The sequence below is a fragment of the Brevibacterium sp. genome, assembly GCF_052105255.1.
Taxonomy (GTDB): Bacteria; Actinomycetota; Actinomycetes; order Actinomycetales; family Brevibacteriaceae; genus Brevibacterium; species Brevibacterium linens_B.
On sequence record NZ_JBQDYQ010000006.1, the window covers coordinates 1 to 57,671 of the forward strand.

Annotated in this window: 47 protein-coding genes and 1 pseudogene; 20 read left to right on the plus strand and 28 right to left on the minus strand. The window is 64.9% G+C overall.

The genetic code is table 11. From position 1 onward, the window contains the following. Positions 1 to 1,049: MFS transporter (locus ACTIIH_RS03370; protein ID WP_441450458.1), on the plus strand; the 1,049-nt coding region annotated here is incomplete at its 5' end. Between the two features lie 39 nt (positions 1,050 to 1,088). On the opposite strand, the gene ACTIIH_RS03375 is transcribed toward ACTIIH_RS03370, so the two are convergent. Then, positions 1,089 to 1,577: an SRPBCC family protein gene (locus ACTIIH_RS03375; protein WP_441450460.1), complete on the minus strand. Its 489-nt coding sequence runs from the start codon at positions 1,575 to 1,577 to the stop codon at positions 1,089 to 1,091. Between the two features lie 9 nt (positions 1,578 to 1,586). Continuing rightward, positions 1,587 to 1,976, minus strand: a complete 390-nt coding sequence (locus ACTIIH_RS03380; protein ID WP_441091341.1) for an ArsR/SmtB family transcription factor — start codon at positions 1,974 to 1,976, stop codon at positions 1,587 to 1,589. 179 nt (positions 1,977 to 2,155) lie between these two features. Here ACTIIH_RS03380 and ACTIIH_RS03385 point away from each other — a divergent pair, with 179 nt between their 5' ends. From ACTIIH_RS03385 to ACTIIH_RS03400, 4 genes are all read left to right on the plus strand, one after another. Then, positions 2,156 to 2,854: a TetR/AcrR family transcriptional regulator gene (locus ACTIIH_RS03385; RefSeq protein ID WP_441091342.1), complete on the plus strand. Its 699-nt coding sequence runs from the start codon at positions 2,156 to 2,158 to the stop codon at positions 2,852 to 2,854. After that, positions 2,851 to 3,792 (plus strand): ATP-binding cassette domain-containing protein, encoded by a 942-nt coding sequence (locus ACTIIH_RS03390; RefSeq protein WP_441450462.1) that lies wholly within the window; start codon positions 2,851 to 2,853, stop codon positions 3,790 to 3,792. The genes ACTIIH_RS03385 and ACTIIH_RS03390 overlap by 4 nt, the downstream gene beginning before the upstream one ends. Beyond that, positions 3,789 to 5,474: an ABC transporter permease gene (locus ACTIIH_RS03395; RefSeq protein ID WP_441450464.1), complete on the plus strand. Its 1,686-nt coding sequence runs from the start codon at positions 3,789 to 3,791 to the stop codon at positions 5,472 to 5,474. Before ACTIIH_RS03390 ends, ACTIIH_RS03395 begins: the two co-directional genes overlap by 4 nt. 134 nt (positions 5,475 to 5,608) lie before the next feature. Next, positions 5,609 to 7,228, plus strand: coding sequence for an FAD/NAD(P)-binding protein (locus tag ACTIIH_RS03400; protein ID WP_441450466.1), 1,620 nt, complete (start codon positions 5,609 to 5,611; stop codon positions 7,226 to 7,228). On the opposite strand, the gene ACTIIH_RS03405 is transcribed toward ACTIIH_RS03400, so the two are convergent. The 14 genes from ACTIIH_RS03405 to ACTIIH_RS03470 form a co-directional block, all read right to left on the minus strand. After that, positions 7,215 to 9,545 carry a response regulator transcription factor gene (locus ACTIIH_RS03405; RefSeq protein ID WP_441450468.1) on the minus strand — a complete coding sequence of 777 codons (2,331 nt, stop codon included), beginning with the start codon at positions 9,543 to 9,545 and terminating at the stop codon, positions 7,215 to 7,217. The two genes, ACTIIH_RS03400 and ACTIIH_RS03405, sit on opposite strands and share 14 nt — an antisense overlap. 143 nt (positions 9,546 to 9,688) lie before the next feature. Next, complete coding sequence (locus ACTIIH_RS03410) at positions 9,689 to 10,711, minus strand: hypothetical protein (protein ID WP_009881806.1); 1,023 nt, start codon at positions 10,709 to 10,711, stop codon at positions 9,689 to 9,691. Next, positions 10,708 to 11,715: a glycosyltransferase family 2 protein gene (locus ACTIIH_RS03415; RefSeq protein WP_441450470.1), complete on the minus strand. Its 1,008-nt coding sequence runs from the start codon at positions 11,713 to 11,715 to the stop codon at positions 10,708 to 10,710. The genes ACTIIH_RS03410 and ACTIIH_RS03415 overlap by 4 nt, the downstream gene beginning before the upstream one ends. Next, positions 11,705 to 13,045 carry a lipopolysaccharide biosynthesis protein gene (locus ACTIIH_RS03420; RefSeq protein ID WP_009881808.1) on the minus strand — a complete coding sequence of 447 codons (1,341 nt, stop codon included), beginning with the start codon at positions 13,043 to 13,045 and terminating at the stop codon, positions 11,705 to 11,707. Before ACTIIH_RS03420 ends, ACTIIH_RS03415 begins: the two co-directional genes overlap by 11 nt. Continuing rightward, positions 13,042 to 13,743: a PIG-L deacetylase family protein gene (locus tag ACTIIH_RS03425; protein WP_009881809.1), complete on the minus strand. Its 702-nt coding sequence runs from the start codon at positions 13,741 to 13,743 to the stop codon at positions 13,042 to 13,044. Before ACTIIH_RS03425 ends, ACTIIH_RS03420 begins: the two co-directional genes overlap by 4 nt. Beyond that, positions 13,740 to 14,864 (minus strand): aminotransferase class I/II-fold pyridoxal phosphate-dependent enzyme, encoded by a 1,125-nt coding sequence (locus ACTIIH_RS03430; protein WP_441450471.1) that lies wholly within the window; start codon positions 14,862 to 14,864, stop codon positions 13,740 to 13,742. The genes ACTIIH_RS03425 and ACTIIH_RS03430 overlap by 4 nt, the downstream gene beginning before the upstream one ends. Beyond that, positions 14,861 to 16,846: a polysaccharide biosynthesis protein gene (locus ACTIIH_RS03435; RefSeq protein WP_009881811.1), complete on the minus strand. Its 1,986-nt coding sequence runs from the start codon at positions 16,844 to 16,846 to the stop codon at positions 14,861 to 14,863. Before ACTIIH_RS03435 ends, ACTIIH_RS03430 begins: the two co-directional genes overlap by 4 nt. Beyond that, complete coding sequence (locus ACTIIH_RS03440) at positions 16,843 to 18,258, minus strand: YveK family protein (RefSeq protein ID WP_441450473.1); 1,416 nt, start codon at positions 18,256 to 18,258, stop codon at positions 16,843 to 16,845. Before ACTIIH_RS03440 ends, ACTIIH_RS03435 begins: the two co-directional genes overlap by 4 nt. Beyond that, positions 18,255 to 19,451, minus strand: coding sequence for a glycosyltransferase (locus tag ACTIIH_RS03445; RefSeq protein WP_009881813.1), 1,197 nt, complete (start codon positions 19,449 to 19,451; stop codon positions 18,255 to 18,257). Before ACTIIH_RS03445 ends, ACTIIH_RS03440 begins: the two co-directional genes overlap by 4 nt. Then, entirely contained in the window at positions 19,448 to 20,614 is a 1,167-nt protein-coding gene (locus ACTIIH_RS03450) for a hypothetical protein (RefSeq protein WP_101583487.1), read from the minus strand. The genes ACTIIH_RS03445 and ACTIIH_RS03450 overlap by 4 nt, the downstream gene beginning before the upstream one ends. After that, positions 20,611 to 21,816 carry a glycosyltransferase family 4 protein gene (locus ACTIIH_RS03455; RefSeq protein ID WP_441450475.1) on the minus strand — a complete coding sequence of 402 codons (1,206 nt, stop codon included), beginning with the start codon at positions 21,814 to 21,816 and terminating at the stop codon, positions 20,611 to 20,613. Before ACTIIH_RS03455 ends, ACTIIH_RS03450 begins: the two co-directional genes overlap by 4 nt. Continuing rightward, on the minus strand, positions 21,813 to 23,204 hold the full coding sequence (locus ACTIIH_RS03460) for a sugar transferase (RefSeq protein ID WP_125188487.1): 1,392 nt from the start codon (positions 23,202 to 23,204) through the stop codon (positions 21,813 to 21,815). The genes ACTIIH_RS03455 and ACTIIH_RS03460 overlap by 4 nt, the downstream gene beginning before the upstream one ends. A gap of 327 nt (positions 23,205 to 23,531) precedes the next feature. Then, positions 23,532 to 26,099 (minus strand): helix-turn-helix transcriptional regulator, encoded by a 2,568-nt coding sequence (locus tag ACTIIH_RS03465; protein ID WP_441450477.1) that lies wholly within the window; start codon positions 26,097 to 26,099, stop codon positions 23,532 to 23,534. Further along, on the minus strand, positions 26,096 to 28,621 hold the full coding sequence (locus ACTIIH_RS03470) for a LuxR C-terminal-related transcriptional regulator (protein WP_441450479.1): 2,526 nt from the start codon (positions 28,619 to 28,621) through the stop codon (positions 26,096 to 26,098). The genes ACTIIH_RS03465 and ACTIIH_RS03470 overlap by 4 nt, the downstream gene beginning before the upstream one ends. A gap of 790 nt (positions 28,622 to 29,411) precedes the next feature. On the opposite strand from ACTIIH_RS03470, the gene ACTIIH_RS03475 reads away from it, so the two are divergent. Further along, positions 29,412 to 30,605 (plus strand): acyl-CoA dehydrogenase family protein, encoded by a 1,194-nt coding sequence (locus ACTIIH_RS03475; protein WP_441450481.1) that lies wholly within the window; start codon positions 29,412 to 29,414, stop codon positions 30,603 to 30,605. Positions 30,606 to 30,643: 38 nt separating this feature from the next. Then, on the plus strand, positions 30,644 to 31,789 hold the full coding sequence (locus ACTIIH_RS03480) for an acyl-CoA dehydrogenase family protein (protein WP_441450482.1): 1,146 nt from the start codon (positions 30,644 to 30,646) through the stop codon (positions 31,787 to 31,789). 213 nt (positions 31,790 to 32,002) lie between these two features. On the opposite strand, the gene ACTIIH_RS03485 is transcribed toward ACTIIH_RS03480, so the two are convergent. The 4 genes from ACTIIH_RS03485 to pyrE form a co-directional block, all read right to left on the minus strand. Beyond that, the gene (locus tag ACTIIH_RS03485) at positions 32,003 to 32,632 is read right to left on the minus strand and encodes a TrmH family RNA methyltransferase (RefSeq protein ID WP_441450484.1); all 630 of its coding nucleotides are present in this window, start codon (positions 32,630 to 32,632) and stop codon (positions 32,003 to 32,005) included. Next, a complete protein-coding gene (locus tag ACTIIH_RS03490; protein ID WP_441450486.1) occupies positions 32,629 to 34,242 on the minus strand; it encodes an ABC transporter permease in 1,614 nt (537 codons plus the stop codon). Before ACTIIH_RS03490 ends, ACTIIH_RS03485 begins: the two co-directional genes overlap by 4 nt. Further along, entirely contained in the window at positions 34,242 to 35,123 is an 882-nt protein-coding gene (locus ACTIIH_RS03495; protein ID WP_441450488.1) for an ABC transporter ATP-binding protein, read from the minus strand. The genes ACTIIH_RS03490 and ACTIIH_RS03495 overlap by 1 nt, the downstream gene beginning before the upstream one ends. Positions 35,124 to 35,305: 182 nt before the next feature. Then, on the minus strand, positions 35,306 to 35,872 hold the full coding sequence (gene pyrE / locus ACTIIH_RS03500; RefSeq protein WP_441450489.1) for an orotate phosphoribosyltransferase: 567 nt from the start codon (positions 35,870 to 35,872) through the stop codon (positions 35,306 to 35,308). A gap of 240 nt (positions 35,873 to 36,112) precedes the next feature. On the opposite strand from pyrE, the gene ACTIIH_RS03505 reads away from it, so the two are divergent. Then, positions 36,113 to 36,385, plus strand: coding sequence for a GlsB/YeaQ/YmgE family stress response membrane protein (locus tag ACTIIH_RS03505; protein WP_101555364.1), 273 nt, complete (start codon positions 36,113 to 36,115; stop codon positions 36,383 to 36,385). A 74-nt stretch (positions 36,386 to 36,459) separates the two neighbouring features. Here the strand turns inward: ACTIIH_RS03505 and ACTIIH_RS03510 are convergent, their stop codons facing one another. After that, complete coding sequence (locus ACTIIH_RS03510; protein ID WP_180959355.1) at positions 36,460 to 36,633, minus strand: hypothetical protein; 174 nt, start codon at positions 36,631 to 36,633, stop codon at positions 36,460 to 36,462. A gap of 105 nt (positions 36,634 to 36,738) precedes the next feature. Between ACTIIH_RS03510 and ACTIIH_RS03515 the strand changes: the two genes are divergently transcribed. Beyond that, on the plus strand, positions 36,739 to 36,951 hold the full coding sequence (locus tag ACTIIH_RS03515) for a hypothetical protein (protein ID WP_101595372.1): 213 nt from the start codon (positions 36,739 to 36,741) through the stop codon (positions 36,949 to 36,951). Positions 36,952 to 37,468: 517 nt separating this feature from the next. Here ACTIIH_RS03515 and ACTIIH_RS03520 read toward each other — a convergent pair. Together ACTIIH_RS03520 and ACTIIH_RS03525 are read right to left on the minus strand one after the other, a co-directional pair. Continuing rightward, positions 37,469 to 38,320 carry an SDR family NAD(P)-dependent oxidoreductase gene (locus tag ACTIIH_RS03520; RefSeq protein ID WP_101555365.1) on the minus strand — a complete coding sequence of 284 codons (852 nt, stop codon included), beginning with the start codon at positions 38,318 to 38,320 and terminating at the stop codon, positions 37,469 to 37,471. Then, positions 38,317 to 39,141: a thioesterase family protein gene (locus tag ACTIIH_RS03525; RefSeq protein WP_101555366.1), complete on the minus strand. Its 825-nt coding sequence runs from the start codon at positions 39,139 to 39,141 to the stop codon at positions 38,317 to 38,319. The genes ACTIIH_RS03520 and ACTIIH_RS03525 overlap by 4 nt, the downstream gene beginning before the upstream one ends. A gap of 176 nt (positions 39,142 to 39,317) precedes the next feature. Here ACTIIH_RS03525 and ACTIIH_RS03530 point away from each other — a divergent pair, with 176 nt between their 5' ends. The 7 genes from ACTIIH_RS03530 (at position 39,318) to ACTIIH_RS03560 (ending at position 46,791) form a co-directional block, all read left to right on the plus strand. Next, positions 39,318 to 40,112: an exodeoxyribonuclease III gene (locus ACTIIH_RS03530; protein ID WP_101554345.1), complete on the plus strand. Its 795-nt coding sequence runs from the start codon at positions 39,318 to 39,320 to the stop codon at positions 40,110 to 40,112. Between the two features lie 110 nt (positions 40,113 to 40,222). Further along, positions 40,223 to 41,137, plus strand: a complete 915-nt coding sequence (locus tag ACTIIH_RS03535; protein ID WP_441450493.1) for a GTP pyrophosphokinase — start codon at positions 40,223 to 40,225, stop codon at positions 41,135 to 41,137. A 124-nt stretch (positions 41,138 to 41,261) separates the two neighbouring features. Then, positions 41,262 to 42,140 carry a DUF5926 family protein gene (locus tag ACTIIH_RS03540; protein WP_441450494.1) on the plus strand — a complete coding sequence of 293 codons (879 nt, stop codon included), beginning with the start codon at positions 41,262 to 41,264 and terminating at the stop codon, positions 42,138 to 42,140. Between the two features lie 81 nt (positions 42,141 to 42,221). After that, positions 42,222 to 42,995, plus strand: coding sequence for a glycosyltransferase family 2 protein (locus ACTIIH_RS03545; protein ID WP_441450495.1), 774 nt, complete (start codon positions 42,222 to 42,224; stop codon positions 42,993 to 42,995). Continuing rightward, a complete protein-coding gene (gene pheA / locus ACTIIH_RS03550) occupies positions 42,992 to 43,930 on the plus strand; it encodes a prephenate dehydratase (RefSeq protein ID WP_441450497.1) in 939 nt (312 codons plus the stop codon). Before ACTIIH_RS03545 ends, pheA begins: the two co-directional genes overlap by 4 nt. A gap of 186 nt (positions 43,931 to 44,116) precedes the next feature. Continuing rightward, positions 44,117 to 45,955: an FAD-binding dehydrogenase gene (locus ACTIIH_RS03555; RefSeq protein WP_441450499.1), complete on the plus strand. Its 1,839-nt coding sequence runs from the start codon at positions 44,117 to 44,119 to the stop codon at positions 45,953 to 45,955. Next, the gene (locus ACTIIH_RS03560; RefSeq protein ID WP_441450501.1) at positions 45,952 to 46,791 is read left to right on the plus strand and encodes an SDR family NAD(P)-dependent oxidoreductase; all 840 of its coding nucleotides are present in this window, start codon (positions 45,952 to 45,954) and stop codon (positions 46,789 to 46,791) included. The genes ACTIIH_RS03555 and ACTIIH_RS03560 overlap by 4 nt, the downstream gene beginning before the upstream one ends. Before the next feature lie 84 nt (positions 46,792 to 46,875). On the opposite strand, the gene ACTIIH_RS03565 is transcribed toward ACTIIH_RS03560, so the two are convergent. After that, positions 46,876 to 47,808, minus strand: a complete 933-nt coding sequence (locus ACTIIH_RS03565; protein WP_441450502.1) for an NAD-dependent epimerase/dehydratase family protein — start codon at positions 47,806 to 47,808, stop codon at positions 46,876 to 46,878. Between the two features lie 33 nt (positions 47,809 to 47,841). Next, complete coding sequence (locus ACTIIH_RS03570) at positions 47,842 to 48,573, minus strand: enoyl-CoA hydratase (protein ID WP_441450504.1); 732 nt, start codon at positions 48,571 to 48,573, stop codon at positions 47,842 to 47,844. 257 nt (positions 48,574 to 48,830) lie between these two features. On the opposite strand from ACTIIH_RS03570, the pseudogene ACTIIH_RS03575 reads away from it, so the two are divergent. From ACTIIH_RS03575 to clpB, 3 genes and pseudogenes are all read left to right on the plus strand, one after another. Then, positions 48,831 to 49,406, plus strand: a pseudogene (locus tag ACTIIH_RS03575) (cation:proton antiporter domain-containing protein); the annotation flags it as partial. Between the two features lie 284 nt (positions 49,407 to 49,690). Then, positions 49,691 to 49,855, plus strand: coding sequence for a hypothetical protein (locus ACTIIH_RS03580; protein WP_441450548.1), 165 nt, complete (start codon positions 49,691 to 49,693; stop codon positions 49,853 to 49,855). A gap of 185 nt (positions 49,856 to 50,040) precedes the next feature. Beyond that, positions 50,041 to 52,647 (plus strand): ATP-dependent chaperone ClpB, encoded by a 2,607-nt coding sequence (clpB, locus tag ACTIIH_RS03585; protein WP_441450506.1) that lies wholly within the window; start codon positions 50,041 to 50,043, stop codon positions 52,645 to 52,647. A gap of 216 nt (positions 52,648 to 52,863) precedes the next feature. On the opposite strand, the gene ACTIIH_RS03590 is transcribed toward clpB, so the two are convergent. The 3 genes from ACTIIH_RS03590 to ACTIIH_RS03600 form a co-directional block, all read right to left on the minus strand. Beyond that, on the minus strand, positions 52,864 to 53,892 hold the full coding sequence (locus ACTIIH_RS03590) for an HTTM domain-containing protein (RefSeq protein ID WP_441450546.1): 1,029 nt from the start codon (positions 53,890 to 53,892) through the stop codon (positions 52,864 to 52,866). Between the two features lie 157 nt (positions 53,893 to 54,049). Next, positions 54,050 to 54,838, minus strand: a complete 789-nt coding sequence (locus ACTIIH_RS03595) for a DUF5819 family protein (RefSeq protein WP_441450508.1) — start codon at positions 54,836 to 54,838, stop codon at positions 54,050 to 54,052. 230 nt (positions 54,839 to 55,068) lie between these two features. Further along, positions 55,069 to 56,238 carry a CaiB/BaiF CoA transferase family protein gene (locus tag ACTIIH_RS03600; RefSeq protein ID WP_441450509.1) on the minus strand — a complete coding sequence of 390 codons (1,170 nt, stop codon included), beginning with the start codon at positions 56,236 to 56,238 and terminating at the stop codon, positions 55,069 to 55,071. A gap of 217 nt (positions 56,239 to 56,455) precedes the next feature. Here ACTIIH_RS03600 and ACTIIH_RS03605 point away from each other — a divergent pair, with 217 nt between their 5' ends. Then, positions 56,456 to 57,490, plus strand: a complete 1,035-nt coding sequence (locus ACTIIH_RS03605) for an agmatine deiminase family protein (RefSeq protein WP_441450511.1) — start codon at positions 56,456 to 56,458, stop codon at positions 57,488 to 57,490. The last annotated feature ends 181 nt before the right edge of the window (positions 57,491 to 57,671 follow it).

The window sequence follows — 57,671 nt, forward strand, 5'->3', positions numbered from 1 at the left end:
CCGGAATCGTCGTGCTCACGATGTTCGGCCTGTTCTTCGTCCGCGACTCCCCCGAGTACCTGTGGCTGGGTCTGCTGCTCCTGGCCGTGGGCAGCGTGTTCTTCGAGTTCGCCGAGGTGTCCTACAACGGCATCATGGTCCGCATCACGAATCCCGACAACGTCGGCAAGGTCTCGGGATTCGGGTGGGGCATGGGCTACGTCGGCGGGCTGGTCCTGCTCGTCATCCTCCTCGTCCTCGTCATCCAGCCCGAGGTCGGCTTCCTCGGAGCCAGCGACGAGGAGGGACTGAGGTTCCGCATCGTCGCTGTGCTCTCGGCGGTGTGGTTTGCGATCTTCGCGATCCCGGTCCTGTTCTCGGCTCCCGGTGCGAAGGCCAAAGGCACCTCGGGCGGACACCCGATCCGCGCCTTCGTCTCCGACTATGCGGGCCTCGTGCGTCGTCTGGTCCGGATGTGGTCGACCGAGCATCAGACGCTGCGGTTCTTCATCGCCTCGGCGGTCTTCCGGGACGGCCTGGCCGCGATCTTCTCCTTCGCAGGGGTCCTCGCCGCCGGCAGCTACGGGTTCTCCGCCTCGGAGATCATCATCCTCGGTGTGGCAGCGAACGTCGCCGCCGGTGCCGGTGCGATGATCGCCGGGTGGTTCGACGATCGGCTCGGGCCGAAACCCGTCATCATCGCCGGTCTCATCGTCATCATCGCAGGTGGGCTGCCGATCCTCTTCAGCGCCGAGGCGGCCGTGTTCTGGGCCTGCGCCCTGATCCTGAGCTTCTGCGTCGGTCCGGTCCAGGCTTCGAGTCGGTCGTTCCTGGCCCGCATCACTCCGCCGGAATCGGCCGGGGAGAACTTCGGCCTCTATGCCACGACCGGACGAGCCGTGAGCTTCCTGGGACCTGCGATGTTCGCGGCCTCCATCATGATCTTCGGGTTCCAGCGCGCGGGCACCCTCGGAATCCTCATCGTCCTGCTCATCGGCCTCATCCTCATCATCCCGGTCAAGCCCGAGGCCCCGCGGCGCTCGATGCAGGCGCAGGTCGAGAACCGGTAGCCTCGGGCAGGCGGTGATCCCGAGGCGAAATCGCGCCGCTCAGCTCTTGGCGAGCAGTTCGTCGATCTGGTTGATCGCTCCCGCGGATCCTTCGACCACACCCATCTCGAGGACGGTCTTGAGACCCTCTGCTGTATCGAATACCGACTCATAGGTGGCCGTGGTGCCGCCTTCACTCGCGGCGAACGTGTAGATGTTCGTGCTGCCGGGCATCGACTCGACGGCTTGGAAGCTCTCGTCGGCGAAGTAGTCGCGGAACTCGAGGCGGTTGGGCCGGTCCGCCGAGACGATCTCCCACAGCCCGCGGAACTTCTGCCCCTCGGGGCTGGTCATGTAGTAGGTGACTCTGCCGCCGGGATCGAGCGTGTGGTCGACGACCGTCGCGGGATAGGTCGGCGGGCCCCAGACCTGCTCGAGCTGGCGCGGATCCGCGTAGATGTCCCACACGCGTTCGGGCGGGGCCGCGAACTCGGCGATGAGCGTCAGGGTCCTTGTGTCTTCGTCATGGAATGTCTCGGTGAGAGGCATTGCTGCTCCTCAATCGTTGTGGGCGGCCACGATGGTGTGATCGTCCCCAGTACCGTCGTTGGTATCGGTGTATCCCTCACGAGCCAGCAGCTCATCGATCCGCTGCACTCTTGACCGCCAGATGCCCTCAAGCTCCTCGAGCATGTCCCGCACAGAGCGGATCGAGCTCACTTGGGCCTGAGCCATCTGACGCCGTCCGACCCGTCGCTTCGATATCAGCCCCGCACGTTCGAGCACAGCGACGTGCTTCTGGACGGCAGCGAAGCTCATATCGTAATCGGCGGCCAGTTCGGACACGGAAAGCCCCTCGACCATGATCCGGCGCACGATGTCACGCCGTGTCCGATCGGCCAATGCGTGAAACATCGCATCGACCTGATCATCGTGAAGAACCTTCATGCACCTATGATACAACCATATGGTTGTACGTCAATGGGCTCTTTACGACATGGAACTTGCTGCAGAACTCGCCGGCGGACTTCTCGGCGGAACCCCTAGCAGACTTCCCGGCGGAACAGCCGAGGGACATTCGGCTCCACTCTTGACGCCGTAGGTTGAACACGTGTTTAATATTAAACATGCGTTCAACAAAGCCGGACTCACAACCCACTCGCTCCCCGAATTCCTCCCCGGAGACCGCGCAGCGGATCCTCAGCGCTGCGGTCAGGGAATTCGCCGAGCACGGGTTCACGAAGACGACCGTGCGCGGCATCGCCGCAGCTGCCGGAGTCTCCCCCGGCCTGGTCATCCACCATTTCGGATCGAAGGAGGCCCTGCGCACCGCCTGCGACGACCACGTGTTCGAAACGATCTCCGAGTCCAAGGCCCAGAACGCCGGTTACGCGGTGATGGCGGTGCAGATGATGTTCGACGACCCGGAGATGAGGACGGCGCTGGACTACCTCGTCAAGTCCCTGCTCGACCCCAGCGAACACGGTCAGCGCTACTTCGACCACTACGTCGACCTCGTCGAGAGCTACCTCGTCGAAGGCTTCGCCGGCTACACCTTCCGCCGGAGCGAGGACAGCCGTGGACAGGCGGCGACGATCGCCGTCATGGCCTTGGCGCCGTCGATCCTCGACCAGCGCCTGAGGTCCAACCTCGGCACCGGCGACGTCACCGCGACGATGACGCGCCTGGCACCTCACCTGCTCGACCTCTATATGAACGGAGTCCTCGAGACCGTCCCCGATCAGTCTGGGGCCACAGCCGAGGCCGACTCCCCCACCCCGCATCCACGATCGACAACAGACCCTGTGGGAGATGACGGACCATGACCGCGCAGACCACGCCGACGGCGCACACAGGTTCCCGGGCGAGCGCCTCCGCGGCGATCTCCATGACCGAGGTGGTCAAGAGCTACGGCCGCGTCCGCGCCCTCGATGGACTCACCCTCGAGGTCGAGGCCGGCGAGGTCCACGGCTTCCTCGGTCCGAACGGGGCGGGAAAGTCCACGACCATCAGGATCCTCCTCGGCATTCTGCGCCATGATTCGGGACGGGCACGACTCTTCGGCGAGGACCCCTGGTCCCAAGCCGTTTCCCTGCACCGACGGCTCGCCTATGTCCCCGGTGACGTGGAGCTGTGGCCCGGACTCTCGGGCGGGGAGGCGATCGACTTGTTCGCGAGGCTGCGGGGCGGAGTCGACACCCGCCGACGCGACGAACTCATCGAACGCTTCGACCTCGACCCGCGCAAGAAGGGGCGCACCTATTCCAAGGGCAACCGGCAGAAGGTCGCCCTCATCTCCGCACTCGCCTCGCACGTCGATCTGCTCCTCCTCGACGAACCCACCGCCGGTCTCGACCCGCTCATGGAGGCCGTGTTCCAGGAGTGCATGAGGGAGGCCACAGCCGAGGGACGCACAGTCCTGCTCTCGAGCCACATCCTCGCCCAAGTCGAGGCGCTGGCCGACCGTGTCTCGATCATCCGGGCCGGTCGGATCGTCGAGTCCGGGGCGCTGTCGGATCTTCGGCACCTGGCGCGGACGACGATCACGGTCCTCATCGAGCGGGACATCCCCGCCCTGACGACGATGCCGGGAATCCACGACCTCGTCCGCGAGGGAGCACAGCTGCACTTCAGTGCCGAGACCGCGCACCTGCCCGAGATCATGCGGGCCCTCGGCGAGCACGACATCGAATCGCTGACGGCCACTCCCCCGACCCTCGAACAGCTCCTGCTGCGCCATTACGGAAAGGGCGAGGAGTCATGAATCTGCTGTCGGCAACACCGGGCAGGCACCGTGGGGCACATGAGCGCGAACCGAGCGGCCGCCTCGGCGCCGGAGATCTCACGGGGCTGGGACGACTGCTGGCCTTCATGCTCCGCCGGGATCGGCTGTGGATGCCCCTCTGGGTGCTCGGCCTCGCCGCACTCACGGCGTACTTCGCCAATGCGATCGCCGTGGTCATGGATGCCGATTCGCTGCAGGACATGACGGTGTTCGCGAAGAATCCGGTCATGGCGCTCATCACCGGGCCGGGATACGGGCTCGATGACGTGAGCGTTCCACGCTTCATCGTCGGCATGTACGGGGTCTTCCTCATGATCGGCACCGCGCTGATGTCGATCATGACGGTCTCCCGGCACACCAGGGCCGAGGAGCAGACTGGTCGGGCCGAACTGGTCCGCGCAAATGTCATCGGTCGCCACACCCAGCTCATCGCCGCCCTCGTCCTCACGGTGATCATGAACGCCGTTGTCGCCGCGCTCATGGCCGTTGCCTTCCAGTTCTCGGACGCCGAACCGGACTCCTTGGCCTCAACCCTGCTGTTCACCATCGGCATCGGCGTCGTCGGATGCGTGTTCGCAGGCATCGCCGCGGTCACGGTCCAGCTGAGTGCGTTCGCCCGGGCCGCCTCGGGCATGGCCGGAGCCGTGTTGGCCACCAGCTTCGTCATCCGCGGGATCGGCGATATGTCTGCCGTAGGTCAAGGAGACCTTGACTGGCTGTCCTGGCTCTCTCCCCTCGGCTGGGCGCAGCAGACCGCACCGTTCACCCTCGACCGGTGGTGGCCGTTGTGGTTCGCGGCAGGTCTGTTCCTTCTCCTCGTCATCACAGCACTCGTCCTGCAGTCCCGTCGAGATTTGGGAGCCGGCATCGTCGCCGAGCGCCTCGGCCGTGCTCATGCCGGGCGGGGACTGTCGACCACCTTCGGCCTCGCCTTCCGTCTGCAGCGCTCCGGGCTCCTCTGGTGGTCAGTGGGGTTGCTCGTCATGGGTTCGATCTTCGGCTCCTTCACGGGTGCCATGGACGAGAGTGCCGATGGAATGCCCGAGGAGATCCTGGCGATCATGGGCGGACGTTCGGGCATCGTCGACGGCTACCTCGGCTATATGGCCCTGTACTTCGCGATGATCGTCTCCGTCTACGCGATCATCGCCGCCGGCGGACTCCGGGGTGAGGAGCAGGGCTTCCATACGGAGCCGGTGCTGGCGACTGCGGTCTCGCGCACCGGCTGGATGCTCTCGTGGGCAGGGGTGACGCTGCTGGGGTCGGCCTGGCTGATGCTGCTCGCCGGCCTCGGCGAGGGGATCGGTGCGGCCACCTCGATGGGTGACTGGGGCCTGCTCGGACCCACGGTGCTCGGGCACCTCGCGCAGACCGCCTCGGTGTGGGCTCTCCTCGGACTGTCCTATCTGCTCTACGGTTTCGCGCCCCGCCTGATGGGGCTGAGCTGGATCGTCTTCGCCGCCTCGGCCGTCCTGGCCCTGTTCGGTTCGATGCTCCAACTCGACGAGGCGGTCCTCGATGCCTCGATCTTCACCCACATCGGCCAGTACCCGTCAGAGAATCTGTCCGCCGAGGCGGTGCTCGGCTTCCTTGTGACCGCCGCGGTTCTCGTGGGGTTGGGTGGGCTGGGGTTCAGGCGGCGGGACCTCGTGGCGGCGTGAGTGCGGGCCGTTCACGGCGTGAGCGCGGGCCCGTCACTGCCTCGAGCAGGTGCCGGTGACGCCTGGAGCAGGTGCCGGTGAACGAGTTAGTTGAGCACATTGCAGCTTCGGCGGGGCAGGACTAACGTATATCCGTGATCACTACAGATATAGCAATCATCGGTTCCGGAGCATCAGGCACCCATTGCCTGCTGCAGATCCTCGACCACCTGGAGTCCAGCTCCGATCCGATCCGCATCACCGTGATCGATCGCGACAGCCAATTCCATTCCGGCATCCCCTATGGTCACAGGTCCGGCCCGTCATCACTGCTGATCACGAAGCTCTCGGATTTCCTCTCGCACTCCGAGCTCATCAGCTTCAAGGACTGGCTCGACGAACACCGTGACGCAATCCTCGCGACGTCGAAACTCGACCGCGACTGGCTGGATCGCCACGGTGATGACATCCGGCACGGTCGGTGGGAAGATCTCTACCTCCCACGCAGACTGTACGGACGCTATCTGCGGAGTCAGGCGGAATCGGCGATCCGGCGAGCAGCCGAGAGGCATGCAGCCTCCGTCGACTACCTCACCGCTGAAATCTCGGACGTCATTCCTCAAGAGGATGGCAGCGCCGTGCTGCGCGGAGATGTTCTCAGCTCAGACGGAGTCTCGACTATCGAAGTCTGCGCGCTGAGAACTGTTCTGTCCGTCGGCTCGCCACCGGTCAGGGCACTGTCCATCAGTGCTGAGACGTGCGAATCGAGTTCGGCACAGCCTGCGCACCAACAGGTGTGCGGCTACGTCGACGACATCCACGCGCCGACGATCGAAGACGTGATCGCCGGCATCGGCGAACATCTTGAGTCGGTTCCGAGTCAGCAGCGTCGCATTCTCGTCGTCGGAGGCAATGCCGACGCCCTGGAATTCGTCCTCGCTTCCTCGACTCTGAGACAATCGACCGGAGCCTCGCTGTCCGCCCTCTCGCCCCGCGGTCGCCCCTATTACTGGCGACACGAACGTCCCGACGAAAGACCGGAGCTCGGTGCCGTGCAGGCCCTTCTCGATGGAATAGACGAGGGGGTCAAGCCCACTGCACGCGAGTTCTCTCTGGCCGTCGAAGCCGATATCACCGACTCAATCGCGCACAGAACCGACAAGGCGACGGTATCGGCGATCATGGACTCCGTCGGCCAGGTCATCGGCCACATGGACGAGACAGAGCTCGCTGAGATGGCGGGAACCTATGGACTGCGCATCTCGAATCTGCTCCGCCAAGCAGGTGGGGACGCCATCGATCTCCTCGACGCGGCTTCCGGTGAGTCCACGGTGACCTTCGAATCAGGCCGTTTCGTCTCTGCGATCCAACGCGATGGCCTCTTCACTGTCTCCGTGCGGAACCAGGACGCCGAGCGCACAGGCTCGGATCCTCTGCCGCAGGAATACGCCGTCATCGTCAATGCCACCGGCTTCGAAGCCGTGTCCGAGTCGAGGTCCCCGCTCCTGCAGAATCTTCTGCGCTCCGGTGTCGCCACGACGTCGTGCTCCGGCGCGGGCCTGGCCACGGACTGCAGTTTCCGCACCGCACCCGGCATCTATGTCCTCGGCCCGCTGCTGTCCGGTTTCAACCACGACGGCACTGTCGTCTGGCACGCAGAGAGCGTCAATCGGATCATCCATCTGGCAGCACGACTCGCGCCATTGCTGGTGGAGGACACAGTGCAGCGACGGTCGGTCGGATCCACGCCTGCCCACGCCATCACGCGGGCATGATGAATCCCATCGAGCGAGCCCGCGAGATGACCTCGGCCTTGTTCGATACGCCGAACTTCCGGTAGAGCGCCGAGAGCCGGTTCTTCACAGTCCCCGTGACCTGGTGCAGCTCCCTCGAAATCTGTGCGATCGAGAGTCCCTCAGCCAGGCAGTCCAGCAGCTGGGTCTCCGCCGCGCTCAGCTGCGGCAGCGAGGCGTGATGAACCGAGATCGCGCCCACCGAACGCAGACGGTCCATGAATTCCTCACGGCTGCGGAAGAATCCGGCGAAGGCCAGATTGATCTCATCCCACACCGCAGAGGAGGTCGTCAGGTCGATGAGATCAATCCTGTCCTGCTGCGGCAGGAACGCCAGCGGCAGCAGTGATCCCACCCAGGAACAGAGGCCGACGGCCGTGCCGAATTCGGCGACGGCGTCGCTCACCCTGCCCACCCGCAGCAGGGCAGCCGCCTTGATCGCCGCCAGTTCCGCTCTCCTCAGCGGCGTGAGCACCTCATTGTAGAACCAGGTGTCGGCCAGCGAGATCGCGCTCTCATAGCGGCCGGCGACAAGCTCGATGCGTACCGAGAGCACAATGCGCTCGTCGGAGAGCGAGGACATCCGGGCGAGTTCGAGTTCGGCCAATTTGAGTCGGCCGAGGCCGATGAAGACCATGCCGCGGCTGGCGCTGAGCAGGTCAGCACCCGTCGCGGACGTCTCGGGGCCGCCGCGGTGCTTCTCGACATCGTCATTGGCGAAGAGCAGTCCGGACTCTGTCGCCGCAGAGAGCACCGCGATCATGCGACCGATCACCGGCAGGAACACCCACAACGACCTGTTCTCCGGGTAATCGGCCAGTGCGCGGAATTCCTCCCGCGCCAGATCGAGGTCGAGTCGATCCAGTGCTCTCTTGGCCGCGGCGATGTGTTGGGCCGGATGGACCAGTTCGTCGAGGATGAGCGGGAACCACGGGCCGTCTGTCAGCTGCGTGAGGTAGTCGTCGGCGGTGTCGTGATCACCGCAGTGGACCGCCACCAGAGCCGACCACGCCATGATCGCCGGCAGCAGGAAGTCGCCGTCGATGTGATTGTCACGTGCGGGAGTTTCGATCTCGTGGAGGATCGACAGCGCCCTGCGCGGATCGGATGCGTGGAACAGTGACACGGCGGTGATGAATCTGATGACGAGGTGGGCCCGCCTGCCCGCCGGTCTGGCCGACCAGTCGAGTCCGAGCGCGGCCGCCTCGGGGTGTCTGCCCTCGCCTGAGAGGTCGACGATCCGACGCAGCACCGCAAAGTAGCCGGCTCGTTCGCCCTGCACCGGGGGCGGGCCGTCGAGCTCCGATTCGACCTTCGCCGAGGCGGGTCCTGGGAAATGCTTCCACAGCTGTCCGGGGTGGGTGGCAGCGACAAGAGCATCTCGCACTCGCTTCTCGTCGATGCCGTCTTCCAACCGATCTCTGAGCCCTTCGGCGATCATCGCGAAGAAATTGAGAGTGGGTTCGGCATCGAGTGCTTCAGCAGGCAGAGAGCCGAATGCCGTGCAGCTCGCCTGCGGGACGAGCAGAAATGTCGACAGCCCGAAGGCCTCCTGGGCCCTCACCAAAGTCGACCACAGCCGAGCCTGTCGAGCCAGAATCAGGGCGTCTGCGAGCAGCGCCGGATCGGTCGACTGCGAGTTCTCGAGCTGGTCGAGCAGTGCGGCGGAGAGTTGTTCGATCGCCTCTCCATGACCATCGGCATCCTCGAAATCGTGACGCAGCTTCGCCGCCAGAAGCCCAGGGATCTGCAGATGCTGGCGGTCGTCGATCTCACCGGCACTCACGACGACCCCCGACATCCGCAGTCTCATGAGAATGTTCTCGGCGTCTTTCGAACCGCCTCCGTCGGCCGTCACCGATGGCACCGAGGCGATTGCGAACAGCGCAGTCTGTTTGGTGAAGGCGCTCAGGTGCGACAACATCGTCGCAAAACGAATGTCGCCCTCTGCCAGACCGAGGTTCGGAGTCGGCGTCAACGTGGCGATGTAGTCGGCGAAGCTTCTCAGCGACATTTCCGTGGGCAGCGGAGCATCCCTGAGCACCTCGACGACGGTGCGTGCCAGGCTCAATCGTCCGGCGCTGGCTTCGAACAGCTGTGCGATCTGCTCCTTCGACACCCTCGCCGATTCCCTCAGGCCCAGCCGGCTGACGAACTCGCGCAGGTCCCGGATCACCTCGTCCCGACCGTCGCTGTCTCGATCAGCTGCATCCTTGCTGCTGCCCCGGCCGGTCTCGGCACCGGGGACCCCACCGGCTGTGGATGCACCGCCGGGGTTGGTCCAGCTGTCGGAAAACACGTCACTCCTCGTCAGATCTTCATCATCGTCTCTACGGTCGGAATGCAGATTCATCACGACCGACCTTTCACAGTCGCCGCCCATTGGGGCAGTTCCCTCTGATAGCGTCCCCAGCGACGCTCTTCGCACGGCGGTGACATCGCTCATCCGTTCGGGTAGTGATCGGCGATGGCGGCGGCGACCTTCGGGACTGAGGACTTCGGGCTGCCGTCGATTTCATAGAGTCCGAAGCCGTCATCGTTGTGTGCTCCGTCGTTGCGCAGCCTGTAGACGAAGACCGGATCGGCTCGTGTGCGTGAGAAGGCATCGATCGACTTGGTCAGCGATTCGACCTGCTGGTCTTCCGTATAGAGCTCCGGGCCGGTCTGAAGCCCGAATTCCCCCACCGACACGGGCAGACCGGCAGAGTCTTCCAACCGTCTCAGTCGCTCCGGCAGGGATGAGATCGCCTCGTCGGAGACCACCGGATAGAGATTGATCGTGCTCATATCGAGATTCTTCCGGACCCCGGAGAAGAATCTCAGCCAGTCCGCCTCCCTCTCATCGTTGACCGGATAGCCGCTTGCGCTTGTTGTGATCTTCACATCCCGCGAATGCCGATGGATCGACTCTCTGGCCACGCCGAGGGCCTCGTCGAGGTCAGACAGATACTCATCGAAGTCGCCGGTGATCGCGGCAGCACTCCTGAAGTCGGTGTCGCTGACCTCGTTGTAGACCTGCCACACCGAAGTCCTTGAACCGAAGCGCTGGCTGAGAGTACTCCAGTACTGATCCATGGTCTCGAAGTACTCGTCGGTGTTGCCTGCGGCAGGGGCGCCGTCGACGGTGAGCAGACAGACGCCCAGGCCGAGAGAGTCCACGAGGTCGAAGGCCTCGTCGTAGGCCGACAGCCGGTCGGGGTCGAAGACCACCTTCCCCTGGTCCGACCAGGATCTCAGCACCTGGTGACCGACAACACCGAACCGCACCCACCCGGCACCGAGCTTTCTGACCCGTCGGACGTCACGTTCGAAGTCCTGCAGGCCGGGCTGTGGAGCACTGAGGGTGAAACCGATCCTCCCGACCGGGCTCGACCCGGTCCCGCATGAGGCCACGAAGGGCGCCAGCGTGAGAATTCCCGCTCCGAGCAGAGCGCGTCGGCGGGTGAGTGCGGGACGAGCTCTCATTCCGCACGCTCTTTGAGTCTGCTGCGCATTCGATATGCCATGCTGTGGACCCCAGGACTCGTCCTGGCAAGTGCCAAGGAGAGTCCCCGACCGGTATGCCGGGTCCTCAGTGCATCGACGACGTGGGAGAACCGGATCTCCTTCCTGCACCAGTCATAGACGTCCGAGCGCAGCTGCGGGGACTCGGTGTCCCCGGCAGCCTTGCTGATCATGTAGTTCAGCTGCATCCAGCGCATACGGTGCATCGTCTCCACGGCAGCCCGTCCCGAGTAGACGGAATTGAGAGCATCCTCGATGTCGCCCAGCACGGTGGCGAGGTCCCAGATCGTCGGACGCAGCTCAGCGGTGACCGACCCTGCGTGCAGGAAGTAGTTGTACATCGGGCGGGGTTCGAAGCTGACCGTCGTTACGGTGCTCAGCAGATTGAATGTGAAGCTGAGGTCGCTGTAGGTGTTGTCCTTAGACCGCACATGATTCGGTCGGAACAGCAGATGCTGGTTGAACAGGAGTCGACCGTCGATGAACAGGCGCAGCGCCTCGTTCGCGGGCAACGGCGATTCGACGTCGACGAACGGTCCGATGCTTGTCGCGCCGGAGGGCTCGATCGCCTTGAGCGGCAGGACCACCACATCGGAGTTCTCCTTCTCTCCCCGTTCGACGAGGATGTCGAGGCATTCGGGCTCGATCGTGTCATCGGAATCGACGAAGATCACCCACCTGCTGGCGACCATATCGAGAGCATGGTTGGTCACCGCAGCGTATCCCTGATTGTGCGGGAGGCGGTACCCCAGGAAACGCGAATCCTCGGGCAGGAGGGGAAGGATCTCCTCCTCCGAACCGTCGTCGACGACAAGGACGCTGAAGTTCGCATTCGTCTGCGCGAGCAGCGAGTCCAGGGTGTGCGGAAGAGTCTTGGCGCTGTTGTAGGCGGGCACGATGACAGTCACCGCCCGATTACGTGTGGCGTCGGTGATCTGCTGCGGCGTCATGGACTCAAGCGTCATGATCGACAGGCTCCTTCTCAGTGTCGTTGTTTCTGGGGTTCGTGGGCTGGGCGTCAGCCAGCTCGGGATTGTCTGCAATCTCGGGGGTGTCAGTCCCCGGCTTGCGTCCCCGCCATCGCAGAACGAAGAGGACTGCGGTGATGAAGAGCTCACCGAGGACCAGCGCCCATGCCGCGCCGATGGCTCCGAAGGCCATGGCCATCGGCACCAGGATGATGATGTGGACGATGGCCCCGCACATCATCGCCGCAGCGGTCTGCGAATAACGTCGCTGCGAGTTGAGGTCGAGCATCAGTACGGCGATCCCGCCGCTGGCGACGAGAGCCAAGCCGATGATCTGAGTCGTCGGCACGACATCGTCGTATCCCGGGCCCAGGTACCAGGGCACGAACCATGGTGCTGCGATGAGGAGGACGATCCCTCCGGCCGCGAAGAGAGTGAAGATCGCTGACATGATGACTGCGGGTGAGCTCGCGCCACGGGAATTCCTATTGCGAGCGTCGACCATCCGTGGCATCAGCGCATCGGTGACGGTGAAGAGGACGCCGCGTCCAGCATTGCCGAAGCGTTCCGCTGCACCGTAGTGCGCGGCATGGACGGGGGTCGAAATGAGACCGAGCACGACGACGGGTGCCGACCCCATCAGACTCTGGGCGAGGGAGGACAGGAAGAGATGCCTGCCATCCGTGAGTGCGTAGCGTGCCGCCTTCAGGCTGGGCGCCGCCCATTTCACAGCCCGAGGCGCGAGGATCGGCCACACGATGAGGGTCGCGATCGTCGGCGGAGCGAACTGCCAGGCGATCGCCCACTCGATGTCGTCTGGGCTGCGCACCGTCAGGACAAGACCGACTAGGGCCAGCCCGCGCGAGACCGCGGTGATCACCGCGAACAGCCGGAGCCGACGCAGTCCCTGCAGCAGCCACGAGGGGAATCCGATTCCGCCGAGGATGACCACCGCTCCGACGAGGTAGAGCACGAAGTCATCGCGCATTGAGGGAATGATCGAGACTGCAAGCAGAAGTACACAGGCCCCGGTGCTCCAGAGCAGAACAACGGCGAGCAGGGTGGAGAAGATGACCTCCGAGCGTTCGCGCTCGCTCTTGGCCATCGCCATCCTGCGCACCGCGCTGACAGAGAATCCGTAGTCGCAGAGACGGACGAGCAGCTGCAGCACGGCAACCGTGATGACCACACGACCAAAGGCGTTGACCCCCAGCAGTCTGGTCAGCATCGGCAGGCTGATGATCGGGTAGATGAAGGCAGCCAGTTGGCCGAGTCCGACGGCCAAAGCATCGCCGCCGATCCCACGCAATCCGGCTTTGAGCCTCATGCGTTCCGCCAGCTTTCGGCGCGGGTGATGCGTCGTACAGTATGGAAGGATTCCGCGAATTCGAGGCTGACCTGGCTGCCGCGGAAGGTCGCCAAGGCTTCGAGCGCGCGCAGGGACCGCGGTCCGGGATAGTCCTGGACCTGGGAGGCGTAAGCGGAGAAGGCCGAGAGTTTGGCATCGATGTGATCCGAGATGTCGATGAACCAGTCCGGGGTGAAGTCCGCCTCGATGTGCGGAGCATTCCAGTGGGTCTCCGAAATCGTCTCGTAGAGTGCCACCGTTGCGATTCCGAGACCCGAGCCCACAGGCCGCGTCGCCACCATTGCGGCTTCGAATACAGCCTTGTGGTCGAGATGGCGGTCGGGGAATGGGGCGAGCACGAGATCCGGTTGGAGACGGTCGACTGCCTCCTGGATTCCCGAGTTGAGTTCGGCAACGCCCATCCGCGCGAGCTCGACCGAAGGGTGCGGCAGGAACTCGGTGGTCTTGACCTCGAGTGCGGCATGCGCCCTCTGCGCTTCGGCACGGATCTTCTCTGCCGTGTCAGCAAGGTACAGCGGAGGCATGTCCTGCGAGGCCACGAGGACGTGGACCTCGCAGCCGTGGGCGGCCAGTGCCGCCATCGTGCCTCCGGCACCGAGGACTTCGTCATCGGGGTGAGGGGCGATGACTAAGGCACGTGAGTATTCTGTCTTCACACTCGGCTCCTTGAGGTGCAGGCGGCGGTGACGGCATCGGTGACACGGTGGATCTGCTCAGCGCTCAGGTCGGTGCTCGAAGGCAGCACGATTCCGCGACGGAACAGGCCTTCGGCCCGCCCCGTGATATAGGACGGGTCGCTGCCCGAGTGCACGGGCTGCAGATGCATCGGCTTGAACACCGGGCGGGTTTCGATCCCCACTTCGGCAAGATTTCGAGCCATCTCTGCAGCATCCTGTTCGGAGTCGAGGATGAGCGCGTTCATCCAGCAGTTGCCCTCGGCGGCATCGAGGACGCTTACGCCGTCGAGTCTCTCCGCCATGCTCCGATAGGCCTCATAGATGGACCGCTTGGCCCGAAGGATCTCAGGCAGCCTGGCCAGCTGTGCAGAGCCCAGAGCGGCCAGGATGTTCGACAGTCGGTAGTTGTACCCGATCTCCGTGTGTTCGTAATGAGGCACAGGCTGGCGCGCCTGTGTAGCCAGATAGCGCACGTACTCGGCGGCGTCTGTGTCCGGACACAGGACCGCTCCGCCCGAGGATGTGGTGATGATCTTATTGCCGTTGAAGGACAGCGCGGCGAAATCCCCGAAGGATCCCGCGGGGCGCCCTCCGAGCCGAGCCCCCATGGACTCGGCCGCATCCGCGACGACGATGGCACCGAAGTCCCTGGCCGCCTCGGCGATGGCAGGATGATCGACGGGTCGACCGTAGACATCGACGGGCACGACCGCGCGGATCGGACGGCCTGCGGCCGCCCTCTCGCTCAGAGCCAGGCGCAGCAGTTCGGGCGACATCAGTCCCGATTCATCACAGTCGATGAATACAGGAGTCGCTCCGATGTAGGCCACCGCGTTCGCCGTGGCAGCGAAGGTCAGTGTTGCCACCGCCACCTCGTCGCCGGCGCTGATTCCAGCGGCCAGCAGGGAGAGGTGGAGGGCGGCCGTTCCCGAGCTCACGCTCACCACCGCCGGCCGTTCGGTCAGTTCGGCCAGTTCGGCCTCGAAGGCGTCGACCTGGGGTCCGGCCGGGGCGACCCACCCCGAACGCAGTGCCATCGACACCGCGGCCTCTTCGGCGATCCCCACGGAGGGGACGCACAGGGGAATGGTTTCGTTCATCGGATCTTCTCCTTGAGCATCGGGATGCCATCGCCGAGGCGGGCGGCAGCATTGACGGACACGACGGGTTGCGCGGGCGCGGTGGGCTTGTGGGCGATATCCGCTGAAGGTGCCGGAAGCGCGGGAGCCTCCGCAGCCGCCGACGATTGCTCCTCGGCAACCGCGGCCTCGACAACAGAGGGTGCGTCGACGACATAGCTCTCATAGGCCTCGCGGATGTCGGTCCGTTCCGCCTGCGGCCCGTCGAGGAACGCGGGCTCGAGTGCCGCGATCGCCACGTGCCAGGCCCGGCCGTTCTCCGTCCGCTGTGCTCCTTCGGAAGGGGTGAAGAGATCTTCGTGGAGCTTCTCCCCTTCACGCAGACCGGTGTAGGAGATCGGGCACGAGCGTCCGGCGATCGTCATCATCCGCTGTGCGATGTCGACGATCTTGACGGGCTGTCCCATGTCGAGGACCATGGTCTCTCCCGGTCGACCCTCCGAGGCTGCGCTGAGGACGAGCACGCAGGCCTCGGGAATGGTCATGAAGAATCTGGTCACCTCCGGATGGGTCACCGTCAGCGGAGCTCCGCGGCGGATCTGGTCGGCGAAGGAGATGAGCACCGAACCCCTCGAGCCCAGCACATTGCCGAATCGCACACTGACATAGGGGCGTCCGGTCTCCTCGGCGAAGTGCGAGGTGAGACGTTCGGCGAGGAACTTCGAGCGTCCCAGTTCGCTGCTCGGGCTGGCTGCTTTGTCGGTGGAGATGTTGACGAAGCGTTCGACGCCGACTGCTTCGGCACAGCGGAGCACGTTGAGCGTGCCGTGGACGTTCGTCTTCCACCCTTCCGCCGGGTAGCGCTCGAGCATCGGCAGGTGCTTGAGCGCTGCGGCATGGAACACGATCTGCGGTCGAGTGCTCTCGAAGACATCGGTCAGCGCATCGACATCGCGGATATCGGCAAGCACGAGGTCCTCCGAATCCATGAGCGCCCGGCCGTCCATGCTCAGGCACAGGGAGTGCAGAGCAGATTCGTCGCGGTCGAGCATGATCAGCCGACCGGGCGAATGCTTGGAGATGAGGCGGACGAGCTCAGAGCCGATCGATCCTCCGGCACCGGTCACCATCACGGTCTTTCCGCTGATCAGCGATTCGATCTGCTCTGGCTCTGAGCTGATCGCCTGACGACCGATGAGATCGGCCACGTCGAGATCCCGCACTCCTGCGAGTTCGACGTCTCCGGACAGCAGGTCGGCCAGCGACGGGATCGTCCGTACCCAGGTCCGGCTCAGATCGAGGTGGGCGACGAGACCGGCGAACACCTCGGCGGGGGCCTGGGCGATCGCGACGATGACGCCGTCGGCCCCGTGGTCGTCGACGACGGACTGAATGTCAGCGATGTTGCCGCTGACCTTGACACCATGGACGACCGACTTCGACTTTGCCCGATCATCATCGACCAGCGCCACGGGAATGTAGCCGCTGTTCGGGTCGCCGAGCATCTGTGAGATCAGGGCGCTGCCGGCCTCGCCGGCGCCGACAACGACCACATGCTGGCCGCTCTGCGGTCGGAACCGGCTGTCAAGCCACATCCGCAGTGCCTGCCTGCCTGCGATCATGAGCACCTGAGCGGTGAGCATCGCGAGCAGGAACCATGGCAGTTCGTAATTGAGTTCGGACACGGCTGCGATGACGGTGCCGAGGACCGTGACGATGAGCGCACCGATTCCTTGCCGGCGCAGTTCGAGTGCCGACCCGATCGGATACCGGTTGCGGTAGAGCGAGAGCGCAGACCCGATGACGAGCTGGCACAGGATGATCGAGCCGAGCACCGCCAGAGCAGTCGGCCCTTCGGCATGAGCCGTCCACTTGACGATCATCACCCAGGCGATGATGAGCGAGAAGATGTCGATGAGCCCGAGCACGAAGAAGCGCGTGACGGACGAGTTCCTCTGCACGCCGAGGCGAGAGAGTCGTCGGGGCCAATAGGTGCGTGTCATGGCAGTTCTCCTTCTGTGCTGCGCGACCGGCGGAGTCGCAGTGAAGCCGTGTCCTGGCCAGAATCGGCCGACGGCGCCGTGATCATGTCGAATTCCTCGGTGACGGGGCCCTCGCCTGCACGTCCCTCCGTGACCATGTCGTCTGCGGCAGACGCGCTGTCCCGGTCTCCCAGGTCCTCGCCGAGGTCGTTCCTCGGCTCCTGGGCGCGGTTGCCTCGTGCGGGCGGGTCGACGAGGACGAATCCGGCCGCACGAAGATCACTGGCACGCAGCAGTTCCTGTGTGGCCCGCAGATCGGCCCGCTCGGGCGATTCGGTGGTGACGACGACCGCAAGGTCTGAGAGCTCGAGGAAGCCACAGGTCTCGGGATGAGCTGCGAGATCCGTGCTCAGAAAGACGACGAGGTCGAAATGCTCGAGCGGAGATGACAGAGCTGCACGCAGACCACGCACTGTCAGCGTTCCGCCACCGGAGTTCACGTCGACGACGCTGATCCCGGTGACCTGAGACAATTCCCGGTAGTGCGCGGTGTTCAGGGCCTTCGGATCGGCCGAGACGAGAGCACATTTCATGCCGCTCGCAGCCGCGGTCTCGACGATGTCAGCGGCAAGCTCGTTGCCGACTCCCCCGACCCCGCACAGGGTCAGATTCGCGGTTCCCCGGGAGCGGCCGATCAACCCGAGGCGCGCGAGCAGCCCGGAGATCGAGGTCGCCGCCCCTCCGCAGGAGATCCGTCGGCGGATCGAGCGTCCTGGTTTGGCCATCCGAACCGCCAACAGTTCGGCGCCGAGGATCGCGGGGATGTCTGAGTTATCGCGCACTCGGGGGTCGAATCCGTGCCTGATCGGCGCGACGATCAGCCCGAGGACGAGGCCGGCCAATGCCCCGAAGACAAGGAATCGCTGAGCGTCAGGGAAGACAGCGGCACCGTCGGACTCGGCCTTCTGCAGGATTGAGACGTCCATGCCGTTGTCGGCACCGAGCTGGTCGGCGACGAAGGATCTGGACATGATCTCAGCGGCCTGGTCGGCCAGGATTCGCGCTTGAGCGGCATCGCGATCACTCGCGTGGATCTCGATCACCGTGGTTTCCGGGACGACCGTGGCATCGAGTCCGTCACGGATCTCTGCGGCGCTGCGATCGATACCCTTCGCATCGGCCACTTCGGTTGCGAAGTCGACGGATCGACTGATCTCGAGAAGGGTGGGCATCCGGTCATCGATGTACGTCGCTGATTCCGCAGCGCTGACTCCTGAATCTTCGGACACCGAGACGATGACCTGGGACCGGGCGTCATAGATTCTGGGCAATGTGAATGCCAGCGCGGTTCCGACGATCGCTCCGATGATCACGCAGGCGACGATCCACCACCGCCTGATGACGAAGATCCTGAGAATCTGTTGGCCGTTCATACTGACCTTCTTCCTGTGTCGGTGACGGCGAGGGTTTCCGTCGGGTTCTCCCCGTTGAGATGGGGACTGTCGGCGGCCGACGTCTGTCGGACCGCTGGTTCGGGGGCGATGAAGTCGCAGTAGATCCGCAGCGAGCGATCAGCCAGGTCTGCCTGGGAATGATCCCGTTCGACCCGTGCCCTAGCGGCAGCGGCAAGGCGGCCGCGTCGTTCATCGTCGGTGAGTTCACTCAGGGCCGCGACCCCCTCATCGACGGTGTCGAAGAGCATTCCGTCAACGCCGTGATCGATGAGATCGCGCACGCCGATGACATCGGCTCCGACAGTGGGGACACCCATGCTCGCCGCTTCGAGGAGGGAGATCGGCATCCCCTCCGCCGCCGAGGTGAAGAGCAGGATCGAAGCTCGCGACAGGTGGCGTCGTATGCCGTCCGAGGTCAGCCAGCCAGTGATCGTAATGTCCTGGCAGTCGGCGAGCAGACTGCGATCGCCGTCACCGATCCAGGTGAAGGAGAACCGTCCGGGGTGTTCCTGCGCAGCCTTCGCCGCAATGCGGGCGAAGTGCTCAGGGCGCTTCTGCGTCAGGATCCGCCCCACATGGACGACTTCGAGCGGACCGTCGTGCGAGGACGGCTGCCGGTCGGCGGGCGCGAAGGCCACATCGTCGACTGCGTTCGGCAGCACCGCCGTGCGTGAGCCGGGCAGCTTCTGCTTCGCAACTGCGGCCTCCGAGCCCGAGACGAGCACGAGGTCACGACCGCCGCGCAGAGCCAGCCGCTCCATCGTGAGGAACATCCGAGCTGCTCGTGGAGAGAACTCGATCTGGTTGAACGCGAAACCGTGGGGGCTGTAGACGAGCAGCGCACGCGTCGGCAGCACTGTCGCGAAGACACGTGCGAGGAACCCTGCCCTCGACGAATGCAGGTGGATGACATCCCAGTCCCGACGAAGCTCAGCCAGGAGTCCGCGAGCGAGACCGGCAACGGCGAACCGTGGCGTGGCCGACCACCGTTCGAGTTCCACGCCCGGCCCCATGATCTCGGCGATGGCCTCGTGTCCCGGGGAGTCCGAGCGCGGTGTGTATCGCAGTGCCACCTTCTCGTAGCGAGGATCGGCGGCCTGTGAGCGTGCGAGTGCTGAGATCGAGGAGAGGACCCCACCGGCAGCCGCATCGGTGATGTGGAGTATCTTCATCGGTTTGGTCCCTTCACGAGTTCATGTGAACGGCCGAAGGCTCGACCGCTCCGCACGGGGCTCTCTGTTTCGCTGCGGCCGGTAGCCGCCGTGGAGCGTGTGGACACTTCCCGCTGCTCCCCCTCAGGAGGCGTCTTCCGAAGCGGGATGAGAGCGAGGAACAACGGCAGGAATGGGGTCAGGTGTTTGAGGTATGAGCCGTAGTCCGGTTCGAAGATGACCAAGATCAGGAACAGCGACACCAGCGCCGAGGCGATCCACGCCGTCTTCGAATCACGCATGGCGCGACCGGACACGATAGCGATCACGACGACCGTCCACAGCAGGCAGATGGCAACCGCGGCCACGAGGTAGTAAGCCGACCCCATGGCGAGCAGCGGGACCGGGACGAGAAGGAAGAAGGCGACCACCAGGATCGAAACCACTCCGGCCACGGCGGAGGATCCGAAGTCGGGATTCGTGATCATGCTTGCGACAGGGCTCTCGGTACGTCCCGAATTCACCCATGAGCGTGTGGCTCCCAAGGGCTCAGAACGGAAGATCTGGAAGGCGATGGCCAGCCCGATGTAGGCAAGGACGACAGCGAGGATGAGCATCAGCGGGTGTCTGATCCGCCGCAGGACGAAATAGACAACCGGAATCAGAGCGGCCACCAAGGTCCAGTACGGCCGCACGAGTGCTCCATAGGTCAGGCAGGCACCGACGATGAGAACCGCACGGACGATGCCATTGGGTACCCGAAGCGCGAGCAGCACGACAAGCGCCACCAGCAGGGACACGAACTCCTTTGTGAACTGGGCGAGGTAGGCCAACCCGAGGAGCACAGTGAGGACGAGGAGACCAGCACCGATGAGTCCGGCTCGGTCCCACTGGCCGAAGTCCACGGCCAGAAGCAGGCAGATGACGAGGACGAGCATAGATACCGTGCTCGCCAACGCCGGCGAAGATTCGAGCCCGATGGCACGGTAGAACTGTGCCAGCACATGGAAAGAGCCGTCCTCCGGTGCGAAGCCGGGATCATCGATGGCATTCTGCAGGTGCAGATCGTCAAGCAGGAACCGCTCGGGCAGAATGCTGCGCACGAGAGGCGCGAGTACGACGGCGAACCCGCAGAGACCGATGAGCAGGAACTGAACCGGGCTGGGGAACGTGCGATGGTTCATCTCGTCTCCTGCCCTGACTTGGTCCCGGCTGTGTCCGTCGAGCCTGCCTGCGCCCAGGCTGCGCCCACTGCAGAGAGCAACGCGGTCTCGAACTTTTCGGTGAAGTCACCGCTGGGCACCTCGCGGGCCGCCTGGGACATAGCGGCCAAGCGATCCGGATCTGTGCTGAGATCGAGGATCCGGCGGGCCACCTCGGCGAAGGTGTCTGCAGGGATTTCGGACCGATGGGCGCCGTTGGCGGTCTTCTTACTCTCCTCGCCCACGACGTGGAGGGCATTGAGCCCGTCCTCGGTGTATTCGCGGATGGCTCCGACGGGAGTGACGATGGGCACGAGGCCTAGAGCGAGTGCCTCACGGACAGCCATCGCCAGGCCTTCGAACTCACTGAGCTGCAGGAAGAATGAAGCGTTCGCGACGCGGTCGAGGATGAACTCGGCCGAGCCAGAGCCCAGCCAACTGACGTTCAGCTCACGTTGCCGCACGGTTTCAAGGGCTTCGTGGAGCAGATCGCTCTCCGGGGAGATGAGCTCAAGTGTGAATGCTCCCGGGGCGATGTCCTCGAGTGCGGCCATAAGCTCAAGGGAGCGGTCGAGTCGCTTGAAGTCGACGACACGACCCCAGTAGACGATCCGCGTCGGCTGCTGACCAGCGGCACTGCCGTCCTCAGATGATCGAGCGCGACCGTCTTGCGCACCGTCTTGGTCAGCAGACTCATCCCGATCCCGGGCGAGACCGATCAGTGCCGAATCCGGACACACCACCTCGGCGCGGCTCCTGTGTCGTTGCGGGATCAGCGCGTCCAGCGTCGCCGCGGAATCACAGAGAATGCGGTCGGCGAAGCGGAAGGCAAGGCGGTGGACGAGCGAATCAGCAATATTCGAGTAGCGGGTGCTGTGAACGTAGACGACCCAGGGAGTCCGCGGATTCCGCAGCCGGTGGAGACCGCCGACGATGACGGAGCGCCACAGAGAACTGACGACGGCGTCCGGGCGGAAGCGACGCAGATGAGCGAGGAGCGCGAGGACAGACCGTGGGGAATTCACGCCACGCCCCACGACGTCGGCGGCCACTGCCGCAGGCTCGGATTCCTCGAAGGCAAAGACGCGGTAGTCCAAGGCGGTGGAATTGCGGGAGACGAGATCGGCAGAGGTCTCGACCCCGCCGATGCCGGTCGTATGCAGAAGGTGCGCGATACGGATCACTGGGCGCCTGCCGCTCTCACGACTGCGCCGAAGGTTCGCAGCAGGATCTTCAGATCGTTCTTGAGATTCCAGTTGTGCGCATAGTAGAGGTCGAACTCACGCGCCTGCTCCCAGCCGAGGTCCGAGCGGCCGCTGACCTGCCACAGTCCTGTCATTCCAGGACGCACGCCGAGGCGGTGGTGGTCCGAGCCGCGGTAGAGTGCTACTTCTCCGTCGCGCTGGGGCCTGGGCCCGACGAGGCTCATCGACCCGCCGACGACGTTGAACAGCTGCGGCAGCTCGTCGATCGAGGACCGACGCAGCAGGTGTCCCAAGCGAGTGATGCGCGGGTCGGAATCGACTTTGAACAACGGCTGCGTGGCCGTGCCCTGGGTGGTCAGCAGCTCGGTCAGCTGAGCATCCGCATCGACGATCATCGATCGATATTTGATGATCTCGAACGGCTTGCCGTCGAGGCCGATCCGTGTCTGGGTGAAGAACACCGGTCCCGGCATGGAGATCTTGATCGCGATCGCCACCGCAAGCATGAGGGGCGAGAACACGATGACGAGGCAACCGGCGACGACAACGTCGAAGACTCGCTTGGCGACTCGGTCGAGGAGTCCTGGCCTCGACGGGGCGATGAGCAGTCCCGAGCTGTCGGTCGCGCTCAGAGTCTGCACCCGAGTCGGATCGAGGCCGATGTTGACGATCGGGAGATAGAGTTCGATGTCCCGATCGCGCAGCGCCCAACTGAGACGGCGCAGCAACTCGGCATCGATGCTGAAGGTCAATTCGACGAGTTCGATGTCACGGCGCCTGACCTCGGCGAGGACGGATGCCACGAAGGTGTCGCTGTCCGCCTTCGCCCGCGGACTGAGGACCGCTTCGCTCACGGCCCTCTCCGATTCACCACTCGCCGCGGTGACGATGCGCAGGCGGCGTTTGGGCAGAAGAACGGGAATGAGAGCGCGGATGAGAGCGGTGGCCGCTGCTGTGCCCCAGAGCCCGAGCAGGAAGATCGCACGGTTCTCGTCGGCGATCGTCACTGCGGGGCCGGTTTCGTCCGCCGAGGTGAAAGCCGAGAAGAAGGAGACTGCACCGGTGACCGCAAAGGCCGCGACGATCGGAATCCGCACAGTTCTCGCGCCCCGCCCCACCGAAGTGACGCCGCCGGCGAACAGATCGATCAGACCCCAGACGAGGATCCACGCGGCCGCGGGGCCGTTTGTGAGTGAGTAGACGATGGCCAGAGCGAAGACGGTGATCACGATCTGCAGGGCAACAGCAAGGATCATCCGTCGACGGCTGGCGTAGACGGAATCCGGCAGGTCTGAGCGGGTGCCACGCGCGGTGATGGGGAACGAACCAGCGGCAGCGCTGACGTGGGAGAGAGCCTCTGCGGTCATCGGACGAGCTCGGGAGAATGGGTTGCCGCAAGTGGGGATTCTGGGCGTGCGCCGACAGAGCAGAAAGGTGAGGGAATGAGCATGTGACTCATCTTGTCGACCATTCGGCTCGGTCATCAGGTGGTCACTACTGGATCAGTTTCAGGCTCTACTCGATCACCTGCCGCTGACTACGGGAGGTCACTACTCAGTCATTGAGTGGTCATTCGCCTGTGCTGATTGCAGGTACCCGAAATGTGCCGCAGGCCACAACGGGCTACTCGAATGCCAACCGTGACATTTGCCGGACCCTGATGTCGGCGCCGATCAAAGCTGAGTGAAGCAGAGCTAGAGGTTCGGCTGAACCTTTTCCAGTGCCTCGGCGACCTGGTCGCGGGAGGTGATGTCGAGCTTGCGGTACATCCGATAGGTATGGCCTTCGACGGTGCGAACCGCAACGCCGAGCTCATCGGCGATCTCCGCATTCGTCATCCCCGCGACGATGAGTCTAGAGATCTGCCGCTCTCGTCCGGTCAGGCTGCCGCCGGCTGCATGTGTTCCGGTCTCCGGACCGCCGGAACCGGCACCATTCGACTTGTGCCCACCACTGCTAGCAATGGCCAGGCACCGCTCGGCCAGATCCGGCATTCGCGTCTCCATGGATTTGGCGACCGCTGCGAGGGCGTCTTCATCGCGGTCACGAAGGGCGGGCCCCAGCTCTCCCAGCAGCCGGCAGTCCCTCCCGGCACCGACCTTGCCCAGAGTTGCCATCGCCTCGGCATCGTACTCCCCGAAGTGGCGGAACAGCTCAATCCTGATCATCGCCGCGATCTCGTGAGACGCTTCGTCTTCTGAATCGCGCAGCAGCGTGTGCATCTCTTCCCGGTAGGCAGGGTCCTCCGTCGACTTGGCTCTGGCGGCCAAGCGCAGGACCGCTGCTCTGCGCATCTCGATGTAGGCGTTGCTGTCCGGCAGAGAGAGGTATCTGGCATCGAAGTCATCCGCGGCGGCGAGGTTCCCGCTCAGCACCGCCATATGCTCGGCCTCTGCCAGAGCCAAAAGGAGGAACTGATCCTGGTTCCAATAGTCGAGGGCCTCCACGGCAGCGAAACTCGTGCGAGTGGCCGCAGCCATGTCGCCGCGCTCAACATGGATCCGGGTCCACATGAGGTCGGCGGGCCCGCTCCGAGCAGCAAAATAGGCGAGATCGTAGCTGATGACCTCAGCCAACAGGTCACTGGCCTCGTCTGCCCGATCCTCCTGAAGCAGTGCTCTCGTCTTGAGCATGCCGTAGAGCAGGTAGGCGGTGCCGACGTTTCCTGTCTGCCCTTCGACTTCCGCGAGAGCACTGAGGGCGTCTTCGCTGCGACCGAGCTCGAGTTCCTTCACCGCCTTGTTCAGGCCGATGCACAGGCGCAATCCGTCGGGCACATCCGCTTCGCTCGCCCATCGGCGCAGCTCGTTGCTGCCGTCCGAGAGCGACTCCCACCGATTCGCAAACAGCATGTCGATGAGCTGCCGTGCCCGTTCGGCGTCCATGCCTTTTGACTCGTGGCAAGGGCCCCGTGTCTCGAGTCTGTTCAGGGCATTGCGGAAGTCTTCGATTCCCAGCGGTGGGGAGTCCCTGTGGAAGTCCCTGAACATCCACACAGCGAACACTTCGAGCACGACGGAGGTGCAGCAGCCCTTCTCCACAGCCTGGGCGAGCACGTCGAGCCCGATCGGAACTCTGTTGACGTCGCAGTAGAGCTGCCCCAGATCGAGCAGCTCGTGCGCGGCCATGCCGTCGGTGGGCAGTTCGTTGAGGATACGCAGAGCCCGCTGCCACTCGCCGAGTCGAACCGCGATACGGGCAGCGTCGACGGAGTCCTGTGCGGAGATCCTCGCACCACAGCTCAGGCTCCAATCGGCACGGAGCATGCGCGCCCGTTCCGAGGGCGAATCATCGAAACGGTCGACGAAGTCGAACATCTCACGGCTGCGTCCCACCGGAACCGTATACCTGATCGTCTCCGTGGAGTGATTCTCGATCGCCGCGTAGGAGCGAACCCCCTCTTCGACGAACTGCAGCTCGCCCGCCGCGACCAGTGTGTCCGCTGCTTCGCCGAGTCCTGCCGCGAGCATGATACCGACCTCGACTTCGCCTGCCAGGATGACGAGCTCGAGCGCCTCACGCTGCTGCTCGCAATAGCGGGACAGGTGAAGGCGGGTGACATCCCGTGCCCGCTCGTCGTAGTCAAGGTCGAGGCCGTCGAGAAGCCACACTCCCTGCTTTTCGAGCAGGCGCCTCTTCCTCCTCGTATACCGCAGAAGTTCGATGATCTTCCCCGGTACCCGACCGGATTGGAAGTCGACGACGTCACGTGCTCCCTGAGAGACGATCCCGCCGAGGTGGTGCTCGATCATCGCGGAGAAGTCCGACAGGCTCAGCGACCCGAGTGTGACCTGGTCGAGGACATGGTCGGCCACGAGATCGCTGAACGGCCGAGGGCTGTCATCGACGGGCGGACGAAGGGTGGCGACGATCTTGATGTTGCCCTCGGTGGCCAGCTGGGACAGGGTGCTGAGGCTCGAATCATCGAGTTCGTGGGCGTCGGCGACGAAGACCACGGGGGTGGCCTCGGAGGAGTTTCGGAAGGCACCGACGACGCGGACCAACAGATCGTAAGGGTCCACGTTGAGATCGACGTAGAGGCCGAATACACCATAGGGCACCCGCCGAAGGACTCGGTCCCCGCGCACCCAGATCTCGCCCCCGCCTCGGCGACGGTGAATCTCCGAGGCGAGCGCGGTCTTGCCCATGCCCATATCGCCTTCGACGACGACCCCGGCACTTGAGCTGTCTCGCAGCGCGCTCTCGATTGCTGTGAGCTCGTCTTGCCGACCGAAGAGTGTGGCATCAACGAATTCGGTCATGCACGCGCCTTCCATGTCGAGGCGACGGCCCTGAGCTCGCGGCGGTTGGCCACCTGCAGACGCTGGTAGATGCGGCCGAGATGCCATTCGATCGTTCTCGACGAGAGGTGATGGGCCTCCCCCAGCTCCTGGCTGCTGCGGCCATCGACGACGCCGTCGACGAGCCTGCGCTCGAACCCGGAGAGAACGGAGTCCATACGAGCATCGGCGGCGTTGAATCTGATGGTGCGTGTGCTGTTGCCGACGAGGATCCTCGCCCGCCGGACAGCGCTGCGGTCGTTTTCTGCCACGGCCCGTTTCTGCGCGAGTTTCGCAAGGTCGGAGCACACTATGGCCGATCCGAATTCAAGGCTCTCCTGGGCCGCCTCGAGCAGCGCGCCGGCGCTGCCTTCGAGCAGCGCACGGGACATCGTAGAGGCCAGGTGTCCGAGTGCTCCCTGAATATTCGGAGCTATCCGGGCGAGCTCTTCGGCGGCCTTTCTGTGTCCGAGACGAGTCGCTTCCATCAGGGCACCTGCGGCAATGGCCAGAGCTTCTCGATCCAGCTGCGCGCAGCCAAGCTCGAAGAGCTGCTCCGCTGCCTTATCGGGTCGGGTGAGCGCAAGTGTCTGCAGGTCGTAGAGCCGGGACTCGAACTCCGACCACCATGCGTAGCGGTCGACCCTGGAATCGACCTGCGATTGGTCAGGCAGGTCGCTCGCCTGCAAGTTCTTGCCCAGCAGTGCATCGGCGTACCGTTTGGCCGCTCGAGAGATCCTCACGATGTCGACGAAGTCTTCTTCATGGCTCTGTGCCAGCACCTCGGTCAGAGCCACCTGTGCCCTTGCCGGGTGTCCGGTGCGGATGTCGACGAGCGCACCGATGAAGTCACGCATCCGGTCGCCGGCGTCGACCGACGTCAGTGCCCCTCGTGCTCCCTCCCAGTCACCGGCAACGTAGCGGGAGACGAAGAGCTGCGGCGCGGCATCCTCGATCTCGTAGCTCGTGGTTCCGGGCAGTTCGAACATCAGCTCGGCCTGCCTGATGTAGTGCAGACCCGTGTCGACCTGGCCCAGGCAGACCTCGTCGAAGCCGAGGATGGCATACGCCCGCAGACGGTGCCTCGTCTGGCAGGCATGCGTGCGGTAGACGTTCTCTGCCAGATTCCGACTGGCGATGAGACGACCGCCCCGCTGCTCGAATCGGGCCTGGGTGGAGCCATAGCGGCCCTGGTCCACAGGAGAAGTCAGCTGTTTGCGGATCCATCCCGTCCGCAGCCGCTCCGGGGCGCGCGGATCCGTCAGCCGAAAGTCCATGCTGGCGACCCTGGACAGCAGACGCGGCGGCGACTGCTCGATATCGAGCATTTCGAGCAGCTGGTCGAAGTGGCGATCGGCCGATTCGATGTTTCCAAGGCCCTTCTCGGCCCGAACGAACTCAAGCCGCATCTCGTGACTCTCATACTGCGAGGCTCGGGCAAGCATGGCCGTGTCCTCGTATCTGCCGCGCGAATTCGCCCACACCATTGCCTTGTAGACATAGTCCGCGGGCCGCTGAAAGCCCAATCTGAGTGCCCATCTGAGGTAGCCGAAGAGCGCCTGCCCTTCGAGCAGGCCGATATCGATGACCTTGTCGAGAGCATTGAACAGTCTCAGGCTGTGCGAAGGCATGATCTGGGAGCGCAGGGTCTCGGCGATCACGGGTTCGGCGATCATGACGGCGGCGTCCCTGCCCTTCGTCATGGTCACGATTCCCGCATCGGCCATGGCATCGATCTTCTCCCATGGGCAGAGGGCGGCGAGGATGCCATAGGGCATCGCCCCGGTGACGGCACAGATCTCAACGATGGGTTTGAGCTCTTCGGAGATGTTCCACAGGATACGGTCCTGGGCCTGAATCTGCTCCTGCCCGAACAGGACATGGTTGAGCAGCCGTGGGTTGCCTCCGGTATCGCGATACAGCTCGGCCGCCGACTTGGTGTTCTGCTTCGAGGTTGCAGCCAGCGCAGCGATCGCCCCCTCGTCGAGGCCGGTCAGATCGATCCTCGTCAGCTTCCCGGTCAGCCACAGTTTGGCGATGATATCGATGGGTGCACGGACCGATTCGGCACCGACGACCAGTCTGATCTTCCTCGCCTCGGCGAGGTGACACAGTACGGACAGGGAACTCTCGTCGACCAGGTTGGCATTGTCCACGCGAACGATCGGAATCGAGGTCGAGGAATCCTGAGCAATAACCTTTGCCACCATCGACAGTGCTGCCCCGACTCCGATGTCCGTGCCCACTCCGGCCTGGGACAACAAGATCTCAAGAACTCCCAGTTCGCGATCGCGCACTTGCTCCGACCCCCGGAGGCGATAGATCGGCGTGTTCGCTTCGATCTGCGCCAGGGCCATACTCATCACAGTGGTGCGGCCGATGCCTGCCGGGCCGAGGAGCAGGCAGCCAAACCGATTCGGGTTCGCCAAAGTCTGTCTGACGACGGAGACTTCCTCCGTATAACCAAAAGTGCGGCCGTAAGGGGAGAGACCGGGTTCCGACATTCGTACTTCTTTCAATGTCACCGCGACTCCGCCGGCTCTCGACCCGTAGAGCTTTCGAGCACTGGCGGAACCGTCGGCTGTGGCAACTCGCGGACTGACGACCAGTGAGCTCGCTGAAAGAGATTCAGAAGCTTCCTTGATTGTCACCGATGGGGGATCGTAATGACCGCGATAGTAGGGGATCGTTAAGGGACTGCAACTATAACTGTCTTGCTACACAACAATGCACCGATCCTGCACGAACCTCAGACGATTCTCAACTTCGCGATTCTGCATGCTGAGACACTGTCCAGCATCCTTGCCGCAACCGACGGCCGACCACCCAAGGCTGCCAGCCGGCAAGAACGACGCCGGGCGGAGTGGCACGGTGCTCTTCCTGGCGAGCGCCGGCAGCCCTCCCCAGTCGACAGCGCCAGCCCGCCCCGGATGGGCACTCTCAGCAACGAGCCTTTCCTGCCTGCTGGTTGCATTCACAGTCGTAGTACCACCTCTACCCTGCACGCTTCACCCTGCACGCAGAATTCATCGACTGGACATTTGACAGCGGTAGTTTCGCCCCCTCTTCTGACCCGCGGATATTCCACGTTGAATTCTGCGGGCTTGCTCGCAGGAGCCGCGAAAGACACGTTCCCCCAGAGCCTGAGAGAGTCGACGATTTCGCGATCGAGCGTCGGTGACGCACGGTGAGCGGAACGCGCTCCGAGAAGACAAGTCCTCCCGAGCACTTGTGAGCCTGAACACCGAAACGTACTATGGAGCTAAGTTACTTAACGATCGCTCAGGAGAACTCATGGATACCTTGCTGAATGCACAAGAGCGCGACTTCGCGCAGCAGATGCGTCAGTTCTACCGCACGGAGATCCCTGAGGAACTCCGCCTCAAGGTCGCCACCGGCCAGGAGCTGACCAAGGACGACATGGTCACCTCGCAGCGGATCCTCAACCAGCACGGCTACGCCGTGCCGAACTGGCCGGTCGAATGGGGCGGCCAGGACTGGACCCCCGTGCAGCGTCACATCTGGCTCGAAGAGATGCAGCTGGCCTGCGTTCCGCAGCCGCTGCCGTTCAACGTCTCCATGGTCGGTCCCGTCATCGCCACCTTCGGTTCGCAGGAGATCAAGGAACGCTTCCTGCCCGCCACCGCGAACATCGACATCTGGTGGTCGCAGGGATTCTCCGAGCCCAACGCCGGTTCGGACCTCGCCTCCCTCAAGACCACGGCGGTGCGCCAGGGCGACAAGTACATCGTCAACGGTCAGAAGACCTGGACGACCCTGGGCCAGTACGGCGACTGGATCTTCAACCTCGTGCGCACCGACCCGGACGTGAAGAAGCAGGCCGGCATCTCCTTCCTGCTCATCGACATGAAGACTCCCGGTGTCACCGTCCGTCCGATCCAGCTCATCGACGGCGGCCATGAGGTCAACGAAATCTTCTTCGACAATGTCGAGGTGCCCGTTGAGAACCTCGTCGGCGAAGAGAACAAGGGCTGGACGTACGCGAAGTTCCTCCTCGGCAACGAGCGCACCGGAATCGCCCGCATCGGCGGCTCGAAGGTCAACCTCGCCCGCGCCAAGGCCTATGCCGCGGTGACGAAGACCGCTCGCGGCACACTGCTCGACGATCCTCTGTTCTCCGCTCGTCTGACGAAGATCGAAGCCGAACTCACCGCGCTCGAGATGACCCAGCTTCGGATCCTCTCCACTCAGGCCGCCGGATCCGACAAGCCGGATCCGCGCTCCTCGGTGCTCAAGCTCAAGGGCTCGCAGCTGCAGGAGGACATCTCCGAACTCCTCGTCGACGTGCTCGGCCCGCAGGGACTCGACTTCGTCTCCGACCGCGTCCAGGGTCAGGGTCTGTCCGACCTGCCCAACGGCGCCGTCGATGCACTGCCCGCCTACTTCAACACCCGCAAGGTCACCATCTACGGCGGTTCGTCCGAGGTGCAGCGCGGAATCATCTCGAAGGCACTGCTCGGTCTCTGAGATACCGACGCTCACACGATCTCCCAAGAAGGACAACAATGGATCTTGAACTCAACGACATTCAGCAAGAACTCGCCAGCACACTGAACAAGTACCTGCGCAGCGAGTACGACATCGCCAAGCGCGAAGAGATCCTTCGCAGCGACGAGGGCATCTCCCGCGAGAAGTGGCAGGCCTTCGCCGAGATGGGACTGCTCGGACTTGCGATTCCCGAGTCCTACGGCGGCGCGGACATGACCTTCAACGAGGTGGCCGTGGTCGCCGAAGCGTTCGGTCGTGCACTCGTCCTCGAACCGTTCCTGGCTACCGCAGTCCTCGGTGCCAATGCCGTTCTCCTCGGCGGCAGCGAGGAGCAGAAGCAGGCCATCCTGCCCGGTGTGGCAGAGGGGCAGACCTTCCTCGCTCTCGCAGCACTCGAGCCCGGACTGCGCTACGCAGTCGAGGCTCCGCAGACTCAGGTCTCCGGCGCCGACGGCAGCTTCACTCTCACCGGTGAGAAGAACAACGTGCTCGGCGGAGACGTCGCCGACCACTTCATCGTCACCGCCACGCAGAACGGCGAACTCGGCCTCTACCTCGTCGCCGCCGATGCCGAGGGCCTGACCCGTGTGGCTCAGCGTCAGGCCGATGGTCTGGGCAGTGCGAACCTCAAGCTCGACGGTGCCGCCGCCCAGCGCCTCGACGCCGCCGACGCCAACGCCGTGCTCTCCGAGGTCCTCGACCTGGGCAACGCCGCGATCATGGCCGAGGCAGTCGGCGCACTCGAAGCCTCGCTGACGATGACCGCGGAGTATCTGAAGACCCGTGAGCAGTTCGGTGCTCCGATCGGTGCGAACCAGGCTCTGCAGCACCGCGCCGCAGACCTCTACGCCGAACTCGAGTACGCACGCAGCATGGCTCTGTACTCTCGCCTCGCTGTGGCCTCCGAGGCCCCGGGCGCCGAGAAGGACCGTCACCGCGACGTCATCGCCGCGAAGATCATCGTCGACCGGGCTGCTCGGAACATCAGCCAGGAGTCGATCCAGATGCATGGCGGCATCGGCATGACCATGGAATACCCCATCGGTCACTACGCCAAGCGCCTGACGGTCATGATCCGCACCTTCGACGACTCGGATTCGCTGACCGCGGAGCTCGCCGAACTCGGCGGACTCATCGAACCCCACGCCGCCGACCTCAGCTGAGGCAGTCGGCACTTCGGCGCCGCACTTTCGACCTCGAGCGTGCGGCGCTGCGTCGTCGGGGCCTATCAACGCCCACCGAGGCGGCCGGATCCCGGCAGCACGGAAGCGCCGAGGCGGCACGATCATCGTCGTGCCGCCTCGGCGCTTCTTCGTCTCTGCGTCCCGACCGGTTTCCCACAAACCATGCGGAGACCTCCGCAGCCGGCAGCGGTCTCAGTTCACGGGCTGGTCGTAGACGTGGCGGCGGATCCAGGAGTGCATGGTGATCGCGGCCGCAGCTGCGGCATTCATCGACCGCGTCGAACCGTACTGCGCGATCGAGAGTACGTCGCGACTGGCCTGATGCGCTTCCTCGCTCAGTCCCGGCCCTTCCTGACCGAACAGCAGCAGGCAGCGCCTGGGCAGGTCGTAGGTCTCCAGCGGCACGGAGTCCGGGAAGTTGTCGATGCCCAGCAGCGGCACGTCGTTCTCGGCGCACCAGCTGAGCAGGTCGTCCACGCTCGGATGGTAAATGACGTGCTGGTACTTGTCGGTGACCATCGCCCCGCGCCGGTTCCAGCGGCGCCTGCCGACGATGTGCACGGCTGCGGCATTGAAGGCGTTGGCGGTGCGCACGACCGAACCGATGTTGAGGTCGTGCTGCCAGTTCTCGACGCCGACGTGGAAGTCGTGCCGCGAGGCGTCGAGGTCGGCCACGATCGCGTCATGCTTCCAATACCGATACTGATCGACGACATTGCGCCGATCGCCTTCAGCCAGCAGCTCCGGATCGAAGTGCTCTTCCACAGGCCAGGGGCCGGTCCACGGACCGACCCCCACCTGCGGTTCAGCGCAATCGGTCACTTGTCGTCGCGGGAATCATCCGCCGACTTCGCCCCCTCGTCGACTTCTCCGCCGGGCTTCACGTCCGACTTCTTCGTGCCGGATCCCTTCGCCGAGGCGGCCGTCGACTTCTCGTCCTTGCCCGCTGACTCGGCGGTCGAGTCCGACTTCTTCGCATCCTTCGCCGAGGCGGCGGCACCGACTTTCTGCGCGCGTTTGCTCATCTTCACGGTCTTGCCGCCGCGTCCGCCTCCGGACAGCACCGAGCGCACGTACGAACCCGAGGCCAGGGCATGGAGGATGACGGCGACGACCAGAGCGATGCCGGCGGCGACGAGGCCCTCCCACCACTCGGCTTGACCGGCGAAGGAGCGACCGGCGATGCCCAGCGGCGAGGTGAACGGCGTCCACGACAGCACCTTCGCAACAGTCCCGGTGGGTCCGATGATGACCGGGGCGAAGACGCCGGCCACGGTGATGACGCCGATGATCGTGACGAAGGTGGCGCGCGCCTTGTCTCCGACGACGGTCGATGCCCAGACGAGCAGCGCGAACACCGACCAGGCGGTGAGCAGCAGGGTCAGTGCGAACCAGCCGAGGCCCGGCAGCATGGCGAACGCCAGGGACGTCTTGCCCGACAGCGAGAGCCCGAGCTCGGTGACGACGGCGGCGGCCACGAGGTGGACGATGACCAGGGTCAGCATGCCCGTGATCCGGCCCGAGGCGGAGGCGCGCGGCGGAATCGTGGCCGCGATGATCTCGGTGATCCGGTTGCGCTTCTCCAGACGCAGGTTCTGGTACAGCGCGGTGCCCAGGGTGGCGACGACGAGTATCGACACTACGACCATTGCCCACAGCAGCGGGGTGGCCACATCGCTCTCGACGGCCGGCGTCTCGAGCAGCGTCGCTTCGGTCTTCGGCGCGAGCTTCTCGAGCAGGGCGTCGGGCTGCTTGTCCAGTGCGATGATCGTCGGCTGTCCCTGACCGCTCGGGTCCTGGATGAATGCGGCGTCGACCTTGCCCTCACGCACGAGCTTCTCGGCTGCCTGAGCGTCGTCGACGTCGGTGATCTTCACACCCAGCTGCTGTTCGTACATCTGAGCCTGCTCGCCGACTCCGACCATCGCCATGGTCGGGGTGCCCGAGTCCTTCTGCACATCGGCGACGATTCCGGAGATGATCGCGGCCAGCACACCGAGGATGATCACAGCGGCGGTGACCAGGAAGTACGGGCTGCGCATGGCGGTGGTGGACTCACGGTTCGACACGAGCCATGCCGCCTGGCGGTTGCCGACGTCGACGAATTCCGAGACCAGTCCGGTCTCCGGCAGCTCGTCCGGGTCGGGGGTGTCCTCGGCGAGCTCGAAGGGAACGTCATCGAGGCCGACAGTCGCGCCGGACTCGTCCGACTCCTTCGCGTCGGTGCCTTTCTTCGCCGAGGCGGCCGATCCCTTGGTTGCACCGGTGACGGTCGTCTCGTCCTCCGAGTCGACCTCCTCGGCGGTGGTCTCGTCGTCGATCACATCGTCGTCGGCCGGCAGACCGAGGTCGTCGATGCCTTCGCCGGCCGTGCCCTTGGACACGAGCGGTTCCAGGGACTCGTCATTCGCACCATTGTCTTTGCGCGCCATCACAGAGCCTCCTTGTACTGCTCGGCCAGTGTCGGGCGGACACTGTCGAAGTTCTTCACACTCTTCAGCCCCGCCACTGCTGAGGCGGCGGTCTTCGCATCCTCGGCACGGAAGCTGATGGCAGCTCCTTTCGCACCGCTGACCGTCACATCGCTGATCCCGGCGCGGGATTCCAGGGCCGACCTGGCCGCCTCGGTGTCGGTGGTCTCTACCTGATACCGCGGCTCACCGAGGAGCTTCCTGACGCTTCCGGAGGCCGTGACCTTGCCCTGGCCCAGGACGATGGCGTCGTCGGCGAAGGTCTGCGCGGCCTCCCAGTCGTCGGTGGCCAGGATGACGGGCACTCCCGAGGATGCGTGGGCCCGCAGCAGGGATGTGACCAGACGCAGTGAGGCGGCGTCGAGGCCGGCGAAGGCATCATCGATGACGACGACGTCGGGGTCGGCAGCCAGGGTTGCGGCGATGTCGACGCGGGCGATCTCGGCACCGGAGAGGTTCTTCAGCGGAGCGTAGCCGCGGTCGGCGAGCTCGAGGTGGCCGAGCAGGGTCAGCGCGTTCCGTTCGGCCGCGCCCAGGGTGATCCCGTGCAGGCGGGCGAGGTAGACGATCTGGTCGAGGACGCGCATGGTCGGGTATCCGCCGCGTTCGGCGGGCAGATAGCCGAAATTCTGTCGGTCTCCGAAGTCGAGTACGAAGTCCTCGAGTTCGATGGTGCCCTCATCGGCGGAGATGAGGCCCATGATGATGCGCACCAGTTCGGTGCGGCCCGCCGATCGGGTTCCCACGATTGCGGTGATCCGGCCCGCCTCGGCGGTGAAACTCACCTCGTCCAGATATGTCCGCTTCCCCTTGCGCAGGGAAACCTCTTTCAGTGTGAGCACGCGTCATCCTTTGCATCGAACAGTTCTTGGGGAGTGTCTCATCTATCGTGTTGAAATCAGAGACTTGTTTCAAACCACGTCCTCGATTTCGACAGAATTGCCAGTCGAGTCCCAGGTCGTGATCGGTGAGCCGGTTCCTCACCGAGGCGGCACCTCACAGGTCCACCTCGCCGAGGCGGGACTCAGTCGAGTCCGAGATCCGCAGTCGTCAGCGCGGTCAGATACGGAATTCCCGTGGCTTCGACCCGTTCTTTGGCGCCGGTGTCACGATCCATGACCACGGCCACGGCGACCACCTCGGCGCCGGCTTCCTTGAGCGCGTCGACGGCGGTGAGCACGGAACCGCCCGTCGTCGAGGTGTCCTCGACGGCGATGACGCGCTTGCCGGCGACATCGGGCCCTTCGACCCGCCGCGACATGCCGTGCTTCTTCGCCTCCTTGCGGACGACGAAGGAGTCGAGCGGGGTGCCGCGCACGACCGAGCGGTGCATGACGGCGGTGCCGACAGGATCGGCGCCCATGGTCAGACCGCCGACGGCGTCGACCGTGTCGAGCAGATCATGAGCCTCGAGGAGGTCGAGGACGACGTCGCCGACAAGCGGTGCCGAGCGGTGGTCGAGGGTGACCCGACGCAGATCGAGGTAGTAGTCGGCCTCCTTGCCGGAGGAGAGGGTCACTCTGCCGCGCACCACGGCGAGTTCGTCGATGAGGTCGAGCAGTAGTCGGCGAGTGTCAGCGCTGTCGGTCATGGTCTCCAGTCTAATGCGCGGGTTTCGGGCGACCGTTCAGCGCCGTCTCAGCGACGGCGGCGGATGCGGACGTGACAGACGGCACAGATCTGGAGCGGGAGGATTTCGTCGCGCCCGCGTCTGTACCGATGCTATAAAGAATCATCACACCTTTAGACTTTCGCCAACAGTGAGTTGTAGAGTGTCAACAACACCGCGCAACCCAGCCGGTCAAGTGCCTTCAGGAAGGACGTGAGCAACATGGGTTTCATCGCATATCTCATCCTCGGACTCATCGCCGGAGCCGTCGCCAAGGCGATCCTGCCCGGCAAGCAGGGCGGCGGCTTCTTCGCCACACTGATCCTCGGCGTGATCGGAGCCATGCTGGGCGGTTGGCTCGGCGGCATGATTTTCGGCGCCCAGATGGATAAGTTCTTCTCGCTGTCGTCCTGGCTGTGCGCCATCGGCGGTTCGCTGATCGTACTCATCGTCTGGGGCCTCATCACCGGACGCTCGAAGTCCAAGGCCGCCTGACCCGTCGGCAACGGCACAGAAAAAGGTGGATAGCCCAGGTTCAAACATGGGCTATCCACCTTTTTCTGTGCCGTTCACGTGCTGCGGCGCATCACCCGTGCGGCCGCATTGGCGATCATGTCGCGCAGCCCCGGCGCCAGTCCCGCAACACCGTCTACTCCGGTGACGGACTCGGTCACGCGGGCCGAGACGGCCGACTCGTCGAACCCGCGGACGGTCTCGCTCTCAGCCATCGGCTTCTCAGCCATCGGCGGCCTCCTCGTCGACGAATACGTCCTCGACGGTGACGTCGATCCGCAGCGCGGGCGGTCGCCGCCGACCTCGAATCCACCGACGGGGTCTCGGATGCCCAGGTGATCCTGCGGGGCACCGCGCGGAGTCCGGAGCCGCTCATCCATGTCGATGCCGATGAACGCGCCGACATCGATACCGTCATCGCCGAAGTCGCCGAGCGCGCCGCCGGCAATGCCTCGGTGGCGCTCGGTGCCCCGCTGAGCGCGGTGGCCCTCGAGGTCGGCGTCGCCCGCACGCGCTCGCGCCGCCAACGCAGCGTCAGCGTGCAGTAACCGGCCGCCATCCAAGAGCGCCGCAGTCGGCAGAAGCCGGCAGCTGCAGTTTCTGCTTTAGCAGCAGGCAGCGGCGAGGTCACCATCGGATGCGGCCACCGAATCTAGGTCACTATCGGATACTTTTCGCACGCAGAAGTATCCGATAGTGACCTAGATTCGAGTTCGGATGTCCGATAGTGACCTGAAGTCAGGCGGGCGGTCGCGAAACACTGCGGTGAATGACAAGAACCCCGGGGCGCGTAATCGCGACATCCCGGGGTCCTCGCAGCACTCCCCTCGAGTACCCGGACGCATCCCCATACGTCCGTTATGTCCACCCGATCCCCACCGGGCGGACATCATTAATTTGACCACACTTTCGTAGCGCTTGTAAAGAATCTCACGTCCCGTCTTGAACCCTGTCGAGCCCTATAGCATAGAAGCGATCAGAATAAAACCCCTGGTCACAGGCTCATCTTCAGGTAGTTCAATCCTCAACTCAATACTGTCGGGCTCGCCCAGAATTGCATATAGGTCACATCCTGTGAGTGCGGGCGAAGGAGAATCCAGTCGATCCCCAGCGCATGAGCGGACGCGGCACCACGGGAGCCACGAGCGCGGCCAACCGATATCCCCACCCCGGAACCGAGACGACCTTTCCCGCCCGTGCATCACGCAGCGATTCCCGCACCACCTGATCGACGCTGAGCCAGATCAGACCAGGTCCGGGACGCTCCACGCCGAGGCGGCTGTGGAATTCCGTCCGGATGAATCCGGGCAGAACGGCCGTGACCGTCACCGGGCTGTCCCTGAGTTCGCCGGCGAGCGCCTCAGTGAAGATCAGAGTCGACGCCTTCGAAGCGGCGTACTGTCCCATCGTCGTCACCGCCGCCAGCGAGGAGACGTTGACGATTCCTCCGCGAACGCGGGACTGCATGCGCTTGGCCGAAGCCAGCGACAGCTCCCTCACCGCCCCGGTGAGCACCCGATCCTGTTCGTCGAGCTCGGCGATATCGGTGTCCAGCAGCGTCCCGCGCAGACCGAAGCCCGCGTTGTTGATGAGCACATCGATCGGCTGCGTCGCGATGATCTCGACGACCGAGTCGATCCCGTCACGGTCGGACAGATCCGCCACGGCCACCTCGGCGCGGATGTTCTGCGTGGTCTGCAGCTGGTCGGCCAGCTCACTCAGTCGGGCTTCGTTCCTGGCGACCAGGACGAGGTCGTAGCCTTCGGTGGCCAGGGTGCGGGCATAGCCGCGTCCCAGCCCGGAACTCGCCCCGGTGATAAGGGCACGCGGCCGGGGACTCGGGTCCCGCCTCGGCGAGGATCCGTCCCGGGTTCGGGACGTCTCGCTGCGCTGCGGGGGCGGGACCTCGCGATTCATACCGCGCCTTGTCCTCTGCGCACGGTCAGTGACTGCACCGCAGTGCCGATGGGTCCGCCGGCGTCGCTGAGCACGCTCGTCGTCTGCCCCAGCCCGGTCGGCCCGAAGGCGACCCTGGTGTCGAAGCCGACCCAGCCGGGCTCGGGAACGCGCGTGAGGTGGATGGAGAGGTCGACGTTCGGGAAGAACGTCGTCTTCGGATTCTCGCGGACGGCAAGACCGTTGGCCGTATCAACGAACTTGACGAAGGCTGCGGTCGGCGGGTCGATCTCACCATCGACGAGAGGATAGGGGCTGCGCACCCAGGACTGTGCGTATCCGGGGTGGGCGTCCGCGCCCTGCCGGCCCTCGAGCGACGCGATGTAGCCGCCGCCCCAACGACCGGTGAAAGGAGCCTCGGGCACTTCGGACACCGGTGGCATCGCCTGCCATTCGTCGCCGGCTACCTCCTCGGTGTCGGAGGCCTGCAGACGCCACACCCGCGCGGTCACGCTGGTGCGCTGACCATGGCGCATCTGTGCTTCGACGAGTTCGATGGTCCGTCCCGGACGGATGACGTTGACGTCGATCGTGAACTCGCCGGAGTGAATGACGCCGAGCACGTCGAAGGTCACTCGGGAGATGAGCTTGTCGCTGGGCAGCCGCCGCTCGATCTCGGCGAGCACGATCCCCGAGGCAGGCGCGAGGTGCTGCTCGCCGGGCTGCCACGCTCCCTGACTGTGCAGGGTCGAGACGAGGCGGTCCTCTGACAGGCGCACATAGTAGGAGTCCGGGTAGGCGGCCCCGTCGTGGCCGAGGTGTTCGTTGGGAGCTTCAGGCATGGTCCCAGCTTATCGAGCCGAGAGGGTCCGCTCGACGCAGGGGCTGGGCACGCCCCCTTCCACACGGCTCCGGCATAAGCGGCTGTGTTGCTCCGGCATAAGCACGCCGAGGCGGCCCACCGGCAGCCGCACGCACCCCGCTTTCACCTCCGGCGCGGACGGCTTAGGGTGGGAGGGTGAGAATCGCTACGTGGAATGTGAACTCGATCCGTGCCCGCCACGACCGCATCGGGGCCTGGCTGGATCGTTCTGATGTCGATGTCCTGGCCATCCAGGAACTCAAGTGCAAGGATGCCCAGTTTCCCGAGGAGCTGTTCACCGAGCGCGGATACGAGGTCAGCTATCACGGCCTCAACCAGTGGAACGGGGTGGCCATCGCCTCGCGCGTCGGACTGGCCGACACCGAGATCGGGTTCACGGACATCCCTGTCTTCGGCTCGGAAGATCCCGTCGTCGAAGCCCGGGCGCTGTCGGTGACCTGCAACGATGTGCGCGTCTACTCGCTCTATGTGCCCAATGGCCGCGAACTCGACCACCCGCATTACGCGTACAAGCTCGACTGGTACAAGGCGCTGACGGCCGATATCGCCGCCCAGCTCAGTGCCGAACCGGAGAAGAAGCTCGTCCTCTGCGGTGACTTCAACGTCGCCCCGCTCGATGAGGACGTCTGGGATATGGCCGAGTTCGACGGCGCCACCCACGTCTCCGATGCCGAACGCGCCGCCTTCGACGAACTGCTTGGCGCGGGACTGTCCGAAGTCACTCGACAGTTCACGCCCGGCCCCGGCGTCTTTACCTTCTGGGACTACCAGAAGCTGCGGTTCCCGAAGAAGCAGGGCATGCGCATCGACTTCCAGCTCGCCTCACAGGCACTGGCGAAGACCGCGACCGCAGGCGAGATCGACCGCGAGGAGCGCAAGGGCAAGGGAGCGTCCGACCACGCTCCCGTCATCGTCGACTACGACGTCTGAGGCACCCTCGTCTCACCTTTCGGCACCCCGGCGCAACTTCAGCGTCGAAGCCATAGACATCTCCCCTCTCTTCTGGTGAAGTTGAATCAGGAGCTAGGAAGGTGACGAGGATGTCAGCAACTGTCCGTGAATTGGTCGACGAAGCCTACGACCGGCGTGAGTCCACCTGGAGAGCCGCCCTCGAGACGGTCAACGACTGGGTCGAGTCCGTCCGTGCTCCGTCCGCTCTGCTCTCCGGGGACCGAATCCGCGTCGTCGACGGTCGGATCAAGGATCGGCTGCGCACGGGCGAGAAGCTGCGCCGCAAGCTCGCCGATGCCAATGACGAGATCCACGAATCCGTCGAGGTCGAGAATCAGGTCATCGATGTCGTCGGGGCCCGCGTCATCTGCCGCACCGAACGCGAACAGTCGGCCCTGTGGGATCTGCTCACCGAGGTGAGTGACGATACGAACCTCTCCATCGCCGAGGTGCGCGACTACTCCGCGACCCCGAAGCCCTCGGGATACCGCGGCCGCCACCTCATCGTCGAGGTCCCCTTCGACTCCGAACCCTCCGTCCTCGTCGAACTCCAGCTGCGCACGATCATGCAGGACGCGTGGTGCGTGCTGGCCGAGGAGCAGCTGTTCAAACCCGGCCAGGCCCTGAAATCCGATCCCCAGCAGGAGCGGCTGTCGGTCATCCTCGCCGGACTCATGGCGCAGGCCGATTCCGTGGCCGGCTACATCGCCGATGACGTCGGCGCGTATCTGGGCATGGGCAATTCCGCCCCTCCGCGAGCCTTCGCCGAGGCGGACGAACCGACCGATCCGGCCATCGAGGTCACCATCCGCGAGCTCAACCACTCCTATGTCCTCGCCGCCGACGAGGTGGGCCGCCACGGCATCATCCGGCTCGAGACACTCGGGCTGACTCCCGACAATCCGGAGCGCTCGACCTTCCCCCATCCCGGCGACAAGCTGCAGGTGCGGATGGACGAGTCGAACACCACGCGCTACTTCATCCCCGTCGGCCACGAGAGCTGAACGGCCCCGCATCGGCTCGGACAGACTGTGCTCAGTCACATTCGATGCCTCTGACCCCGCCGCCACAGGCACGCCTGCGAACCCAACAGCCTGGCACGCGCTCCACCGACTAGACTTGCGTCCCATGGGAAAGAAGTCGAAGCGCTCCAAGGAAGAACTCATCGCCAAACGCCTCGCCAGGGCGCAGGCCACGGCATTCGTCGCGCGTCCGTTCGCGGACCTGCCGTTCGAAGCCGACCTCATCTGCCTGCGTGAGCTCGTGCCCGCGGCCACCGCAACCGCGAAGCTCACCGAGGAATACGGCGGCCACGAAGTGACCATCACGTCCCTGCTGCCCGCCGCATGGCAGGCCTGGCGCCGCGACGACGGTGAGATCCTGGCCGGAATGCAGGTGCCTGTGTCCTCGACCGACGCCTCGCGCGATGTCGCCCGCGGGCTCTTGGCCGCCGTCGCCGCCGAACCCGGCACCTCCATCGAAGCGACGACCGAACCCGGTGAGGGCCCCCGCCTGCAGGACATCCTCGACACCTCCCATCCGTTCGACGTCCGCGTGCTCGAGAACTTCGACTACTGGGCCCTGCCCGAAGCCGAATCCGATGCCGACGTCGCCGCCGCCCTCCAGCAGGCCAACGACTCCGTGGCCCCGACCGAGAAGCTCGCCTCCGTCGACTCCGCCTACTGGACCGAGATGTCCGGCCGCACCTACGTCCGCTGGGCCCGCCCCGAAGGCGAAGACCGCGTCGTCGATGCGATGGCCCGCCTGCAGGCCGAGAACGCCAACGACCTCGGCGGAATCGGCACCTTCCTCGGCTACTTCCGCGCCCACGGCATTATCGTCCCCGTCTGGGAACTCGAGTTCGGCACCCAGGTCGACGACGTCGAAGAGCCCATCACCACATTCGGCAAACGCCTCGACGAGGCGCTGAACACGACCGAGCCGATGAGCACCGAGGCCCGCCGCGTCCGCTCGGGCATCGTGTCCCGCCAGCTGACCATCCACTGATATCCGTCACCACCCCATCACCGAGGCGGGCCCCGGAAACGGTGTCCCGCCTCGGTGCCGGTGACGGACAGGAGAACCGACATGAGCGCACAGCCGCACCCCGCCCCCGAGGCGGTCGCCGCCATCATCCCCGCGATGAACGAATCCCAGCGGATCGGTGCCACCGTCGCTGCGGCCAAGCGGATCCCCGGGGTCGACATGGTCCTCGTCGTCGACGACGGATCGGCCGATGACACGGGCACCCTGGCTCGCCGGGCCGGCGCCGAGGTCATCACCCACCCGAAGAACAAGGGCAAGGCCGCGGCCATGATGACCGGGGCCTTCGCTGTGCGCAATCGGGAGATCTCCGATGCGGACCCGGGCGTCGACCCGCACCACCGGGCGCTGCTGTTCATCGACGGCGACCTCGAGGACTCTGCCGTGGGTACCGCTCCCCTGGCCGAGCCCGTGCTCGCCGGTCGGGCGGACATGACGATCGCGATCCTGCCCGCGCAGAAACGCAAGGGCGGAGGCTTCGGCTTCGTCGTCGGACTGGCGAAGAAGGGCATCGCCGAACTCTCCGGATTCGACGCCACCCAGCCCCTGTCGGGAATGCGCTGCCTGTCGAGGGAGGCCTTCGATGCGGCCCTTCCCTTCGCCGCCGGATGGGGCGTCGAGGCGGCCATGACCATCGACGTCGTGGGTGCCGGACTGCGCGTCGAAGAGGTCGAATGCGACCTCCACCACCGCGTCACCGGGCGCGATCTCAAGGCCCAGCTGCACCGTGCCGCGCAGTACCGCGACGTCGCCCGCGCGATCCTCGTCCGCCGCCTCCGCGCGAAGCGGAACCGTAACCAGAAGGAGACCGGCAAGTGAGCCTCAACCGTTTCGCCTACCTCGGCCCTGAGGCCACCTTCACCGAGGCGGCCCTGCTCAGCTTCCTCGACTCCCGGAACCTGCGCGCCGAGGCCACGACGCATCCGATGCGCAACGCCCCCTCGGCACTCGACGCGGTGCTCGAGGGAGACTGCGATGCCGCGGTCGTGCCGGTCGAGAACTCGCTGGAAGGCGGAGTGCCCGCCACGATCGATGCGCTCACCGAGAACGGGCGCCTGCAGATCATCGCCGAGGTGGTCGTGCCCGTCCGCTTCGTCCTCGCCGTGAAACCCGGCACCACCAGGGAGGAGATCTCCTCCTTCGGTTCGCACCCGCACGGCGAGGCACAGGTGCGGGCGTTCATGAACGAGAACTTCCCCGAAGCCGTCTACCTGCCGACCTCCTCGACTGCCGCTGCCGCCCGGGATCTGGCCAATGATGCCGGTGACCATATGGCTGCCGTCTGCCCGGCGCTGGCCGCCCAGCGCTATGGACTCGAAGTCGTCGCCGAGGACATCGGCGACCGCAAAGACGCCGTCACCCGATTCGTCGTGGTCACCCGCCCGGGCCCTCTGCCCGCTCCCACCGGTGCCGACAAGACGACCATCGTCGCGGCCCTGCGTTCGGACCGGGCGGGTTCGCTGCTCGAACTGCTCGAACAGTTCTCCAGCCGCGGGGTGAACATGTCCCGCATCGAATCCCGTCCCACCGGTGACGGGCTGGGCCTCTACCAGTTCTCGATCGACCTGCTCGGACACATCCATGAGGCACGGATGGCCGAGGCCCTGCAGGGTGTCCACCGGGCGGCCCTCAAGCTGCACTTCCTCGGTAGCTACCCGAGCTCCGACGGAGCAGTGGTGCCGGTCGACCCGACGACGACGGACGAGTCCTTCGCCGCAGCCGCCGACTGGCTGGAACGCACCCTCGAAGGCTGATGGACGCTGGCCGAAATTGCGCCTGACTGCGGACCGCCTGTGCCTCTTCACACCGGGAACGTCTGCAATACTGAGGTCTACTGGTAAGTAAGTGTGCGCAGATTGTCAGAACACGGCCCGTTCCGGACAATATGCGCACACTTAACATCGGTTCACCAGCTGACAGAGACGACAGAGGAGTCGACGATGGGTTCTTTAGACAGCACGGGCTCGTCCCACGCACCTGGTGACGGCAGAGACAGCGCCGGACCCGGTGATCATTCCGCCCCGGATCGCCGCTTTCCCGATGCGATCGTCGTCGGGGCTGGACTCGCCGGTCTCGTCGCCGCCCACGAACTCATCCAGGCCGGCAAACGCGTGCTCATCCTCGACCAGGAGAACCGCGCCAACCTCGGCGGACAGGCGTTCTGGTCCCTCGGCGGACTCTTCCTCATCGACTCCCCCGAACAGCGGCGACTGCGCATCCACGATTCGCTCGAACTCGCCAAGGACGACTGGGCCACCTCGGCGGGATTCGACCGGGAGGACGATCATTGGCCCCGGAAATGGGCGGAGGCCTACCTCGAGTTCGCCGCCGGGGAGAAGCGCCAGTACCTGCGCGACCTCGGCTTACGCCTGACACCGATCGTCGGGTGGGCCGAACGGGGAGGCTCCGGTGCGGGTGAACACGGCAATTCCGTGCCGCGGTTCCACCTCACCTGGGGCACCGGCCCCGAGGTGGTCCGGGTCTTCCGCGAACCCGTCGAGACCGCGGAGGCCGCCGGACTCGTCGAGTTCGCCTTCCGTCACCGCGTCGACGAACTCATCACCGAGGATGGGGCCGCCGTCGGGGTCCGCGGGCGGACACTCGCACCCAGCCACACCGCCCGCGGAGTCGAATCGAACCGCGACGAACTCGCCGACTTCGAACTCCGAGCACCCGCCGTCATCGTCACCACCGGCGGCATCGGACACAATTTCGAACTGATGAAGAAGTACTGGCCGGTCGACCGCCTCGGCGAGTTCCCGGACACGATGCTCGCCGGAGTGCCCGCTCATGTGGACGGCCGGATGCTGCAGATCGCCGAGGTTGCCGGAGCCAGCCTCATCAACCGGGACCGGATCTGGGCGTATACGGAGGGCATCGAGAACTGGAACCCGATCTGGCCGGGGCACGGGATCCGCATCATTCCGGGGCCGTCGTCGATGTGGTTCGATGCCGAGGGCAATCGGTTCCCTGCGCCGAACTATCCCGGCTTCGATACGAATCGGACGATGCGCACGATCCTTGAGACCGGGCACGACTATTCGTGGTTCGTGCTCAACGAGTCGATCATCCGCAAGGAATTCGCGCTCTCCGGTTCGGAGCAGAATCCGGACCTCACGGAGAAGGACATTCGGATCACGCTCGATCGGGTTCGCTCCTCCGATGCGCCGGGGCCGATCGAGGCTTTCAAGAAGTACGGCTCCGACTTCGTCGTGGCAGACACGACCGAGGAACTGGTCGCGGGAATGAATGAACGCTCCCGCGGACCGATCATCGACCACGACCACCTCATCGCACAGATCCGGCAGCGGGATCGGCAGACCGAGCATGCGTTCTCGAAGGACGCGCAGGTCCAGGCCATCCACAATGCGCGGTCCTATCTGGGCGACAAGATCGTGCGTGCGGTCAAACCGCACAAGATCCTCGACCCGGGACACGGTCCGCTCATCGCTGTGCGTCTGAGCCTGCTTTCACGCAAGACCCTCGGCGGACTGGAGACGAACCTCGACGGGCAGGTGCTGGCGGGAGCCGTCACTGGTGACAGCGCAGGTGGCACAGACTCGAACACACCGATCCCGGGCCTCTACGCCGCCGGCGAGGTCACCGGTTTCGGGGGCGGCGGAATGCACGGGTACAACGCGCTCGAGGGAACGTTCCTCGGCGGGTGCATCTTCTCCGGCCTGCGCGCCGGCCGTGCCGCAGCCGGACAGGAGGGTCGTGCGGTGACATCTGCGCAACCGGAAAGCGGGTCTGCACAAGGCGAAGCAGGCCACTCGTGACCGGCAGCAAGCGTACAGCCCTCACCATCTTAGTCACCGGCGGCACCTCGGGAATCGGCAGAGCCGTCGCCGAGGCGCTGGCGGCGAAAGGCTGCACGGTGCTGGCAACCAGCCGGAACCCGGACCACATCTGCCCTGCCGACCGGATCCCCGGCGTCAGTTATCTTCCGCTGGACCTCGCCGACCCGGATGGCCCCGACCGACTGGCCGCAGAGCTCGACGGGCGCGGTCTGCTCGAGAGCATCGATGTGCTCATCAACAATGCCGGGGAGAGCCAGTCGGGTCCCTTCGAAGAGCTGCCGGCCGAGGCGATCGAACGGCTCTTCCGCACGAATGTGTTCGGGCCGGTTCGCTTGAGCCAGCTCGTTCTGCCCGGAATGCGTGCGCGGCGGGCGGGACGCATCATCATGGTCGGGTCGATGCTCGCCAGCTTCCCTTTGGCCCACCGCAGTTCGTATTCTGCGGCGAAGGCGGCTCTGCGCGCTTTCGCCACGGCGGCTCGGCAGGAGCTCTCACCCTTCGGCGTATGGGTGAGCACCGTCGAACCGGGATCGATCGCCACAGGTATCGGGCTGCGACGGACGAAGTACCTCGACGAGGGGTCGCCCTTTACGCAGGACGTGACGACGATGCTCCAGCATCTCGACGCCAACGAGCGCGGAGGCATCCCTGCTGAGAAGGTCGCGGCCACGATCGTCGATGCGATCATCGCGCCGAGGCCGCGAGAATTCTATGCCGTCGGCAGCAGAGCACCGCTGCCGTTCCTTCTGGGGCGTGCGCTCTCGCGCGAGCTTGTATCGAAAATCGTCGCCGCCCAGCACGGCCTCAAGCGGTAAGCCCCTCAGTCGCCGGGTCCGGTGGATTGCTCTACCCCTGATGTCCGACTGAAGCGCTGAACCTGGTGGCTGGGCCCCAGCGTCCTACTGCAGGCGGGACGGAATGAGGTGTTGTGTAGTCGAGATGCCGAGCACCCGCTGCTGCCGCGACAGGTTGTACGTCCGATCGGACTGCAGGTACTTGACGAGGAAGAGCTTCGCTTGGTCCCCGCGCTTGAACACGCCCTTGATCTTGAGTCCGAGCTTCGCCGCGACCAGCGCCTTGTCCTTGGCCACGCCTTCGATGACGACCTGGTCGTAGCCCATCCGCGCGAAGTGCGTGACGATCGCCTCTTTGAGCCGGTACGGAATCGGGTCGCCGATATTGAAGGGTCCCGCCGCCGACGGCACGTCGAGGCAGGCGAGAGCGGCCCGCACCACATTGTCGACATGCGTCAGGGTGAGCTTCTGCCGACCGCCGCCGGGCAGCCGCAGCACACCCTTCTTGGCCAGCCTCGCCAGGAACGGCATGAGCATCGTCTCCCCCGGACCGTAGACCGACGCGGGCCGCAGAATCGCGGCATCGGGGCGGATCCTCATGACAAGCTGCTCGGCGAGGGCGTGAGTGCGGGAGTAGGCGTCGGCGAATTCGCTGGGGTCCTTCGGCCCGGCCTCCTCCCACAGCTCGGTGTGGGGTTCGGTCTCGGAGTACACCGTCGTCGAGGACAGGTGGACGATCCGGGCGACCGGGAAGGCGTCGAGGACATGACGCGTGCCCGTCACCTTCACGGCGTAGAGATCGTCGTCATCGGCGCTGACCGAAGAGATTCCGGCACAGTGGAAGACCGAAGTCACGCTCTTGGCCAACGAGGTCACCGACGCGGGAGCGGGTTCCGTGATGTCCCAGTGTTGGAAGTTCACCCCGGGGATCTCGGGGTCTCTCCGGCACAGGGCATAGACCGTTTCGTCCCGATTGGCGAGCGCCCGGGCAATGGCACCACCGATGAAGCCGCTGGCTCCGGTCACTATCACCGACACGACGGTCCCCTTCTCATCGTCACACCCTCCGCCTCAGCGGCGGTGCTGCCACTGCGGTTCCCTCTTGTTCAGGAAGGCATCGATCCCCTCCTGCGCATCGGCCGCGACGGCGTTGTCCGCCATCACCTGCGACATCCGCGCATAGGCATCGGCCACAGGCAGTTCCCGCTGTTCGTAGAACGCAGCCTTTCCTAGGGCAACTGTAGCCGACGAGGCGGACGCGACCTTGCGAGCCAATTCCACGGTGGCCGACTCCAGATCGGCATCGGCGACGACATCCGAGACGAGACCGAACCTCAGCGCATCCTCGGCGGTCACGAAATCACCGGTCAGCAGCATCCGCATCGCCTGCTTCGCCGGCACCGCACGCGACAGTGCCACCATCGGCGTCGAGCAGAACAGCCCGATCTTCACCCCCGGCGTCGCGAACCTGGCGGATTCGGCGGCGACGGCCAGATCGCAGGTCGCCGCCAGCTGGCAGCCCGCCGCCGTGGCCACGCCCTGCACCTGCGCGATCACCGGCTGTGGGACGGATCGGATCAGCTGCATCAGCCGCGCACAGACATCGAACGTGACCTGCTGCGTCTCCAGATCCGCCCCGCGGATCTCGGTGAGGTCATGACCGGAGCTGAACACATGGCCGGCGGTCGACAAGATGACTGCGCGCACATCGGTGCGGTCGGCCACCTCGGTGAGGGTGTCGATGAGGGATTCCATCACCTTAAGCGACAGCGCGTTGCGCGTGGATGGCCGATTGATCGTCACGGATGCGACCCCGTCGTCGAGGTGGACGAATACAATTGATTCCGACATAGCCTCATTCTGCCAAAGGCCACCGGGCCCGGCGCGGAATCTGCTCCGACGATTTCCGCCCGCCTCCGGACCCGTCCGCCCCGAGGGGAGCGGCACGGAAGGACTGGCATGACCACACTGCTGATGATCATCGGATTCGGTGCCGCCACCTCGGTGGTGGTCGGTGTGGGGCAGAAGCTCAAGCTTCCGTGGCCCTGGTCGGGGTGACCGTGGCCGCCGTCGCCGGTTCCGCGGTCTTCCTCATCCCCGGAATCACGATCGCCGCAGCCATCGCGCTCGGCGCGATGCTCGCCCCACCCGACCCGGTCGCTGTCGAAGCCGTGGCCAGCACCGTGTCGATCCCCCGCCGCATCATGTCGACCCTGCAGAGCGAAGGCCTGTTCAACGATGCCGCCTCCCTCGTCATCTTCCAGACTGCGATGGCCGCGGTATTGGCCGGTACCGAAGTGGACTTTGCCGATCTGGCCGTGTCGTTCGCCGTCTTCGCCGTCGTGGCGATCCTCGTCGGTCTGGTCCTGTCCTTCGCCGCCTGGTGGGTGATGGAGAAGATCGATCACACGATCGCTCGGTCCTCCCTGATGCTCGTCCTGCCCTTCGGCGTCTACCTCGTGGCCGAGCACTTCCACGCCAGCGGGGTCATCGCCGTCGTCGTGGCCGCTCTCGAAGTGCGGCGCCGCGATGTCGAGGGGAACTCGGCGGAGCGGGTGACGCAGAATTCGACGTGGCAGGTCCTCGAGATGCTCATCACCGGAATCGCCTTCGGACTCATCGGCCTCGATCTGCGTCTCATCGTCGAATCCGAGCATGCCGACCTCGGGCGAGCGCTGCTCGTCGGCGGCTTCATCGCCGTCGTGGTCGTCGCCGCCCTCGGCATCGACGACGAAGCGGAGAAGGAACATCAGGCGACCAGGGACATCGCACTGCGCGCCTACAAGGCCGCGATGCGCGAGATCAAGAACGATGACACAGCCTGCCCGACGACATCATCGAACCACTGCGCGCGAGGTTCAAAGTCCTGCACGATCAGCTCAGCGGAACCACCGATGACCAGGCGAGTTCGGAGCAGGCGATGGCTTTCAAGGAACACCGGGAGCAGACGTTGGCCGTGCAGAAGAAGGCCATGCAGTCCGCTCGCGCCGAGGTGCTCAAGGCCCGTCGTGAGCGCGGCACCGATCCGGAGGTTGCGGACAAGGTGCTCCACCGCTTCGACCTCCAGTCGGTCATCACCCGGTAGGAACGGGCCGGTCCCGGCTGGGTCTCCGGGCCGGTCCCGGTGGGGCAGGGGCACGCATCCGGGCGGAATGTTTCGACGAAGATTCCTCTGGAAATTCAAAGTTGAGCGGAATAGACTCAACTTTGTCGATGTTGTTCTCGGCGAGAGTTCAAATCAGCCCAGAATTGAAAGAAGGAGATGCGCAGATGGACGCACAGATGACAACCAAATCCCGGGAGGCGCTGCAGACTGCGGTCAACGACGTCGTCGCCCGGCACAACAACCAGATCGAACCGGCCCACCTCGTGGCCGCGCTGCTCAAGCAGCCCGACTCCCTGGCCTCGGCCCTGCTGACGAAGGTCGGCGCCGACCCACAGTCGGTGCTCACCGCGATTGAAGCAGTGATCGACAGGTTCCCCACGGTCAGCGGATCTTCGGTCAGCCAGCCAGGCCTGTCCCGCGCCGGACTCGAGATGATGAACCTCGCGCAGGAGGAGATGACCTCCCTGGGCGATCAGTTCGTTTCGACCGAGCACCTGCTGCTCGCAGCGGCGGCCGGAGATGACGGCGCCGGCGAGACGCTGCGCGCGAATGGGGCGAACCGGGACGCACTGCTTGCGGCCCTGCCCGAACTGCGCGGAGGCAAGAAGGTCACTTCGGAGAACCCCGAGGAGACCATGCAGTCGCTGGAGAAGTTCGGCGTCGACCTTACCGCCGCCGCCCGCGAAGGCAAGCTCGACCCGGTGATCGGCCGCGACAAGGAAGTGCGCCGCGTCGTCCAGGTGCTCTCGCGCAGGACGAAGAACAACCCCGTCCTCATCGGTGATCCCGGCGTCGGCAAGACCGCCGTCGTCGAGGGCCTGGCCCAGCGGATCGTGGCCGGAGACGTGCCCGAATCGCTGCGGGACAAGACGCTGATCAGCCTCGACCTGTCCGCCATGGTCGCCGGCGCGAAGTACCGCGGCGAGTTCGAGGAGCGGCTCAAGGCCGTGCTCGAGGAGATCAAGAACTCCGACGGGCAGATCATCACCTTCATCGACGAGCTCCACACGATCGTCGGAGCCGGCGCCGGCGGGGACTCCTCGATGGACGCGGGCAATATGCTCAAGCCGATGCTCGCCCGCGGCGAGCTGCGGATGATCGGCGCCACGACCCTGGACGAGTACCGCGAGAACATCGAAAAGGACCCCGCCCTTGAGCGCAGGTTCCAGCAGGTGTTCGTCGGAGAGCCCAGCGTCGAGGACACGATCGCGATCCTCCGCGGGCTCAAGGAACGCTACGAGGCGCACCACAAGGTCTCGATCAGTGACAGCGCGCTGGTGGCCGCGGCGACGATGTCGGACCGGTACATCACCGGCAGGCAGCTGCCGGACAAGGCCATCGACCTCGTCGACGAGGCGGCCTCCCGCCTGCGGATGGAGATCGACTCGGCTCCGGTCGAGATCGATGAGCTCCGCCGCGCCGTGGACCGCCTGAAGATGGAGGAAATGGCCCTGTCGAAGGAGAACGATTCCGCATCGGCCGAGCGCCTGACCGCCCTGCGCGCCGACCTCGCCGACAAAGAGGAGGAGTTGCGTTCGCTCGAAGCGACGTGGGAGTCCCAGCGTGCCGGCCTCAACCGGGTCGGTGAGCTGAAGACGAAGCTCGACGAACTGCGCTCGCAGGCCGAGAAGGCTCAGCGCGACACGGACCTCGAGACCGCATCCCGCCTGCTCTACGGGGAGATCCCCGCCGTGCAGAAGGAGATCGCCGAAGCCGAAGCAGCAGAGGCTCAGGCCGAAGCCGGTCAGACCTCGGATCCGATGGTCTCGGACAAGGTCTCGAGCAGCGATATCGCCGAGGTGGTCTCCTCCTGGACGGGCATCCCCGCAGGACGCCTCGTCCAAGGTGAGGTCGAGAAGCTGCTCGAAGCCGAGAACATCCTCGGTGAGCGCCTCATCGGTCAGAAGAACGCTGTCGCCGCGGTCTCCGACGCCATCCGCCGTTCGCGTGCGGGTGTCGCCGACCCCGACCGTCCGACCGGTTCGTTCCTGTTCCTCGGGCCCACCGGTGTGGGTAAGACGGAGCTCGCGAAGTCGCTGGCGGACTTCCTCTTCGACGATGAGAAGGCCCTGATCAGGATCGATATGAGCGAATACGGTGAGAAGCACACCGTGTCCCGCCTCGTCGGTGCCCCTCCGGGCTACGTCGGATACGACGAGGGCGGCCAGCTCACCGAAGCGGTCCGCCGTCGTCCGTACTCCGTCGTCCTGCTCGACGAGGTGGAGAAGGCGCACCCGTCCGTCTTCGACATCCTGCTGCAGGTCCTCGATGACGGCCGCCTCACCGATGGTCAGGGCCGTACGGTCGACTTCAGGAACACCATCCTGATCCTGACTTCGAACCTCGGTTCGCAGTTCCTCGTCGACACGAACCTGTCGACCGAGGAGCAGAGGTCCAAGGTGCTTGATGTCGTGCATTCGACGTTCAAGCCCGAGTTCCTCAACCGGCTCGACGACATCGTGCTGTTCGACGCACTCAGCCAAACCGAGCTCGCGTCGATCGTCGATCTGCAGATCGCGCACATGTCGCGCAGGCTCTCCGACCGCCGGATCTCGCTCGAGGTCACACAGGGTGCCGAGGACTGGTTGGCCCGCGAAGGCTACGATCCGGCGTTCGGTGCCCGGCCGCTGCGCAGGCTGGTCCAGCGCGAGATCGGCGACAAACTGGCCCGCGCCCTGCTGGCCGGCGACATCGTCGACGGGGACACCGTGGTCGTCGACCTGCCCGAGGATCCCGAGGCCACTGGCCTGGTGCTGCGCCCCAAGCGGTAAGGCTCCCGGTCACGCGGGTTCAGCCCAGTCTGAGTTGGAAAGCACATGTTCAAGCATGGGCTTTCCAACTCAGACTGGGCTGTTTCGCTGACCGCAGCGCGGCACAGCACAGAAATGGGACACCCTGCTCTGGATCGCTCACTTTCTTCGGTGGGCATTTCAGAGCAGGGTGTCCCATTTCAGCATCTGCCGGTTGCTGAGTGCTATGCGCGACGGTTACTTGCCGCGAGAGCCTGCGGACGACCGCGTACGAGTCTTCGCAGACCCGCCCTTGGCAGCACCCGAGCCGCCACCAGTGTCACTAGCCCCACCAGCATCCCGCGGCGCCGATGACGTCCACCAGTGCCGCAGGTAGGCGCTGACCTTCGCGAATGAACGGTCGCGGATGAAGATCGCATCGACGGCGATCATCGTCAGCGAGAACCACGGCAGGCCCATGAGCAGCGCGATGCCCAAATGGAAGGACAGGATGCCCAGCAGCGCGATGATGCGGGTGTAGCGGTTGAAGAGCATGAACGGGAAGGCGCACTGGAAGAGGATCGATCCCCACGAGATCGCCACGACCATCGGCCCCCACGCCGTCATCAGGTCCGACAGCACCGGCCACGTGCCGAACTGCTGAGTGTGCAGCGGGTTGTACACGGCGAAACCGTGCTGCCAGGCTTCACCTCCGGCCTTGTACAGACCACCCGACATGTAGATCGCGCACACCTGGAACGCGAGCACGACGATCGCCAGATTGTGGGCCATGATGAGCGCCCAGCGCCACTGACCGCCGTCGTGGTCCGGGAATTCCGGGTTCCTCGCCCGCCGCCTGGCATCGAGGGACCACCGGCGGGTCGTATCGGCGAAGAGCAGGGCGATCATGAAGATCCGGTAGGCATTGTCGCCCTGATCCCCCGCCCCGTCGTTGAGCTCGATGAAGCTCACCCACAGCACGAGGTAGAAGGGCAGGACGATGCGCGTGCGCCAGCCGAGGATGATGACGATCGCCAGCAGCGCAAGTCCGATCATCATCGCGGTGAACAGCGGCGGCACAGTCACCGCCCGGTGGAAGAGGGAGAACAGCCAGATGTTCGGGAAGTCGCTCTTCGGTTCGGCGATCTCGCCGTTCCAGGCCGATCCCACACCGAAGGTGTAATGCCGCGCGCTGAAGTTCGTGAGGATGAGGCCGAGCCCGGTGAGGCCGATGAGGATCCGCGTCACCGCCAGCCCGTAGGTCGCGTGGTACCGCCCGGTGAGCATCTCCTCGAGCCAGTCCCACCCCTGCGCGAGCTTCGTCCGCACCAGGGTCGTCACCGGGACCAACCCGAATTCAGGAGCCGAATCACGCGCCGAGGCGGTCGTGCCGGTCCGCTGGTCCGTGACCTGGGCGTCACGATCGTCCCTGCGGGTCGTGTTGTCACTGTTCACCGACGCACCTCACTTCGTCCGAGGCGCAGAAGTACTTCGTGAATTCCTCCTGGGACTGATGGTCTTCGACGACGAGGGCGCGCCAGCCCACGGGCACGGGCTGGATGTTCGGACGTTTCGCGCCTTTGTCGTTGCGGTCGGCGAACGGCACGACGTTCTGACGGGCGGCCTGGTATTGGACGCGCTGGACATCGTCGCCCCAGATGGCCTTCGCCACCTGGGTCGCATAGGCCGTGGCCAGGTGTTCGCTCTCCAGGTAGGCCGGGATCGCGTTCTCCGGGTCGTCGTACTCCTTCAGCTTCGTCTCCAGACGGTCGACGGAGTCATCGCCCTTGAAGTAGTCGAGTTTGACGATCGCCTTCTGGTCGCCGGGCAGATCCTCCCACGAACCCTTGATGTCCGAGGCCACTCCGATGCCCAGCCCCGCCGACCGCGGCGGGAAGAGCTTGTAGGTGGAGTGGTCGAGTTCGACGTCGGTGGCCCGCACCCACTGAGTGATCTCTTCGCCGCTGTCGGTTGTGATCACCGCGCGCACGTCGAAGTAGTAGTCTCCGTTGATCGGTTCGGGGGCGAACACGCTCCACGACTGTCCCCACAGCGGGATCATGTATTTGGAGAGCAGGTCACCGGGAATCACCTCCCGCATCGTCGAAGCAGGGGCGATCCACAGGAAGCTGGCGAAGATATGGAACCCGGTGATCGCCATCGCGATGACCATCAGGGTCCGTTTCACCGCCGAACGTCTCCGAGGTGTGACCTCGGTCGACTCATTGTCCATCTCGGTTCCGGAACTCTCTTGGGAATACGACTGCCGTCACCGCAGGTCCCGCGCTTCGTTGGTCGTTTCGCAGATCTCTCGGTGACAACGCACAGTCAATAGGGTACTTCAGCTGTGGCACTGCCCGCCCGGGTGCCGGCAGAATCATTCGCGGTCATCAGACGCACGATGACCCATCATCCGCGCCCACCGCGCGCACGATGACTCGCCGGCCCACGTCAGAACGCCGCCTACTCGACGGCCCGCAGCCACGCCTTGACCGCTTCGGTGGAATCGCCGAGGATCGGCGGGGCCAGTTCGTAGCTGGGCGGGGTCTCGGACAGCCGAATCGGGTTGGCCACGGTTGGGATGACGCGATCTCCCTGACCCGCCTCGGCGACGGGTTCGAGTCCCAGCGACGATGCCAGGTCCACGCCCTGGGCGATCGAGTTGATCGGTGCACAGGGCAGCCCCGCCTCGGTGAGGATGTCAAACCACTCCTGGTTCGTCTTCTCACTCAGCGCGGCGATGAGCTCGGGTTCGAGGTCATCGCGGTTGACGTTGCGGTCGGCGAAGTTCGCGAACCGTGCATCGGTCGCCCATTCGGGGTGGCCGAGCACCTCGGCGAGCCGGGCGAACTGTTTGTCGTTGCCGCACGCGATGATGATCTGACCCTCCGCCGTGGGCATCGGCTGGTACGGGTAGAGGCTCGGGTGCTTGTTGCCCATCGCCTGCGGAGTGACGCCGCCGGCCACGTACGCGGAGGTCTGGTTCGCCAGCCCGGACAGCGCCGAGGACAGCAGGTTCGTCTCGACCAGCTGACCGACCCCGGTGTCCTTGCGGTGGTTGAGTGCGCCGAGGATGCCGACCGCCGTATGCAGTCCCGTGATCACGTCGACGACGGCGACACCCGCCTTGACCGGGCCCGATTCCTCCGAGCCCGTGACCGACATGAATCCGGACAGACCCTGGATGAGCAGATCGTAGCCCGGCTGCGGATTGTCGCGGCCGAAACCCGTCACCGAGGCGTAGACGATGCCCGGATTGACGGCGCTGACCGTCTCATAGTCGAGGCCGTATTTCGCCAGCCCCCCGGCCTTGAAGTTCTCCACGAGCACGTCCGCACGCGCGGCCAGCTGCTGCGCGAAGGCGAGGTCGTCGGAGTCCTTGAAATCGAGGACGACGGAGTGCTTGTTCCGGTTCGCCGTGAGGAAATACGTCGCATCGTCCCCTCGCCGAGGCGGCGCCCAATGACGTGTATCGTCCCCGGTCTCCCCCTCCACCTTGATGACCGTGGCCCCCAGATCCGCAAGCATCATCGTCGCGTAGGGGCCGGCGAGGACTCGCGAGAAGTCGGCCACGATGGTCCCGGCCAGCGGCCCCGTCCCCTGCCGTCCGAATGCTGCGTCTGCTGCTGACACTTGATGCCTCCTTTGGCACGTTCTACTTGCCTGTTCTTCCTACTTGCCAGTTCTTCGCCTGACTATACGGAATCGACATGGCCGCCCTGGCCCGTGGGGTGAGCGTCCGCGGAAGCGAGCCGAGAGCCGGGCGGGCCGCAACGAATTCCGTCGACCGCCTCGGCGAGATTCTGGCTACACTCGGCTCAGCGACAGTCCACCAGCGAAGGGACGAACGATGACGTTGCACATGCCGGCGGAGACCGCCGCCCAGGACCAAGTGTGGATGGCGTTCCCATCCTCCGGCTACGCGCTCGGCGACACGGAACTCGAGGCCGAGGCGGCACGCGCCACGTGGGCCGCCGTTGCCCGCGCCACCAGCGAATTCACCCCTGTCACGGTCGTGGTGACCAGTGCCCAGACCGATCATGCCAAGCGCCACCTCGGCGAAGGGATCAACCACGAGATCACGCTCGTCAACGCCGAACTCGACGATGCGTGGATGCGCGATATCGGGCCGAGCTTCGTCGTCGACGAGACGGGTGCGCTGCGTGCGGTGGACTGGGTGTTCAACGGTTGGGGCGCGCAGGAATGGGCGAGCTGGGATCACGATGAGCACATCGGAGAATTCGTCGCGGGCCTCGCCGGGACTCCCGTGGTGTCCTCGGATCTGCGCAACGAAGGCGGCGGATTTCACGTCGACGGTCAGGGAACGGTGCTGGCAACGCGCAGCGTCCAGCTCGATCCCGGCCGCAATCCGGGACTGACCGAAGCCGACGTGGAAGCCGAATTCGCGCGCACGATCGGGGCGAAGAAGGTCATCTGGCTCGACCGCGGACTCCACCGCGACAACCAGACCTTCGGCACCCGGGGACACGTCGACATCGTCGCCGCGATGCCGAGCCCCGGCGTCGTCCTCGTCCACGATCAGCGCAATCCCGACCATCCGGACTACGAATTCAGTCGTGCGCTCAAGGAGCAGTTCGCGGCCGAGACCACCGCCGACGGAACACCCTTCGAAGTGGTGCCGATCCCGGCTCCCGAGGTGCTGCGCGACGAGGAAGGGTGGGTCGACTATTCGTATGTCAATCACCTCGTCACGAACGGCGGGGTCATCGCCTGCGCCTTCGACGATCCGATGGACGCCGAGGCGGCCGCTGTGCTCGAGCGCGTCTACCCGGGGCGGAAGGTCGTCGGAGTCGATGCGCGCGAACTCTTCGCCCGCGGCGGCGGAATCCACTGCATCACCCAGCAGCAGCCGAGTCTCGACTGAGCCGAGCCGCTACCGTCGAGAATCTGCGATGACGGCGCGGGTGAATCCATACCCGTAAGAGCCAGACTCGGTATAAGCTGGATCTTGAGGGCACAGTGCCCGTGCGCTGCCACATCGCTGCTCGGACCTGTGCCGCACACCAGTGCCGGAGACGGTGACGTCAAGTTGCGAAGAGGAGCAC

What these genes read in the sequence shown, in the direction of transcription:
- ACTIIH_RS03395 (WP_441450464.1), top strand. Translation starts at nt 3,789, where the DNA reads ATGAATCTGCTGTCGGCAACACCGGGCAGGCACCGTGGGGCACATGAG.
- ACTIIH_RS03505 (WP_101555364.1), top strand. Translation starts at nt 36,113, where the DNA reads ATGGGTTTCATCGCATATCTCATCCTCGGACTCATCGCCGGAGCCGTC.
- ACTIIH_RS03490 (WP_441450486.1), bottom strand. Translation starts at nt 34,242, where the DNA reads ATGGCGCGCAAAGACAATGGTGCGAATGACGAGTCCCTGGAACCGCTC.
- ACTIIH_RS03540 (WP_441450494.1), top strand. Translation starts at nt 41,262, where the DNA reads ATGGGAAAGAAGTCGAAGCGCTCCAAGGAAGAACTCATCGCCAAACGC.
- ACTIIH_RS03520 (WP_101555365.1), bottom strand. Translation starts at nt 38,320, where the DNA reads ATGAATCGCGAGGTCCCGCCCCCGCAGCGCAGCGAGACGTCCCGAACC.
- pyrE (WP_441450489.1), bottom strand. Translation starts at nt 35,872, where the DNA reads ATGACCGACAGCGCTGACACTCGCCGACTACTGCTCGACCTCATCGAC.
- ACTIIH_RS03465 (WP_441450477.1), bottom strand. Translation starts at nt 26,099, where the DNA reads ATGACCGAATTCGTTGATGCCACACTCTTCGGTCGGCAAGACGAGCTC.
- ACTIIH_RS03605 (WP_441450511.1), top strand. Translation starts at nt 56,456, where the DNA reads ATGACGTTGCACATGCCGGCGGAGACCGCCGCCCAGGACCAAGTGTGG.
- ACTIIH_RS03390 (WP_441450462.1), top strand. Translation starts at nt 2,851, where the DNA reads ATGACCGCGCAGACCACGCCGACGGCGCACACAGGTTCCCGGGCGAGC.
- ACTIIH_RS03595 (WP_441450508.1), bottom strand. Translation starts at nt 54,838, where the DNA reads ATGGACAATGAGTCGACCGAGGTCACACCTCGGAGACGTTCGGCGGTG.
- ACTIIH_RS03445 (WP_009881813.1), bottom strand. Translation starts at nt 19,451, where the DNA reads ATGAAGATACTCCACATCACCGATGCGGCTGCCGGTGGGGTCCTCTCC.
- ACTIIH_RS03430 (WP_441450471.1), bottom strand. Translation starts at nt 14,864, where the DNA reads ATGAACGAAACCATTCCCCTGTGCGTCCCCTCCGTGGGGATCGCCGAA.
- ACTIIH_RS03535 (WP_441450493.1), top strand. Translation starts at nt 40,223, where the DNA reads ATGTCAGCAACTGTCCGTGAATTGGTCGACGAAGCCTACGACCGGCGT.
- ACTIIH_RS03580 (WP_441450548.1), top strand. Translation starts at nt 49,691, where the DNA reads ATGGCTTTCAAGGAACACCGGGAGCAGACGTTGGCCGTGCAGAAGAAG.
- ACTIIH_RS03460 (WP_125188487.1), bottom strand. Translation starts at nt 23,204, where the DNA reads ATGACCGCAGAGGCTCTCTCCCACGTCAGCGCTGCCGCTGGTTCGTTC.
- ACTIIH_RS03415 (WP_441450470.1), bottom strand. Translation starts at nt 11,715, where the DNA reads ATGACGCTTGAGTCCATGACGCCGCAGCAGATCACCGACGCCACACGT.
- ACTIIH_RS03475 (WP_441450481.1), top strand. Translation starts at nt 29,412, where the DNA reads ATGGATACCTTGCTGAATGCACAAGAGCGCGACTTCGCGCAGCAGATG.
- ACTIIH_RS03545 (WP_441450495.1), top strand. Translation starts at nt 42,222, where the DNA reads ATGAGCGCACAGCCGCACCCCGCCCCCGAGGCGGTCGCCGCCATCATC.
- ACTIIH_RS03510 (WP_180959355.1), bottom strand. Translation starts at nt 36,633, where the DNA reads ATGGCTGAGAAGCCGATGGCTGAGAGCGAGACCGTCCGCGGGTTCGAC.
- ACTIIH_RS03375 (WP_441450460.1), bottom strand. Translation starts at nt 1,577, where the DNA reads ATGCCTCTCACCGAGACATTCCATGACGAAGACACAAGGACCCTGACG.
- ACTIIH_RS03555 (WP_441450499.1), top strand. Translation starts at nt 44,117, where the DNA reads ATGGGTTCTTTAGACAGCACGGGCTCGTCCCACGCACCTGGTGACGGC.
- ACTIIH_RS03385 (WP_441091342.1), top strand. Translation starts at nt 2,156, where the DNA reads ATGCGTTCAACAAAGCCGGACTCACAACCCACTCGCTCCCCGAATTCC.
- ACTIIH_RS03450 (WP_101583487.1), bottom strand. Translation starts at nt 20,614, where the DNA reads ATGAACCATCGCACGTTCCCCAGCCCGGTTCAGTTCCTGCTCATCGGT.
- ACTIIH_RS03590 (WP_441450546.1), bottom strand. Translation starts at nt 53,892, where the DNA reads ATGCTCACCGGGCGGTACCACGCGACCTACGGGCTGGCGGTGACGCGG.
- ACTIIH_RS03380 (WP_441091341.1), bottom strand. Translation starts at nt 1,976, where the DNA reads ATGAAGGTTCTTCACGATGATCAGGTCGATGCGATGTTTCACGCATTG.
- ACTIIH_RS03525 (WP_101555366.1), bottom strand. Translation starts at nt 39,141, where the DNA reads ATGCCTGAAGCTCCCAACGAACACCTCGGCCACGACGGGGCCGCCTAC.
- ACTIIH_RS03480 (WP_441450482.1), top strand. Translation starts at nt 30,644, where the DNA reads ATGGATCTTGAACTCAACGACATTCAGCAAGAACTCGCCAGCACACTG.
- ACTIIH_RS03420 (WP_009881808.1), bottom strand. Translation starts at nt 13,045, where the DNA reads ATGAGGCTCAAAGCCGGATTGCGTGGGATCGGCGGCGATGCTTTGGCC.
- ACTIIH_RS03435 (WP_009881811.1), bottom strand. Translation starts at nt 16,846, where the DNA reads ATGACACGCACCTATTGGCCCCGACGACTCTCTCGCCTCGGCGTGCAG.
- ACTIIH_RS03470 (WP_441450479.1), bottom strand. Translation starts at nt 28,621, where the DNA reads ATGTCGGAACCCGGTCTCTCCCCTTACGGCCGCACTTTTGGTTATACG.
- clpB (WP_441450506.1), top strand. Translation starts at nt 50,041, where the DNA reads ATGGACGCACAGATGACAACCAAATCCCGGGAGGCGCTGCAGACTGCG.
- ACTIIH_RS03410 (WP_009881806.1), bottom strand. Translation starts at nt 10,711, where the DNA reads ATGAGAGCTCGTCCCGCACTCACCCGCCGACGCGCTCTGCTCGGAGCG.
- ACTIIH_RS03440 (WP_441450473.1), bottom strand. Translation starts at nt 18,258, where the DNA reads ATGAACGGCCAACAGATTCTCAGGATCTTCGTCATCAGGCGGTGGTGG.